Genomic DNA, 57172 nt, shown 5'->3' with positions numbered 1-57172 from the left:
TTTAACGATATTGATGTTGTTTTCTTTTATATTGCCAGGTGCTCAAGCTACGAACCAGAAAGGTTTCGATCATAAGAAAAGGTTTAAGACAGGACTAGAGCAATTGTTGAATCATGATATGAGGGTATTAAAGGGTAAGAAGGTCGGTTTAATCACGAACCCGACTGGAGTAGACCGTAACTTGAACAGTATCGTTGATGTTTTATACAATCATCCAGATGTAGAGTTAAAAGCATTGTACGGACCTGAACACGGAGTTCGAGGAAGTGCTCAAGCTGGAGAATATGTTGAATTCTACATTGATCCAAAAACAGGTCTTCCAGTCTACAGCTTATATGGAGCAACGAAAAAGCCAACTCCTGAGATGCTTGAAGGAATCGATGTTTTAGTGTTCGATATACAAGATGTAGGCACGCGTTTCTATACGTATATTTACACGATGGCTTATGCGATGGAAGCAGCCAAAGAGAACAATATTCCATTTGTGGTACTCGATCGTCCAAATCCATTAGGAGGTAAAGAAGTAGAAGGACCTGTATTAGATCCTGCCTACTCTTCATTTGTTGGCCTTTATCCCATTCCGCTTAGGCATGGTATGACTGTAGGAGAACTAGCTAAATTATTTAACAAAGAGTTTGATATTGATGCGGATTTAAAAGTAGTAGAGATGAAGGGGTGGAAGAGATCTTGGAGCTATGAAGATAGTGGACTCGAATGGGTGTTGCCTTCACCTAATATGCCTACAAAAGATACGGCACTTGTGTATCCTGGAAGTGCACTGATCGAAGGCACGAACGTTTCAGAAGGTCGTGGAACGACTAAGCCGTTTGAATTGATCGGTGCTCCATTTATTAATGGAGATCAACTAGCTGAGAAATTAAATAAAGAAGCTCTGCCTGGTGTTACATTTAGAGCAGCCTCGTTTACACCTGCTTCATCAAAACATGCAGGGAAGCTATCTCACGGAGTTGAGATTCATGTTAAGGATGAAAAGTTATTCCAGCCTGTTCTTACTGGAATCACTCTTGTGAAAAGCATTCATGATCTTTACCCAAATGATTTTGAATTTAGGGCAGAAGATAGTAGAGGGATCTCTTTCTTCGATCTATTAACCGGAAACGGATGGGTTCGAGAATATATTGAGACAGGGCGAACTGTAGATGAAATTGTTTCTCGGTATGATCAAGAACTGGAAGAGTTTAAAGATTTACGAAAAAAATATTTACTATATTAATCGTATTTGAGAGCTAAGGCGTTTTCTTTAGCCTTAGCTTTTTTGTTTGAATTTTCTGACTGGTATAGACAACTAGTCATAAGAATGATAGGCTAGGCATAAAGTGATAAAGGGGAGTGGACATGAAACTTGATATTTTACTAGTTGGGAACTTGATTAACGAAGAAGGAAAGCTCATTAAAAATGGATATGTGTGGATCAAGAACGATAAGATTCACTATGTTGGTACTCCAACCCCCTTTTCACCAGATGAAGATGTAATAAGGTATACCATGCCTCAGGACTGTATCATCATTCCTGGCATGATCGATATTCATATTCATGGTGCTGCTGGAGCAGATTGTATGGACGGTACGGAAGAAGCACTTGAGATTGTTGCAAAACATCTCCCAGCAGAAGGAACGACATCCTTTTTAGCAACAACGATGACTGAAGAGACATCTGTTATTTATAACGCACTGAATGTTGCTGCAAACTTCATAAAAAAATCTCGAAGTCCAGCCGCTGAAATGCTGGGTATCCATTTAGAAGGACCTTTTATTTCTCCAAAACGTGCAGGTGCACAGCCTACGTCTTTTATTCAGGAGCCTGACGTACATTTATTTACAAAATTTCAAGAAAGTGCTGAGGATCAAATAAAACTCGTCACTTTAGCACCTGAAATGGATGGTGGACTTGAACTTACAAAGTACTTATCTTCACAAGATGTGATCGCTTCGATCGGTCATAGTGACAGTTCTTTTGTAGAAGTAAAAGGTGGGATTGAAGCAGGTATTTCTCATGTTACCCATTTATTTAACGGCATGCGCGGAATACATCACAGAGATCCAGGTGTTGCTGGTGCTGCTCTCTTACAGCAAGAATTGATGGTTGAGATGATCGCGGATGGCGTTCATGCTAGTCCTGAGATGATTCTACTAGCCTACCATTCTACTGGTGCAGAACGCACGGTCTTAATTACGGATTCAATGAGAGCCAAAGGTTTAGGAGAAGGATCCTACACACTTGGTGGCCAGCAAGTAACTGTAACAGGTAATGAAGCTAGATTAATTGACGGAACACTAGCAGGAAGTATCTTACCGATGAATGTTGCTGTTAAAAATATGATGGATTATACACAGTGCTCTTGGTCGGATATTGTGAAGATGACGAGTGAGAATGCTGCAAAAGAGCTGCGGATCTTTGAGCGGAAAGGAAGTCTCTCGGTTGGTAAAGATGCCGATATTACGGTGTTGACGGAGGACAGCGATGTACTTATGACATTTTGTCGAGGCGAGCTTGTGTATCATCGAAAGGGGGAACGAGTTTGAGATTGATCAAGGTTTCCGATGAAGAAGAGCTTAGTAGAATGGCAGCTGAATATGTGTTTTCGAAAATAAAAAGTTCAGAAAAAATTGTACTTGGTCTTGCTACGGGGAAGACACCTTTAGGCATGTACCGACACCTTTCAAAATATAGTAAAGAGTATAAGCAGTCCTATTCACAAGTGTACACGGTTAACCTTGACGAATATGTCGGTTCCAGAGCTTACCATGAATACATGCAACAAAACTTTTTCGACCATATCGGAATCCATAAGAATCAAACTCATCTCCCAGATGGTAACGCCGTAGATCTTGAAAATGAATGCAAGCGCTATGAAGAAGTGATCAAACAACTGGGTGGTATCGATCTTCAGGTGCTCGGTATCGGAGAGAACGGACATATCGGTTTTAATGAACCGGGTACAGATTTTAGTTCGCGCACGCATGTAGTGAAGTTAACAGAGTCGACATTAAGGGCGAACGCTAAATATTTTACACATGAGAAACAGCCGCGAAAAGCGATTACGATGGGCATCGGCACGATACTAGAGAGTAAAGAAATCCTGCTTCTTGCTGCTGGCGAAAAAAAAGCGAGGGCAGTAAGAGCGCTATTTCAAGGTATCATGAATTCCGATATACCTGCGACAGTTCTTAATCATCATCCTAACGTTACTGTGTTAGCCGACAAAGGTGCAAGGAGTCTTTTAGAAGAGGAGAGTTAAGTATTTTTATGATTGATAAAACATCACCAATGCCACTTTACTTTCAGATCGAAGAAGCGATCAAACAAAAGATTGATAAGGGTGAATGGGAAGCTGAAACCATGATACCTTCTGAAAGAGAATTTTCTCTAAACTATGAAGTAAGCCGCATGACAGTCCGGCAGGCTATCAATAATCTTGTGAATGATGGCTATTTAACCCGCCGAAAAGGAAAAGGTACGTTTGTTTCTGCAAAGAAAATAGAGCAGAAGCTTCTAGGCCTTACAAGCTTTACAGAAGACATGAAATCACGGGGCTATAAACCCGCATCTAGACTCATATCTTTCCAAAAAACGACCGCTGAAAACAGATTAGCAAAAGCGCTTGAGATAGAAGAGGGTCAAGAAATTTATGAGATTAAACGTGTTCGCCTTGCAAATGACATTCCGATGGCGTTTGAGACTACTTATGTTCCCGTTGATCTTCTTGAATTAAACGAATCACATATAAAAGAAGGTTCTTTGTATTCTGAAGTTGAGAATGCAGGCTTTGTAATAGATTATGCGACACAAAGTTTAGAAGCGTCCATTTCGCGTGAAGCAGAAAGCGAGATACTCGAGATTACAAAAGGCGCAGCCGTTCTTCTTATTAAGAGACAGACTTATTTAACGACAGGAAGGCCACTTGAGCTCGTTCATTCGGTGTATCGAGGCGATCGCTACAAATTTATGATCGATATGAAACGCTGATAAAAAGCGTTTTATATAAAAATGAAAGCGTTTACTAAAAGGGGGAAGAAGCATGGGGAAAGAGCAGCAAATGGCTCATGGTATCATCGAAAAACTTGGAGGTTCTTCAAACATCCAATCGTTGATGCACTGTATGACGAGAATTCGGGTTAATCTACACGATCCTTCAAAGGCAGATCTAAAAGGTCTTAAAGAAGTAGATGGTGTGCTGGGTGTCGTTGAAGATGATACACTGCAGATCATTGTTGGACCTGGCATCGTTAATCGCGTCACGCTTGCGATGAGCGAAGAAACAGGTATGAATATTCAATCTGTTGATGAGACGGATCCTATGGACCTCGAACAGTTGGCCCGGATGAATAAGGATGCCATCAACAAGAAGAATGCAACACCTTTCAAACAGTTTTTACGCAAGATCGCTAGTATCTTTATTCCGCTGATTCCTGCTATTGTTGCTTCTGGTTTAATTATGGGAATCACGAATGCGGCAATTAACTATGGCGCAGATAAAGACACATCATTCATGCAGATGATGGGTGTTATCGGTGGAGGATTGTTTGCTTACTTGGCCGTATTCGTTGGTATCAACACAGCAAAAGAATTTGGAGGCACCCCTGCACTTGGAGGAGCTGCCGGAATCTTAATCATCAATCCGAATCTAGCTAATATTACACTTTTTGGTGATCCATTAGTTGTTGGTCGTGGTGGTTTAATAGGAGTTATGTTAGCTGCCATATTTATCGTCTTTTTAGAAAAGAGAATTCGTAAATTTGTTCCAGCAGCTATTGATATTATTGTTACGCCAACTTTAGCGTTACTGATTACAGGCTTTGCAACACTTTATGTCCTGCAGCCAGTTGGTGGTTTTCTTTCAGATGTTATCACAAAAGGACTATTAAATATTCTTGATGTAGGCGGTATTTTCTCTGGACTTATCTTAGCAGGAACATTCCTTCCATTGGTCGTAACAGGATTGCATCAAGGGTTAACACCAGTGCACATGGAGCTAATTAACACGATCGGTGATGATCCTTTATTACCGATTCTAGCAATGGGTGGAGCAGGGCAAGTTGGTGCTGCCTTTGCGATCTACTTTAAGACAAAGAACCAGCGTCTTCGTAAAGTCATTAAAGGTGGATTACCTGTAGGTATGCTTGGAATAGGTGAGCCATTAATCTTTGGTGTTACCCTTCCGCTCGGGCGACCGTTCTTGACAGCATGTCTAGGAGCAGCAGTTGGTGGAGCGTTTCAAGCGTTCTTTAAGATAGCCACTGTTGCCATCGGTGTGTCAGGCATTCCACTCGTGTTCCTTGTAAATGCAAACGAAATGGTTCTCTATCTAGTAGGTTTAGTAATTGCTTATTTCTTCGGGTTCTTATTCACATGGACGTTTGGATTTAAAGAGAGTATGGCAAAAGACATCTAACGAATCAGGAGTGAACATTTTGTGTTATGGGATTTCAATTTACCTGAGTGAATCAGACACGTTTAATAAAAACTGGATGGAGAAAGCAGCTAAAAGTGGCTTTCAATATATCTTTACTTCTCTTCATATTCCTGAAGAGAAGGACGTGGATTACGTTAAACAAGTTAAATGGTTAGGGAAAACGGCTCAAAAGTTTCATATGGAAGTAATGGCTGATGTTTCACCGGCTTCTCTAGAGCGGTTGGGTTTATCTTTTAATGAACTACCTTCTTTAACAGACTGGGGCATTTCGGGTATCAGGGTGGATTATGGGTTTACAGCCAAGCAGATCGCTTGGCTGTCTCACCACCTGAAAGTTAGCCTGAACGCAAGTACCATTAACGAAGAAGAGCTTAAGAAGTTGATGGATGAGGGACTTCAACCGAATCAAACAGAGGCTTGGCACAACTTTTATCCAAAACCGTTTACAGGTATCTCTAAGCAATCTCTTTATGAGAGAAATGCTCTGTTTCATCGGTATGGAATCAAGACGATGGGATTTATTCAAGGTGATGAACAATTACGCGGCCCTCTTCATTTAGGGCTTCCTACAATTGAGAATCACAGACATGTATCACCTGCAAATGCTGCGTTGGAACTTCAAGAAATGAATACGGATAAAATCTGTGTAGGAGATTTAAGCCTAACGAACAAAACGTTGCAAGAATTAAAGTTTTTAATGGAAGGTACAGTCCCTCTTTATGCCGACTTATACAAAGGATACGAGACATTCGACAACATGGTTCATACGAATAGAATGGATGCTGCAGAGTATGTGATCCGGTCCGTTGAGTCACGACATCAGCCTTCTCATTTTCGATCAGAAGCTCATGAGTTAGATGTATTTAATGAAGGAACGATAACAGTTGAAAACGAGTTATATGGCAGGTATGCGGGTGAACTTCAGATTTGTTTAAAAGATATTCCTGCTGATACAAAAACGAATGTAGCGGGACGTATAAAAGAAGAGAGCTTGTCACTGATGAAGAAAGTTGGAAGCGGCAAGAGATTTGTGCTGTTGAATTCAAAAGTGAAATAAAGTTTTGTTAACTATCAACCATTTAAAGGAGATCAAGATGGACTTAACCAAATTGGCTACAGAAAAAAGAAACCCTGACACGTTAACAATTGATGAACTTACAACTTTAGAAGTGATCCAAAAAATACACGAAGCCGATCTCGGAGTAGCCAGTCGTATTACTCCTGTTTTAAAAGAAATCAGTTCTGTCGTTGAAAAAGTAGTAACAGCTTTTGAAAATGAAGGTCGATTGATTTATATAGGTGCTGGAACTAGTGGACGGTTAGGTGTGTTAGATGCATCAGAGTGCCCTCCCACATACGGCACAGATCCAAAGTTAGTCGTAGGGGTAATTGCAGGCGGTGAGTATGCCTTACAACATGCGATCGAAGGTGCGGAAGATGATGCAGAGTTAGGTCAATCCGATCTTCAATCATTGAATGTAACGGAAAGAGATGTTGTTGTAGCTATTGCGGCTTCTGGCAGAACTCCATATTGCTTAGGTGCTATGAAATACGCCAAAACAAAAGGAGCATTAACAGCGGCTCTTGTTTGTTCTGTGGATTCGCCGATGGAAAAGCTTGCGGACATTAGCATTCCTGTTATAACGGGGCCAGAAGTGGTCACAGGCTCTACCCGAATGAAAGCTGGTACCGCTCAAAAACTTGTGTTGAACATGATAAGTACAGCCAGCATGGTGAGATGGGGTAAAGTGTACAGCAATCTAATGGTAGATGTTCAACCGACGAATGAGAAACTAAGAAAACGAGCTAAAAATATTATTATCGAAGCTTCTGGTGCAACAGAAAAAGAAGCGGAAATGGCTTTGCAAGAACAAGGCGGCAACACAAAGGCAGCAATTTTTCAGCTTGTGACAGGCGTCGCACCACATGAAGCTAAACTGCAACTAGATGAGCATAATGGAAAGTTAAAAGAAGCGATACGTAATTTCACTCAAAAGTGAGAGGGGTAGGTACTATGTTAGGTTTCTTACAGCGGATCGGTCGGGCGCTCATGCTTCCGATTGCAGTTCTTCCTGCAGCTGGACTTTTGCTACGTTTTGGTCAAGACGATTTACTAGACATACCATTCTTAGTTGCTTCAGGAAACGCGATTTTTGGTCATCTAGCACTTTTATTTGCGATAGGCGTTGCAGTTGGATTATCTAGAGATGGAAGTGGAGCTGCTGGACTTGCAGGAGCAATCGGTTACTTTGTATTAACAGAAGGAGCCAAAACATTTGCCGAAGTAAACCTGAATTATGACGGGAAATTTGATATGTCCGTCTTAGGAGGTATTCTCGCAGGGGTTATAGCTGGACTTTTATATAATAAATTTTATAATACGAAACTCCCTGAATGGCTTTCTTTCTTTGGAGGTAAACGATTTGTTCCAATCGTAACTGCTGGAACGATGGTACTTTTAGCGCTAGTCTTCGGATTTATCTGGCCATATCTTCAGATGGGGTTAGAGAATGTTGGTACTTGGATAACAAGTGCAGGAGCAATCGGTGCAGGTATTTTCGGTTTCTTTAACCGCTTATTAATTCCACTTGGACTTCATCATGTGCTCAATAGCTTCTTATGGTTTGTATTTGGTGAATTCACAGGTGAAAATGGGAAGGTAGTTACGGGTGACTTATGGAGATTCTTTGCCGAAGATCCTAAGGCAGGCTTCTATATGGCTGGATTTTTCCCTGTGATGATGTTCGGACTACCAGCAGCTTGTTTAGCCATGATTCATACCGCAAAAAAACATCGGAAGAAAGCAGTTGCGGGGATGTTAGGAAGTTTAGCACTCACTTCCTTTGTCACTGGTATCACAGAACCGATCGAATTTGCGTTCATGTTCCTATCTCCTTTATTGTATGTGATTCATGCTGTATTAACGGCTGTTTCAATGTCGGTCGCAGTATTACTAGATATACATCACGGGTTCACGTTTTCTGCTGGTGCGATTGATTATTTCTTAAATATTGGGATCTCGCAGAATGGTTGGTTGTTACTCCCGATGGGGGCGGTATATTTTGTCTTATACTATGGAATATTCCGTTATCTGATTGTAAAACTGAACTTGCAAACACCAGGCAGAGAAGATGAAGAATCTATAGTTTCAGAAGCTGCAGCAACTTCTACAACCAATGAAAGGTACGAAACGGCAGCATCGGCGTACTTGAGTGCACTCGGTGGAAAAGACAATATCGTGCTGCTTGAAAACTGCATTACTAGATTACGAGTTCAGATTAAAGATTTGTCAGCAGTTGATGAGGAAGGTCTAAAGAGAGCAGGATCTAAAGGGCTGATCAAGCTTAATAACCAAAATATACAGGTTGTCGTAGGTTCTGAGGTTGAACCGATCGCAGATTGTATGAGAGATAAGCTATAAAGCTATAAAAAAAGACCGCCATCTTCTTGAAGAAAATGGCGGTCTATGTTTTTCTTACACGTTCCAATAACCACTTACTGGTACGTTTGCTGCGTATCCATAGGAACATGGATAAGCATATACGCAGCTGTCTCCATTAAACGAGACGGCTCCGACAATAATGAGCAGCACGAATAGTACCACGTAAAGCGTAAAGCTATCAGAACAGTACTTTCTTGACGACATAATTTCACTCCTCTTCTTGCATGTGAGAAGCCGATTTCTCTCCTCAGCTTATTTTATGCAAGTAGGATGAGCATAGAAACGGAGATAAACGCCTCATTTTAAGAGAGTTGCTGTCAACAAGAAGTCTATTTGTATGCTTCATCTAAGATGATGTATAAGTAATCTACGAATTCACCTTTTGAAAACATCGTAACTTCATATATATTACCCAGGTCGTTGTATACATAAGCTGTGTCTGTGTCTGTTGTTTCTTCAACGTCTACAGGTAGACCCGCAAGTTCAAGTGCTCTTGTCATTTCTTCATCATTAAACATAATTTCTTCGTCTATTACAGAATAAACAAGACGAGCTGCTTTTCCTTCCACAAACGTAACCGCATACTTATCATTCTGATAGTAGTTTACGATAGCGGGAACGAATTCAGTCGTACCTGAGTAGCGGAACTGAATCTTTTCAGAGCGGGTTGGTTTACCCCATCTGTCGCTTATTTGTTTTTCTGAAGAATTTGTTAGTTCACTAGCAACAAATTGATGCTCGCTAGTTAGATAGTCCGTTTGTTCACTATCACTATTTTCTGATTCACCTTCGGCATTGCTGTTGTCATCTTCTGTAGTTGTTGTCTCAGTTGCTTCTGAATCTTCTTTTTCTGGTTCAGATGTGGAATTATCAGTAGATTCTTCCTTCTCTGCTTTTGTTTCAGAAGTTCCTTGTTCATTTTGTTTCGTATCCTTTGAACAAGCTGTTACAGTTAGTAACCCAATTATAAGCAATAGCGTAATAAGTTTTTTCATGATACTCCCTCATTATGTAATTCATATTGTTTAACAGACACTTCCAATGTTAACAAAAGAGTATAAAAATTGAAAATGAAAACTTTGGCAAATGAAGAAACTTATATCCTTTTAAGAATAGAATGACATTTAAATACCTCATTTTCATAAAATAAGGATATAGCTGTTATCGCTTTTTTGTTGTTTCCAAAGTAGTTGATTACATCTCGTGCCTATCTATTCACTGGGGGCACTTTGCAATGCTTTTATTAAAGAAGTCATTATCAGTCGAATGCATGGAGGATTATTTCATTTTGTTAACAAATCAACTACAATATATGGTAGACATCCATTTAAAGGCATGAATGCGGAAGGGCAGGTGGAATGGGATGCAGTATATTGTGTATGATTTAGAAATGACAAACCGGCTCTCAGAGATTATTGAGATAGGTGCCATTCGAATGGTCGAAGTTGATGGTGAGCTTAAAATTTTGGATACGTTTCAATCATTCGTTCAACCTAAAATGGATAAGTTGAATACACGAATTACGAATCTGACTGGTATCACCAAAAAAGATTTGATTTCAGCTCCTGTTTATACAGAGGCAATTGAAAATTTTAGATCCTGGATCGGCGTAGAAGAATATTATCTTTGTTCTTGGGGACCAGAAGATAAGTGGGCACTCATTACTGATTCAACTTTTCATAAAGCAGATACGGATTGGATCATCAACCATAACGATCTGCAATTTCATTTCAGTATGCTCCACGATAGTGAAAAGGGATTCCGTTATGGGTTGTCGCGTGCACTCCAGGCAATGGAACTTGTTTATGAAGGATCTAAACACAGAGCACTAGACGATGCCATGAATACAGCTAGAATTCTCACTAAGATATATAGAAAAATCAAATTTGTAAAAAACCCGACTTCTTTTTTAGAATCAAAGCTTTTTGAGCCTGAAAAATTAGTCTATAAAACAAAGTCTGAAGTGAATGAGTCTCCCTTTGCTTCCTTATCAAAGTTATTTAACTAAAGTAATTTTAGTTTTAAATGTAAACTTTTCAATGCAAACAGTTAACCATTAAGACGAGGATAGGACTTATTCCCTGTTTATTCGACTTCCTTCGACATAAATGTATAGGTATTATAGGGTAAAATCCATAAAAAGTAAGATATGTCGTCATTTGACGAATTGTTTTTGTAGGAAAATGACCTTAGTTTCGATAATAATAGTAAGCGTAGGGGGTGTTGTTGGTGGATACTACATATTACATAACCAATAAAAACAATCAGTTGTTGGAACTTTTGAACACGATAGACCATTGCTTGACAGGTGCAAGACTTGAGGAAGTGGATTCAATAATCAAATTAAAAGAAGAATTGTTAGCAAATGATGGTATACATATAACTCCAGAGCAAATTAATAATATTATTTCCTTACTGTTATCATTTGTCCCTAATACAGTCAGAGAAGTTGGTTAATTGAGAATCTCTTCATAAAGAGGTTCTTTTTTACTACCTAGAGTTTTATTCGCTCATATATTTTGCTTTCAGGGGGTAAAGTCGTAAAAAAATAAGAAGTGAAAAAGATCACTTCTTATTTAGATTCCTCTACTTCTTTTTTTGATTTCAATTCATCCATTTCATTTTTAAATCTTTCTTGTAGACAACTTTGGTGACCATATAGGACCAACATGTCTCCTTCTTGTATTTTTGTCGTATAACTATCCTTCCGTACTGTTACGTCCCCTCGCTTTATAAATAAGACAATTAGATCATCTTCTGTTTGAATGACGTCTTTTAATTGTTTCCCCATAATCTTTGAATCTTTATGTATAGGAATTTCTACTACAACATCATCCTCTTCAAAATACATAACATCTCTTAAAGGAAGATCTGCTAAGTTATAGCTTTTTTCCATGTGACTCTCAAAAGAACGTTTCATGTATTTTTTTAGTTTAGGTACGCTTAAGATTAAATATAAACTGATGAGTACTAAAATAATGATTCCAAGTTCGATCGAACGAAATTCATCTGATAAGATGCTGCTTATCGATGAGATGATAACCGCTAATGAAAAGACTCCGAACAAAATGAGAAACGTACTTAAACGTCTGCGTACCGGATGCTCCAGAATCAACTCTGATTCTCCTGTCGTAAATCCAGTGGCTGTAAACATTGAGATGACCTGGAAGCGAGCGATTTCTTTTTTAAGACCAGTTAACGTGAATAACAGAACGTTAATTTCAATCACAATTCCTATGATGGCAAAATAAAGCAAAGTGAATAAAAAACCCACAAAGGCACCTCCGTTAAAATTCTTCTTTACCTGTATACCCTTATTTTCTATTTATATAGAGGAAATAAAATATTTTATTCGTTTCATAAACATATATAGCCCCTCATATAGTTTGGTACAGGAGGGATGTAGATGATAGGTTTTCTTATTACCTTAGTGCCCGCAAGTCTATTGTGTGGAGGAGTTGCTATGTTGATTCATACATTCGTGAAAAAAGATTCATATCAATACGATCAAGAAAATCTTTGGGAGGATACATCACTTACATCTGAAGATTATCGTTTGAAATAACAAATTAACACATTCATTACTTGATATTTTCCCTCGTTATGGTAAAAAGTAATATAACAATAACTTGTAACAGAATCGAGGATTTGATGTGCGGAAAGTATCAAAAAGATGGTTAATTGGTGGTACAGGACTAGCCCTCATACTATTCCTTATCTTTCAATTTTATGGAGAAACAGAAGGGGCGAGCGATACACAAACTCTGAAGGTCGTTGCCCTTGGAGACTCATTAACGTATGGAGTTGGTGACCCATCCAAAACAGGCTATATCGGAATCGTTAAACGAAATATTCAGCAGCAAACAGGCAGAAATGTAATCATTAATAATTTTGGGATCAGTGGACAGCGTTCCGACCAATTGTTAAGACAATTGGATAATGGAGTCGTGATCAAGTCATTAAGACAAGCAGATCATATCTTTGTTTTTATAGGCACAAATGACTTTCGTCACGCTGCCGGTTGGAACTTTCGCCAGTTGCCTCAGCAGAAATTAATGCTAGGAAAAGAAAAGCTAAGAAACAATTTAACTAAAACACTGACAGTGGTGAGGGAAAACAATTCGTTTGCACCGGTTTACGTATTAGGTCTTTATAATCCTTATTTTGGGAAAGAATACGATCCCACAGCTGCAGAGAGTATTAAGACATGGAATGAAGCAATCGTTGAGGCGAGCAAAGAAAGCACGCTTACAAAGTATATCTCCACTTTTGAACTCTATGAAAACGTTGAGAAAGAACTGTATTTTTCTGATTCTATACACCCTAATAGAAGGGGATATAACAGATTAGGAAATTGGGTTTATAACCAGTGGAAACCTTTAAACCAGGAATGATCTCTTAGAAGTAGATACTTCTAAGAGATTTTTTTTGATTTTTTTTTTAATTGCTTCTTTTGGATAGAACCATCCTTTGTGAAAGTAGTTGTTTTCAGGCTCCAGGGCGAAACTTGAGCGTCGTTTGTGAGTTTCGTTTTTTATAAGTATTACCTCCGAGCTTGTCCGAACCTGATACTTGGCATCTTTCACTCCAATCAGCTCTTAAAGGAGATTAGGATTTGAGAGCAATAATCCATCAGAGAAAAACATTTAAAAAAACGGTTGACTTGAGAATGATTATCATTATAATTAAAAGTGAAGTTGATAATCGTTTTCAATTACTTATACATAAAAGGAGTAACTGACATATGTTTAAAAAGAATCTTTTTACGGTTGTTACAATGGTCCTACTAGCTGCTTTAGTCTTAGCAGGCTGTGGTAAATCAAACGAGGGTGCGAGTTCGAATAATAATGAGACAAAAAAAGAAGAAGTAAACCTATATACAAGTCGTCACTATGAAGTTGATGATAAAATCTTTGCTGATTTTACAAAAGAGACAGGAATTAAAGTTAACCTTATTAAGGGTAAAGAAGATGAGTTGATCGAGCGTCTTACAAGAGAAGGGAAAGCAACAAAAGGAGACCTTTTCTTCACATCTGATGCTGGACGTTTACACTGGGCAAAAGATAAAGACCTCTTACAAAGTGTAGAAAGCGAAACTTTGAATAAGAATATTCCTGATAATTTAAGAGATAAAGACAATCAATGGTTCGGTCTAACAAAACGTGCACGTGTTATCGTATATGATCAGAAAAAAGTAGACAAATCAGAACTATCTACTTATGAAGCGTTAACTGAAGAAAAATGGAAAGGTAAAGTTCTGATCCGTTCATCAGAAAATATTTACAATCAATCATTAGTATCATCCTTTATTTCATTAAACGGAAAAGATGAAGCGAAGAAGTGGGCAGAAGGGATCGTTAACAACATGGCTCGTGATCCACAAGGTGGAGACAAAGACCAAGCGAAAGGTATCGCTGCTGGTGAAGGTGATGTTGCCATAATGAACTCATACTATTTTGGTCAGATGTTGAACTCAGAAGATCCTGAAGAAGTGAAAGTTGCTAAACAGCTGAGTGTGTTTTTCCCTAACCAAGAAACAACAGGTACTCACATCAATATTAGTGGTATAGGTGTTACGAAACACGCTAAGAACAAAGAGAATGCTATAGAATTAATGGAATATCTGTCTAGTCCAAAAGTTCAAGAAGTATTTGCTGAAGCCAACTACGAGTATCCGGTTAATAAAGAAGTAGAACCTTCAGAGCTTTTAGAGTCTTGGGGTCCGTTTAAAGAACAAGATCTTAACCTTTCTGAGTTAGGTGAAAACAATGCAGATGCTGTTAAGATTATGAATGAAGTCAGCTGGAAATAAACGTTAATATTTTGCCGTATCACGATTTGTGATACGGCTAATTCCATGTAAAAACAAACAACAAGAACAATGCTGATGAGTAAAGAAGGTGAAAATATTGTATTTCATTCGAAAAATGAGATCACAGTTTAATAGTTGGGCTTTGCTTAGTGTGATTTTTTCTACTTTAATCCTTTTACCGGCTTTGCTCATCATGGTTCAGTTATTCGCTGAGAGTAATGAGAATTGGGAACACATTAAAGAATTCATGTTGAAAAATTATATCGTAAATTCCGTGACACTCGTTGGTTTTACTGGTCTTTTCACAGTGCTGATCGGTGTAAGTGCGGCATGGCTAGTTTCCGCCTATAAAGTTCCTATGCATCGGTTCTTTAAGTGGGGTCTTATCCTCCCACTTGCGATTCCACCATACATTGGAGCCTATACGTACCATGGTATTTTAAATTATACAGGTGTCATTCAGACGTCACTAAGGAACCAGTTTGGTATAAAAGTGGACCAAAAGTTCTTTGACATCATGAACATACCCGGTGCTGTTTTTATCTTTACGATGTTCCTATATCCATATGTATATATCATCACAAAAAGTTTCTTAGAAAATCAGTCATCATCACTGATTGAGAATGCACGGTTGCTAGGAAAAGGATCGTTCATGACATTTATACAAGTCGTCCTTCCTGTGTCACGTGCAGCGATCGTTGGTGGAGTTAGTTTGGTCATTCTTGAAGTTTTCAATGATTACGGGGTAGTAAAGTATTTTGGTATTCAAACATTTAGTACAGCAATATTTCAAGCGTGGTTTGGGATGGGAGATATCTATTCGGCTATCAAGTTAGCGGGTACTTTGATGTTTATCGTAGTTTTGATCTTGATCTTAGAAAAAGTAATAAGGGGCAGGAAACAGTATAGCTATTCCACTTCAAAAGTCCGCCCGTTACAACCTAAAGAACTTAAAGGTTGGAAAAAGTTCGCTGTGCTTAGTTTTTTCATCTCTTTATTTGCTCTAGCTTTCGGAATTCCTTTCATTCAGCTTATACATTGGGTGTATATGACTTATGACGTTATTTTAAATACTGCTTTTGTTGACTTGATTTGGAACTCGGTCTTTGTTGCTTCTATAGGTTCAGTTCTTATCATTATCGTCGCTCTAATTATCGCCAACTTTAGTCGTCTATCAAAAGGTTGGATGGGGAAGCTTTTTTCAAAAATAACGGTTTTAGGGTATTCGATTCCTGGAGCTGTAATTGCAATAGGTGTATTGACCTTATTTCTCTCACTAGACGAAAAGGTATTCACGTTATATGAATGGTTAGGGTTAGAGCCAACTCTTGTGCTGAGCTTAAGTATTAGTATGCTGATCTTTGCCTATGTGGTCCGTTTTCTAGCAGTTGGTTTTAACTCCATCGAATCAGGCTTTGATAAGGTAGGAACGGTTTTCACAGAAGCTTCTAGGACATTAGGTATGTCGGTAACGAAGACGTTTTTTAAAGTGGATATTAAGATGATTAAAGGTGCTATTGCTGGTGGTTTTATCCTTGTTTTTGTAGATATATTAAAAGAGCTGCCTCTTACTCTTATCCTTCAGCCTTTTAATTTTTATACGCTAGCTACCAAAACATTTCAATACGCAAGTGACGAACGTATTCACGAAGCCTCTGTTTCATCAATGGTGATTATTTGTATAAGTGCACTTTCCATCTTCTTTTTACACAGAGTTTTAGAAAAGGAGCCAAAATAATGTTTGTTCAAATCAAAGACTTAGCGTTTCATTATAAAAATTCGCGTAACCCTTTGTTCGAAAATCTTTCTTTAAACTTTAATCAAGGAGAAGTTTCGGTGATCTTAGGAGAAAGCGGAAGCGGGAAAAGTACGTTACTTCGTCTTATAGCAGGACTAGAGGTGCCCTCAAGAGGATCGATCCTCATAGATCAGGCTGTCATGAATGATACATTTCGTTTTGTTCAGCCAGAAAAACGTGGTGTAGGTTTGGTTTTTCAAGATTATGCTTTGTTCCCTCATATGACGGTTGAAAAGAACATAAAATTTGGCTTAACGAAAATGAATCGTAAGCAGAAGCAAGCACGCATGGAAGAATTATTGGCTATTGTGGGAATGGAGGACTATGCTTCTCGTTATCCTTATGAATTGAGCGGTGGACAGCAGCAGCGTGTTGCACTAGCTAGGGCTATGGCACCAAATCCATCTTTGATCATGTTTGATGAACCATTTAGCAATCTCGATTCTAAGCTTCAACTACAGATTCGGGATGAGTTACAGGAAATTTTAAAACGTACGGGGATCACGTCTATTTTTGTAACTCACGATGAAGAGGATGCTCGTGCTATAGGGGACAGGATCATACTAATGAACAATGGAAAGATACAGGATGAAGGGCGTCCAGAAATGGTATTGAAGAGGAATAAAGAACAATTATCACTCGCATACGTATAAAAACAAAAAACCGGGATATCCCGGTTTTTATTTTTGGCTGTTTTCTAAAGAATTGTTACTAATAGATCTTTTTGAATTTGCCTATATAACTGTTGATTGGAGTGGTAAAGTGACACGTACGAATGTGGTTCACGCCTGCCCCATGGAAAGCGAGCAGCCTGGAACGGAAATCCACACTTCCAAAAGAAACTATGTTTTAAACAGCCTTATTTTTTAAATTGAGTATCTAATTTACCGTTCATATCGATTAAAAATCCGATTTCTCTTCCTAATAATTCACCTAATTCTTTTGCTTTCTTTTCGCTTTCGTTCTTTATTTGTTCAATCGTAAGTTCACCTTTTAATTTGGATGCTCCAACGATTATACTTAATTCACCTTTTTCATAAAATACGATTTTCATTTACAATACCTCCCTGAAAAATAGAACCTTATATATAATTCGTTTTTTTCTATATGCTTTTGGGGTAGAAGTGAGAATATGGAAAAACATTCATCATGAAACAATTAATTGGAATAAATAAGCATAGTGAGTATTCTTGACAAAAATTTATGTATGTTGATAAAATTAGAGCATATTATATATGATTCGCTGAATTCGGATGTTCTATTCTATAGAATATCTTGAAGCGGGGGAACCACGATATGGCTTATAAAGCCTAGGGATGAATTTGTGCATACACAAAAGGGACAACTCTCAATTTCCTAATCCGACAGCTAACCTCGTAAGCGTTTTTGGAGAGAGAACTCTATACATGGGCTCAGTCTATGTGTTGCGGTGTATTCCCACGGAAAATCCTCTCTATTTTCGGTGGGTTTTTATATGCAACAAATAGGGCATGTATTAGTATAAAATTTCTTCATCGTACTGCACACTAAATAGTGAGAAGATTTTAACAAAGGGGGTACTTTATTATGAAATTGTCTACAAAAATTTTAATTGCACTTGCACTTGGGGTTGTCGCGGGATTAATTCTTAATCTAGCTGTACCAGATGCTTTTTCAACACTGGATAAATACGTTTTAAAGCCAGTCGGGACATTATTCTTAAACCTTATTAAAATGTTAGTTGTTCCAATTGTTTTTTTCTCAATCGTACTTGGAACTGCGGGATTAGGTGATCCGAAGAAACTTGGAAGAGTGGGTGCCAAAACGGTTGGGTTCTTCTTAGGAACTACAACAATTGCGATTACGATCGCGATGGCTTTAGCGCTTATCTTTCAACCAGGTGTAGGGGACTTTAAAACAGAAGGTGCTAAGTTTGAGCAACAAGAAGCGCCAGCAGTTACGGACACGTTGCTGAACATTATTCCTACTAATCCAATTCAATCGATGGCTGAAGGAAACATGCTTCAAATTATCGCGTTTTCCGTATTTGTAGGATTTGCTTTAACGATGTTGGGAAGCAAAACAAAAGGTATTATGGATTTAATTGAACAAGGTAACGACATTATGATGTATCTTGTAAACCTAATTATGAAATTTGCTCCATATGGTGCTTTTGCATTGATTGCTTCAGCGGTAGGAAGTCAAGGAATGGATGCTATCAAAGCGATGGGCTTATACATGAGCGTAGTTATTTTAGCTTTATTCATCCACTCTGTTGTCGCGTATGGTGGTTCAATTGCTCTATTTGCAAAGAAGAGCCCGCTCTGGTTCTTTAAAGGCTTTGCGCCGGCAATGTCAGTTGGATTTAGTACGTCTAGTTCAAATGCAACACTTCCAATCTCAATGAAAACAGCTCAAGAGAATTTAGGTGTTCGAAAATCGATAAGTGGTTTTGTACAGCCGCTTGGTGCAACGATTAACATGGATGGAACAGCTATCATGCAAGGTGTTGCGACGATTTTTATCGCTCAAGTATACGATGTTAACTTAGGTTTAACACAGATGCTTACTGTTATTTTAACGGCAGTGCTTGCTAGTATCGGTACAGCTGGTGTTCCTGGAGTTGGATTGATCATGTTAGCGATGGTATTGAACTCTGTAGGATTACCTGTCGAGGGTATTGCCTTAATCCTAGGTGTTGATAGACTTCTTGATATGCTTAGAACAGCTGTTAACATCACTGGTGATGCTGCTTGTGCTGTAATCGTTGATAAAGGCGAAGACAAACATCTTGGGACTCGTGAACAAGAAGTTAGTGCATAAATAATCACTTCAAAAGGCCGCGGTGTATACATATACCTGCGGCCTTTTTGTATGCCCATTTCCCTAGTTTACAAATGTTGAGTAAATAAATGTAAGCACTAATGAAAAATCATGGTAAAATAAGAAGATACTTAATGAGATTTCGGAGTGATCTTCTTGGAAAAATGGCTAGAGATACTAACGCTTGCAGCAAAGATCATATGGGTACAGATTCAAACCGCTATTAATCCTATCATCGAGTTAACAGAGAGCGCGATGAACTCTTTTTGGTTTGTCTTTTCACTCACGATCATCACAGGCTACGTATTACTAAGGCTTGTACAGAATGCAATTACTTATTATCAAGCTCATAATTTTATTCACAGAAAAATGAATAACGAACCCGCTAGTGATATAGAATTCACCCTATTTATGAAATCCCTTTGGAAGAAAGATCGATCTAAAGGTTTAGTGGCCAATGCCAAATCAGCTAAAAGCAGATACCTCCAGTTCAATGCTCAAGAACGTTTATCCATCCAGAACTACTTGCAGCATCGACTGAAATTTTTACGTACGAACCAGCCATTGTTCATCTTGGGAGCTGTTGTGATTGGAGTGCTTTCAAGTATAACAGTGAATGTTCTACCGATCGAGGCGGCTGCGCTTACTGCGGAAAATGTATTGAAAACAACGTTGTTCATCCTTTTCTGGTTGTTCATTATGCAAGCAAAATACGTTGCTATGAAAAAACAAACGTATCATCATCTAGCATGGATGCAAGATACCAATCGGACAACAGCGGTTGATTACATGCGGGAAGAGGATGTTACGGTTTCAACGAACAAAGAAAACAACCCTGCGTATTAACGTGATACGTAAGGGTTGTTTTTTATCCAGAACCGATAAGGATAATGAACAGCTTCTTCGGCATAGTGTATACCTATGCGTGGGCCAGAGATTATTTCATTTGGTACTAATTCAATTCCTTGTTCTATCCGTATATTTTCCTGATTCATTTTTTTACCATTATCATTCAATGTGAACCCCATTGCTTTGCTCAGTTTACCTGGACCATTCGTAAGCTGAACCTCATTCTTTACGCTCGCTCTTCTTTCCTTCATTATTTCTATTCCTTCAATTGGTTGCAGTGCTCTAATTAGTATGGCTTCAGGTTTATTAACGGGTCCGGAAACGATATTAAAGCAAACATGCATCCCATAAATAAAATAGGTGTAAATTGTACCTGCTTCACCGTACATCACTTCTGTTCTAGCTGTTCTTCGATTGTTATAGGAATGCGCAGCTCGATCTTCAGGGCCTAGATAGGCTTCAGTTTCCACGATGTATCCCGATGTTATTACGTCTTCATGGATATGTATCAGTTTCATTCCTAAGAGATCTTTTGCTAGATCTAGAGTTGGTAATCCCCATAGTTTCATTTATATCTCCTTGTTATGTATGACATGTATTATTTATTAGTACAATAACAACAGGTTCATGTAAATTTATGTTTCCTTTTGTCGAAGTTTTACAAACCGTAAAAAAGAGGAAATTACGAAAGAAAAAAGAATTTTTTATAAAGCAGATGAATAGGAGGCGTTTAATATGGACGGTTGGGTGAATGAAACAGGAATTTATGAAAATCTCTCCAAACGACGCTGGGAGTACTGGGAAGTAAGTCAACATGGAATTAAAACCATGGTTTCCTGGCTATGCTGGAATGCCCCTAATTCGGTTTATGAACAATGGAGTAAATCTGTCTTACACTAGCAATAATCTCGTGTGAAGTTCCTTTTTGTATAAGGAACTTTTTTGTTTGCTTAGCAGGCTTGAATCTTCTTTTATGTGGTTAGAATGGATAACAATGATGATTCACAAAAAGGAGAAGATTTTATATGGATTCGCAGAAAGGACAACTGCGTCGAGCGGTTGAAGGACGTAAACAACGACTCATCCAGCATCTAATTCATAGAGGTTTGTATGGGTATGAAGACCATAGGTATCTAACTGATTTTACATTAAGTGAACTAGAGTTAGAATGGAAGAATGCTCAATTTATTGATCAAGAAAATCATATAAGCTAAATCGTTTAAATAGTAAAAAAATAATGAGTCTTCTTAACTATTTTCTGATATAATATACCTATAAAATAGGAAGAATGTCTTGTGGGATTTATCCAAAATGGCTAAAACATATCGCCATATATCGTTTGATAAAGGCAAACTCATTGAAAAGTGAGGACGCAAAGCTAAAGGGGCTTCATTTTCCAAATATGCCAGCCAGCTACCTTACGACATTATCCTTCGATTTATGAAATCATTTAGGGGGGATATCATTGAATCAGCACTTATTATTCTTTTCATGGTCAGCGATTGGTTTTTATTTTGCAACAATTTTTTTTCTAACACTTTTACTGTTTTTCACTAGAAGCCAGCTTAAAAAAGATAACAGAATCATAGATGTTTTTACAAATATCCTAATCATTTTAGGTGCTATCGCTTGGGTGGTTATCACGAGTTAAATACTGAATTGCAAAATTTCCAAATTTTTAGTAAGGATAAGCATAGAACCCTCACGTTATAATGGATTTATGAATGAGAGGGGGATTAACAATTGGATAAATTGAGGATAAACCTTACCGATGATGAAAAAGAATTGTTAATTGAAGCACTGTTGAGTCAAGGGTATGCATATGAAGTTGTTGATTCTGAGCTAAAAGATCTAGAATACGAGCTCAAGCCAGATTATGAATCAAAAGTAAGAAGACTGAACGGACTTTTAAAAAAATTACATAATTAAAAAATAAAGCAAAAGGCCTTTTCTCAAGGGTCTTTTGCTTTTTACGTTAAGTATCTAATAATCCTTTTCTTCTGGCTTCCATACGCCATTCAGCTTCTTTTACTAATCTTCTAGGTAATTTACCTCTGTTTTTTAAGAATGACCAATACGTTAAATATTGTTTTGGTCTGGAAACTGGTGAGACATTTCTAGCATACTCCCACCAAGAAATTTCATTTGCTTCTAAGCGTATTAAAAAAAGATCATCGCCTTTTACCATAAAACTCACTCCTGTCTTGCCTTTCGTTACCAATAGTATTGACTCAATTCAATAAAATAACCGAAAAAAATCATGGCACTTTATTTTATGCGATCTGTTATATAACGCTTAGGACAAAAAGTAATTTTTTATTTTGGCAGGAAATAAGTTATGAAGCTTGAATCTTTAAGTTACTAAAGGAAGGTCGTGCTAATGAAAAGGGGGGTGGTCCTGTTGGAGCAAGTACTCATGTTTTCATCACTATTAGCTCCTTTAGTGACAGCTATGATGGAGCTCTTAAAACGTACTTTCCCGATTCCGAAAAAATATATACCCATTACTAGTTTTTTTATGGGATTGATGATTGGATTGTTAGCTGCCCCTGTTACAGAGATGAATGTAGAGCTACGGTTATGGTCTGGAGGAATCGCGGGCTTAGCCGCCACAGGATTGTATGAGATCGGTAAGAAAAGTAAAAAATATAAAAGAGCAAGTTAGAGAGGTTCATGTGATTATTTATGGTAGCACTTTCATCTTTTGCTTAAAAAGGGTTTAGAATTCCGAAATCAGTGAATAGATTATAGTAAGAAAACAATGTCAGGCGGTGAACTATCATGAAAGCTTTTCTAGCACTATGTTTGGCTGTTATGCTATCATTCATCATTGTCCCTAACATTCCTGAAAACGTTCAAGAGAAGTCCGGTGCCTCGGACAAGATTATCACTCAGCCAGTAACGGCTGAAGAAACGAAAGAAAAACAAACTGCACCTGCATTTACGGAGGATATCGCGAAGAAACAGGCGAATCTCTTTATTGAAGCATTAAAGCAAGAAACGGATGAAAACTATAGGGTTTTAAATTATTCTAATAAAGAAGAATATATGACATACTTAACGAATTTTGTGTCTAAAGATCTAGCTGCTTATTATACGGATGGATTATTTGAGGAACGAGAAAGCTCCTTGTATATTATTCCAACTGAACTTCCACCATGGTTAGAAGAAAGTGAACCTGTAATAATTAAACAGCTTTCAGATCATTCTTATAGAGTTCACCAAAAAAATGAGTCTGATCTTTATGGTTCTTATGAAATTACATTAGGATTTGAGTATATGAACGGGAAATGGATTATTACATTTACATCAGTAGATTAAACATGGGTTTTACCACCCATGTTTTTTTACGATTAGATTGAATAGACTAGGATTGTTACATAATAGAAAGAGGAAGTTATTAGCTCTTTAGAAGCGTACGTATAAAGAGTAGCAATTAAAACAAATGGACTTTAAATGTTGTGAACTTTACAATAAAGGAAACAGTCGAGATGGAGTAGTGTGATGGATATAATTACATTTAAAGATTTTTATAACAACACTGTACAATTGTCGTTTTCAGACCACCCCTTTTCGGATACGCCTAAACATGTGTGGTGTTTGTGTAAATTTAAAGATCAATGGTTGCTGACAGAACATCCGAGACGTGGAATTGAATTTCCAGGTGGAAAAGTAGAACCAGGAGAAACCGCAGACGAAGCAGCAGTTCGGGAAGTTTTTGAAGAAACGGGTGGAAGAGTATCCGATCTTAAGTATATTGGTCAGTACTTTGTCGATGGTAAAGGCGGAAAGATCATTAAGAATATTTATGTTGCGACTGTGGATAAGATTCTTTTAAAACATCGTTATTTTGAAACGAACGGGCCAGTCTTAATGAGTGAGTTACCTGAAGATGTATCCACTGATAAGGCGTTCAGTTTTATGATGAAAGACCAGGTGCTAAAGGAGAGTATGAAATACGCCCTTCTGCATTCCCTGGCCTAGATTGTTAGATCATATTCGGTGTTTAATAAGTTTTCGCTCAAGCCATTCGACTCCTTGATACATGATGGTAGCCATAACGGCAATGATCAAGAGACTCATCAGCACGAGTGTGAAGTTAAAGACTTGGAATCCGTAGATAATCATGTACCCTAAGCCTTGTTTTGAGACAAGGAACTCACCTACGATAACACCTACCCATGACAACCCCACATTTACTTTTAAAGATGATATGATATTCGGAAAACAGGCTGGAAGGATTACCTCCTTAAAGCACTGTTTTTTATTTCCTCCAAAAGATCGGACCACTTTAATATAGTTAGGGTCCACATTTTGAAACGCCGTATAGACGACGAGGGTCGTTATGATGATCGAGATTAAAATTCCCATAGCGATGATTGAACCGAAGTTCGGGCCGATTGCAACGATCAATATAGGCCCTAACGCTACTTTAGGCATGGCGTTTAAAACAACAAGATAGGGATCAAGGACTTTAGATAGAAATGGAGACCACCAAAGCAGGGCTGCAAGTAAAGTCCCAAGCAGTGTACCTAATATAAATCCTAATACGGTCTCGCCTAGAGTGAATATTACGTGAATATAAAGTGATCCATCACTAACCTTTTCTATAAAAAGAGACCCTATCTTCGTTGGTGAACTAAACAGTAAAGGATTGATCCAACCTCGTAGAGAGGCAACTTCCCATAACAAGAAAAAGCTGATAAAAATAAATAGTTGAACAAGACGTATATTTCGATTTTCTTTTTTTATCGATTCAAGATACTCGTGGTGAATCTTACTCTTTATCGTTTTGTTCAATGTGCTCCAACTCCTCCCATATTTGCTGAAAGGTTGCTGAAAAGTCTGGATGCTGACGAGCTTCAAAGGGAGGGAGATCTCTTAATGTTTCTGGCATTTTAAACGTCCTGAAAATACGTCCAGGATTTGTTGATAACAGGATAACAGTATCACTCATCGCGATGGCCTCACCGATATCATGTGTAACTAAGATAGCTGTTTTTCCATGTTCTTTTAGAGTTGAGGATACGAGATCTTCAAGCTTTAACTTTGTTTGGTAATCGAGTGCTGAGAAGGGCTCATCGAGCAAGAGAATCTTAGGCTGTGTAGCGAGTGTGCGAACGAGCGCCACCCTCTGTCTCATACCTCCAGAAAGCTCTGAAGGAAATTTTGTTAATGTATGATCAAGCCCGATCTCTTTAAGAAGTCGTATAGCGGATTGAACGTTTTCTAAGGAATGCTGATTCCTCAGTTTTAAACCAAGCGTTATGTTATCCTGGATCGTTTTCCATGGAAATAGATAGTCTTGCTGTAGCATGTAACCGATTTTTGGGTGCGGAGAAGTAATTTGTTGATTATTCACCATTACCGATCCGACCGTTGGTGTTAATAGACCAGCGATCATAGATAGAAGTGTAGATTTACCGCACCCGCTTGGTCCCAGTAAGGATATAAACTCGCCTTCTTGTACAGAAAGCGAAATATCTTCTAAGGCCGTTGTGGCAGACGTTTTTGAAAAGTAAGTTTGCCCGACAGATTTTAGTTGTAATAAAGCCACGACGATCCCTCCTGAATTTTTATTTGTAATCTCAGCAAATCATCAGTAAAGCTTCTCGTGTAAAAATGCAACAAGAAGCTCATTTTTGTAGCTGTCTCATTATGCAGAGACGTAAGTTCTCTTATTTAATGGCTTTCTTAGCTATTTGAGTATCAACAAGAATGTTATAATCCACTTTCTTCGGAAGTTCTCCCGCTTCATCCATAATAGTCTGTAAGTTGTTCCACTCTTCTTCATCTAATATCGGGTTAAGAGCGAAACTGTGTTGATTCTTGTATCGGTCCACAACGGTTTCAATAAGTTCCACAGGGGTATCTTCAAAATATGGTGCGATTACTTTTGCGATCTCTTTTGCCGAATGGTTCTCGACCCATAACTGTGCTTTATATAAGCCTTTTGTAAATTTCTCCAATGTTTCTTTGTTTTCTTTTATATAGCTTTGTTTTGACATGAATGTTGTATAAGGAATCTTCCCGGACTCGGCACCGAACGAAGCGACAATGTGCCCAATTCCTTCTTGCTCAAAAAGACTTGCTTGCGGCTCGAATAATTGAACGTAATCTCCAGTTCCAGATGCAAAGGCGTTTGCAATATTGGCAAAATCAATATTTTGAATCATTGTTAGATCATTCTTAGGATCGATCCCGTGTTTCTTTATACCAAACTCACCTGCCATCTGTGGCATTCCACCTTTACGCTGACCTAAGAAAGTACTGCCTTTTAATTGATCCCACGAAAAGAATTCCGGCTTTTTCCTTGCAACCAAGAAAGTACCGTCTGTCTGAGTGAGTTGTGCAAAGTTAATAACAGGGTCAGTCGATTCTTGTGCATGTACATAGATTGTTGTTTCAGAACCAACGAGTGCTACGTCTGCTCCATCAGATAGAAGAGCCGTCATCGTTTTGTCGCCGCCCCAGGTCGTAGTCAGCTCAACGTCCAAACCTTCTTCTTTAAAAAAGCCTTTTTCTATGGCAACATATTGTGGAGCGTAAAAAATGGATCGTGTTACTTCGGCGATTCTGATCTTATCTTTTTTAGGGCTTGAGGTATTGCACCCTGCCAGCAGCATGGAGAAAGCTAGTAAACAAGTAAAAAGTAGCATTAGTTTTCTTTTGAAATATTTCATATTGGATCCTCCTGCACATAGGAATGAAGTCATGACTTTTATGTAATAATGTATGTGATTGGTGCAAATGTGTGTTTGCCCACAAAAATAAAGGAGTGTAGGAATGAAAAAGGCAAAAATGATAGAGTGGCAGCGATTTCCTTCTCCGCATCCTACCATTCGTTTGTATGTAGTTACTTATTTAAATGATGGGTTAAAAATAAAAGGACTAGCAGCATTACCAGAAGGGAAAGGACCTTTTCCGGGTTTCCTTTATCTCAGGGGCGGAATCAAGTCCGTTGGCATGGTCAGAATTGCTAGGATCATTCAGTTTGCCTCACAAGGATTTGTTGTGATGGCTCCCTATTATCGTGGAAATCTAGGGGGGGAAGGCAACGAAGATTTTGCTGGGGAAGATCGAACAGATGCATTTGCAGCTTATGAAGTTTTGAAGCAGTTTCCAAAAGTAGATGAAGAGGACATTCATGTGTTCGGATTTTCTCGTGGCGGTCCTATGGCCTTGTTTACGGCAATGAAATATCCTGAGATACGTTCTGTCGTAACATGGGGCGGTGTGACTGATATGGCTATCACCTATGCAGAGAGAGAGGATCTGCGCAGGATGATGAAGAGAGTTATTGGAGGAACACCAGAGAAATATCCAGAAGAATTTGAATGGCGATCGCCGCTTAATTATTGTGAAGAATTAGATACACCCTTACTTTGCATTCACGGTATGAAGGATGAGAATGTAACGGTCGAACACACACTTAAGATAGAAAAAAGATTAAAAGAACTCAAAAAGCCATGTGAAACATGGATCTATCCGGAGTACACCCATTATTTTCCTCCAAAAGAGAACCGGAAGATTACATATGCTTTATGCGCATGGATGAAAGGACATGGAAAAGGAGCTGAATGAGATTTTAGCTCCTTTTCATAAATGAAAAAACCTTCCATCGCTAGAATGGAAGGTCATTATTCCGTGTATTAAACGAGCGGTCCAGCTTGAGAAATCTCAGCTGAAACAGACTTGAATTTTTCAAAGTTCGCATTAAATTGACCAGCAAGTTCTTTCGCTTTCACATCATAAGCGTCTTGATCACTCCATGTTTTCTTCGGTTGAAGAACTTGGTCCGGTACCCCAGGGCAATGTGTTGGGATATGAAGCCCAAAAATAGGATCTACTACTGTTTCAACTGAGGCAAGCTCGCCTTCTAGAGCAGCCTGCACCATTGCACGTGTATGACCTAGGTTCATACGACTTCCAATACCGTACTCTCCACCAGACCAGCCTGTGTTAACAAGGTAAACTTGAACATTGTGCTGATCAATTTTCTTGCCAAGCATCTCAGCATAAACGGTAGCAGGAAGTGGCAGGAATGGAGCGCCAAAGCAAGTTGAGAAAGTAGCTTGTGGTGATGTTACGCCTCTTTCTGTTCCTGCAAGTTTGCTCGTGTATCCTGATAGGAAATGATACATCGCTTGTTCTTTAGTAAGTTTGCTGATCGGAGGCAGTACACCGAATGCATCAGCAGTTAAGAAGATGATTGTATTCGGGTGACCTGCGACACTTGGTTGAATAATATTAGGAATAGCATCAACAGGATAAGCAGCACGTGTGTTTTCTGTTAGTGAAGAATCTTTATAATCCGCTTCTCTTGTAACGGGATCGATCATAACATTCTCTAAAACGCTTCCAAAACGAATCGCATTCCAGATCTGTGGTTCTTTTTCTTTAGAAAGATCGATTGTTTTAGCATAGCATCCACCTTCGATATTGAAGACACCGGTGTTAGCCCAACCATGCTCATCATCTCCGATTAAGCGACGGTTCGGATCAGCTGATAATGTAGTTTTACCAGTTCCAGAAAGTCCGAAGAATAAAGCTACATCTCCTTCATTCCCAACGTTGGCAGAGCAGTGCATAGATAGGATGCCTTTTTCAGGAAGAATGTAGTTCATGACAGAGAATACAGATTTTTTGATTTCACCTGCGTACTCAGTACCACCGATAAGGACAATTTTCTTTTCAAAAGAGACGATAATAAATGTTTCTGAGTTAGTTCCATCTTCAGCCGGATTAGCTTGAAATCCTGGTGCTGAAATCACTGTGAATTGAGATTCATGAGAACCTAGCTCATCGTGGTTCGGGCGCACAAACATTTGGTGAGCAAAAAGGTTATGCCATGCATACTCGTTAATTACTTGGATAGGAAGGCGATACTCGCGGTCCGCACCAGCAAACCCTTTAAATACGAATAGTTCTTCTTTATTGCTTAAGTATTGGAGTACTTTTTTGTATAATTTATCAAAGTTTTCTGGTGAAAATGGTTTATTTACCTTTCCCCAATCGATTGAATCTTTAATGGAAGCATCTTCAACGATAAATTTATCCTCAGGGGAACGGCCTGTGTATTTCCCCGTTGTAGCTTGAAGTGCTCCTGTGGATGTAAGGATGCCCTCGTTGCGCTGAAGAGATTTTTCTACTAAAACCGGAACAGGTAAGTTCTGGTGAGTTGTTTCACGGGTCACAAGATCGTTTAAGGTTGTCGTAAATTCCAATGTATTCATATGAGACAGTACCATCCTTTATCCTAGAGTGATATATTCGAAAATTAGTATAACACATTGATTTAAATAATGTATACTATTTTATGAAAGTGCATCAAAAAAGTTCTTACTTCTGAAAAAAAGAACAAAAAGTTGTGAATTATCCATCTTATTTAAAACGCTTTCATTCTATAGAATATAATACTCCAAACTTATTGCTATTCATAGGGTTTTCTATTGACAGAGGTGAAGCATTACGCTATCATATTTCGAGAACGGCTACTCTTATTCTGAGTAGGTGGAGGGACAGGCCCTATGAAACCCAGCAACCGACATGAAAGTGGCAATAATAACGCTACTGGAAATGAAAAGGTGCTAACCTGCAAGGTGAAAATAACCTTGGACAATAAGAGGTTGAAGGCATTTTGGTTTTATAAACCTTTTCCCTCGTGAATGTATGTGAGACAGGGAAGGGCTTTTTTTATGCCTTTTTCAGGTTAAGAACATAAACTGTGTAAAATAGATAAGAATAAAGTACCGTATCATACTCAAAAGCAGTTAAAGGGAGGATATTAACTTGTCCAAAAAAGTTAGTCGTCGTTTATTTACATCAGAATCCGTTACAGAAGGCCATCCAGATAAAATCTGTGACCAAATCTCAGATGCGATTCTAGATGAAATTTTAGCTAATGATGCAAATGCTCGTGTAGCATGTGAAACATCTGTAACTACAGGTCTTGTACTTGTTGCAGGTGAGATCACAACTTCTACTTATGTAGATATCCCAAAAGTTGTACGTGAGACAATTAAAGAAATCGGTTATGACCGTGCCAAATATGGTTTCGATTCTGAAACATGTGCAGTACTAACTTCTATCGATGAGCAATCTGCTGATATCGCGATGGGTGTTGACCAAGCTCTTGAAGCAAGAGAAGGTTCTATGACAGATGCTGAGATCGAAGCGATCGGTGCAGGTGACCAAGGTCTAATGTTCGGATATGCTTGTAACGAGACAGAAGAGCTTATGCCTCTACCAATCTCACTAGCTCATAAATTATCTCGTCGTCTTACAGAGGTTCGTAAGTCTGAAGAGATTCCTTACTTGCGTCCAGATGGAAAAACTCAAGTAACTGTTGAATATGATGAGAACGACAAACCTGTTCGTATTGACACAATCGTAATTTCTACTCAGCATCACCCTGAGAACACACTTGAAGAAATTCAAAGAGACATCAAAGAAAAAGTAATCACGCCGGTTGTTCCTGCTGAACTGATCGACGAGAACACAAAATACTTCATCAACCCAACGGGCCGTTTCGTAATCGGCGGACCACAAGGTGATGCTGGACTTACTGGCCGTAAAATCATCGTAGATACATACGGTGGATATGCTCGTCACGGTGGTGGTGCATTCTCTGGTAAGGACGCAACTAAAGTTGACCGTTCTGCTGCTTATGCTGCTCGTTATGTTGCTAAAAACATCGTAGCATCAGGTCTTGCTGACAAAGTTGAAGTTCAGCTTGCTTATGCAATTGGTGTTGCTCAACCAGTATCAATCGCTGTAAACACGTTTGAAACAGGTAAAGTTTCTGAAGAAGTTCTTGTAGAACTAGTTCGCAACAACTTCGACCTTCGTCCGGCTGGAATCATTAAGATGCTTGATCTTCGCCGTCCGATCTACAAGCAAACTGCTGCATACGGCCACTTTGGACGTACTGACATCAACCTTCCTTGGGAGAACACAGATAAGGCTGCAGAGCTTAAGAAACAAGCAAATATTTAATAACATGTTAAACCAGACTTCCTTTTGGGAGTCTGGTTTTTTTAGTTATTTTAGAAGGCTATGTCGAAAATCGGATAAAAAATTTTATGTACGGAATTATTCGCTAGTTTTACGGATAAATGTTCTTTATCTGTGGATATAATTGTAATTACCTCGTAAAAAAAATTTGTGTATCTTCCAAACGAACATCTTAATCGCTAATGTTCATTTGGAAGATACGTTTATTTTATCCTCATATTTTCAAATCCTATTACCCTATTCACCTGCTACGCAATGATCGTTTTATTTTTATTCTTCGTATAAATAACTTCTTCATACTGCATTAAAAGGTTCCCGAAAATAGCTGACCAAGATTGAGTCATCGCATAATTTCTTGCTTTTCGTTTCATAGAGCCTAAGAGCATAGGATCTTCCATAATAGAAACGATATTTTGTATGAATGAGTCCGCTTCTCTAGCTTTGCAGATTCTACCCGTTACACCGTCTTGAACAATTTCAGCTACTCCGCCAGAATCAGACACGATAGCAGGTAACCCAGAGGCAGCTGCTTCTAAAACAACATTGCCGAACGTCTCTGTAGAAGAAGGGAAGACGAAAAGGTCGGCTGAAGCATAAACCCGCGCAAGATCTTCTCCAGATAGATAGCCTGCACATGTTACATTGCCATATTCAGTTTCCCACTGTTCGACATCACGGCGACTTGGTCCGTCACCCACAATCAGCCAATGAACATTCTCGCTCAAAGGGGATGGCAGCTTATCTATCATTTCTTTGAGGATGTTTAGATCCTTTTCAGGTGCTAGTCTTCCCACGAACAAGAAGATATACTTCTGTGTAATCTTATATTCTTCACGAACATGGAAATCTCGATTTTGAGGTGTGAACATCATACAGTCAACTCCTCTGGACCATATTTCAATAGAAGTAAAGCTTTTTGTGTATAAAATCTTCCGTGTTTCTTCACTTGGAACAAAGATCTTTTCAAAAGGTTTATGAAACCATTGCAGATAACGCCAGAGCAAGGGGGATAAGAAATCTAGATGGTAGTAAGCAAGGTAGCGGTCAAAATGAGTATGATAGGAGGCAACCATGGGAATGCTTTCTTTTTTACCGTATCTCATTCCGAACAGGCCAATATTAAAAGGAGTCGCAATATGGAGGAGATCAGGTTTAAATGTATTCAGTTCATCGTTCAAGGCTTTAAACTGAGGTATGGCAAGCCTGCACTCCGGATATAGAAAGAGTGGCAGGCTTTTCATTGCATAATATTGTTTGCCCTCTGTTTCTTGAACCTCTTCAAATGAAGGCATGATAACTTTATAGTCAACTCCATTGGTTTCTAGGTAACTCGTAAATCTTTTTAACGTACGAGCAACTCCGTTAATTTGTGGGTGGAACGTATCAGAAAAAAGAGCAAGCTTCATTTCTTCATCTCCTTTTTATAAGAAATAAGGCAAGACAAAGCTATTAACTAAGAACAAAGAAAAGAAGCTGGAGCTGATGCCTAGAATCATTCCTGCAAGTACATCAGATGGATAGTGAAGACCTAGATACATACGGGAGATGGCCACTAAAAGAGCAGCAACTAATAAAAATATACCGATAAACGGATTCAATAGTATTAAAGGCGTTACGATTGAAAATACGGCTGTTGTATGACCGGATGGAAAAGAATGATCTTTTAATGGGTTATCGCCGATGTTTGTATCTGGAAGGCTTAAATACGGTCTCTTTCTCGGGTACATTTTCTTAGAAATCGCAACAGGAATGTGGCTGATCAATAATGACAGCATACAAACAATTCCCCAAGACTTTAAATGCATAGGGAGAAATAACAGAAGCAGAATACTTGTTGAGATAGTAGCTGTTGCACCACCAAGATGTGTCCACAAGTGAAAAAAATGATCCATTGAATTTCTGTGTAATCTTCCATTAATCAGCCGGAAAAATGTACACTCTTTTTCATAAAGCCAGTCGATTACTTTTGTCATGAATATCCCCCTTACCATTCATATTTTGTTTGATACTATAATAATAAAATACAATTGTAAGGGGAACATGAAGACAGTATGAAATTATTATAAAAAAACCATCCTGCATGTGCAGAATGGTTAGAAATATATTTTCCTGTCACGTTCTTCTTTTAAGATTTCAACTGCCTCACGGAATCGTTGAGAGTGGATAATCTCTCTTTCTCTTAGGAACCGAAGAGAGTCATTAAGGTCAGGGTCATCTGACATATTAATGATCCATTGATAGGTAGCTCGTGCTTTTTCTTCCGCTGCAATATCTTCATATAAATCAGCTATCGGATCGCCTTTTGCAGCTATGTAGCTTGCAGTAAACGGTACACCCGCTGCATTATGGTAAAATAATGCGCTGTCGTGATTTACATAGTGGTCTGCGATGCCAGCGGCTTTTAGTTGCTCTGGTGTGGCGTCCTTTGTCAGCTTGTAGATCATGGTTGCGATCATCTCGAGATGCGCGAACTCCTCTGTACCTATATCTGTAAGAAGTCCTATCACTTTGTCTGGAATTGTATAACGCTGATTTAAATACCGAAGAGCCGCTGCGAGTTCTCCATCTGCACCTCCATATTGTTCGATCAAGTATTTGGCAAGTGTCGGATTACATGAAGTGACTTTAACGGGATATTGCAGTTTTTTTTCATACACCCACATTTAAATGAACCTCCTTTCGCTTTATAACTGCCACGGCCATGGTCCGTCACTCCAATTCCATGGCATACCTGAATAACTGTTTCCGTATTGCTGGAGAGGACCATATTTTGATTCAATGGCTCTTTTGATCTGTTTTCTTTGTTTTGCGAACTGATTAAACTGTTGGACTGCAGATTCATCTTGTGGGTGTGTATCAAGATATAAAGTAAGTTCCACAAGAACAAAATCAACTGCTTGCAGTTCTTCCATCCACTGATAGAACTCTTCAGGTAAGGTTGATGGCACGAAGATTACCTCCTTCTTTCATAGGGATTTTCATAATAATCATAAAATGCTGGCCATAATGTGCCTTTTTGGAGTGCTTCTTTTGGTGAGTATTGTGGCAGGTTATATGGTTGGAATCCCATATATAGATTAGGAGGAGTAGAGTAATATTTTTTTCCGATCGGAGGGCACGGATCGTAAGGGCTATGATAAGGAACATAAGACTTTTGGTTAGATGGACGCATCAGACAACTTCCTTTCATATTGTTAACTTTTATTATAAGTATTCAAAAGGAAGGCAGTTTCAGTACGAATTCATCTCAAATTGTTTGTTTCTATGTTAAAATTATGGGCAAAACATACAGAGAGGTGAGGTGGAAGTACATGTATGCAGGAATACATCATGTATCCTTACTTGTAACAAATCTAAAAGAATCCCTTTATTTTTATGAGGGAATTCTCGGTTTCAAGCAAAATAAAAAACGCCCGCAGTTTGATTTTCCAGGCGTTTGGTATGATATCGGTGACACACAGCTTCATTTGATCGTTCATCCTAAAGGTAAGGCTAGAAGAAATACGACTGAGATTGATAGCAGAGACGGTCATTTTGCGATAAGAGTTACCGACATGGACAAGCTAATAAAAACATTAGATGTTCATAACGTTCCTTATGTTAACAAACCAACAAACAAAACAGAGTGGCATCAAGTTTTTGTGAGTGATCCAGATGGTAACCTAATCGAGTTTAACGTTTAGGCTGCAAGGACTTATAATACTGACCTTTCTCGTAATATTCACGGCGAATGCGGTTCATGTCCGTGATATCTTCTTCTGTTAATTCTCTGATCACCTTAGCAGGCCGACCGAAAGCTAACGTATTAGGTGGTATCTTTTTTCCAGGAGGAACAAGACTTCCTGCGCCTATAAAAGCTCCTTGTCCAATGTGAGCTCCATCGAGCACGAGTGAACCCATTCCGATCAATGCGTTCTCTTCAACGACACAACTATGTAAAATCACGCTATGTCCAACTGTAACGCCATCTTTTAAATGAAGAGGGCGGTTCGGGCTTTGATGAAGAACGGAATTATCTTGAACATTTACATAGTTTCCAATGATAGTCGGGGAAACATCTCCTCGTATGGATGTGTTAAACCATACAGAAGAATATTCGCCAATCTGAACATCACCCGTTATGGTGACATAGTCTGCAATAAAGGCAGTTTCTGAAATCTTAGGTTGTTTATCTCCAAATGGATAGATCATCATTATACACTCCTATTATCAATATTTATCTATCTACAGTTTAGCAAATCATCAAGTCTTATGAATAGAGAAGAAGGTGGAGAAATGTGGACGTGGAAAACAAAAAAGGATGCGATCGGAACAATCGTTGTCGTACATGGTGCAAATGAACATCATGGCAGGTATGATTGGGTCATCAAGCAACTGAACGAAGCGGGCTTGCATTGTGTTTCAGGCGATCTTCCTGGTCAAGGTACGACAACGAGAAGAAGAGGACATATTGATGCATTCGACGATTATATCCAAACCATAGAAAAATGGTATCTAGAAGCCGAGAAATTAGGCCTTCCCGTATATATCTTAGGACATAGCATGGGTGGATTAGCTGTGATCAGAACCTTGATGGAAAAAAGGCTAAGCGTAAAAGCGGTAATCTTATCCTCTCCGTGTTTAGGATTGGTTCATTACCCATCAAAAGGAAAAGAAGCCGTTTCCGTTCTATTGAACAAACTCGCTCCGAGTGTAAGGTTAGCGACCAACTTACCTGAAGGCAGTGCTACAAGGAACGAAGAGATACGTATTCGTGATAGAGAGGATAAGTTGATCGTTAAGAAAGTTTCTGTCAGGTGGTATCGAGAGTTGATTGGTTCGATAAAACATGTTTTCGATCATTATAAAGATTTCCCAAATGTACCATTAATGCTTTTACAAGCGGGGGATGATCGAATCGTTGACAAAATGAAAGTGAAGCAATGGTTTAACGCAGTGCAGCTCCAAGAGAAATGGTATAAAGAATTTCCGTCCCTATATCATGAAGTATTAAACGAGCCTGAAAGAGATCATGTGTTTAATTATGTGAAAAAATTTCTATTTTTGCATAGCGAGGTCGATTAAAGAAAAAGGTAAGGAAAGAAATAAACAAAAGGAGCCATCTTATGAACAAAGTTCCGGTTCACCCTTGGGGATTGATGTATTCCGTTTATACGCAGATTTTTCCGGCTGTCAGTCATCTGCTGAAGACCTGGCATGATAGAGCTGAAAAGATTCCTAACCCTGAATTGAGAAAACAGGCAGTTAGCAGCATATCGGATAAGATGTTTCACTGTGAAGGGGGAGCTATCCTTACACTGCTAGCAGGTAACCAGCGCAAAAAAGCCATAGAGTTTGTGGTGGCGTACCAAACGATCAGCGACTATTTAGATAATCTTTGTGACAGAAGCACGTCACTGAATGAAAAAGATTTCCGAGCACTTCATGAAAGCATGTTTCATGCCCTATCTCCTGGCGCTGTTCCTACTAATTATTATCGTTACAGAGAAGAACAGGACGACGGAGGTTATTTAAACGAACTTGTCTACACGTGTCAAAGTGTTTTGTCAGAGATGAAAGCTTATCCGAATATCGCAAGTGAACTAATCGGACTTGCTTCGATTTATTGTGACCTGCAAGTACATAAACATGTAATCGTTCAAGAAAGAGAGCCACGTCTAATCAGTTGGTTTGGAGAGTATCAATCCGTTCTACCAGATATAACTTGGTACGAATTTTCAGCCTGTGCAGGTTCAACGCTTGGCATATTCTGTTTAGTCAGCTATGCGTTTCAAGGAAACTTCACGAAAGAATCTGCTGCAACGATAAAAAAAGGATATTTTCCATGGCTGCAAGGTCTTCATATTCTTTTGGATTATTTTATTGATCAAAATGAGGACAAGTTAGAAGGTGATCTTAATTTTTGTACGTATTATAAGAATGATCAGCACATGTTAGAACGTATGGTTTATTTTGCGGAAAAAGCAGAGAAAAGCTGTGCAAACCTGCCTAACTCAAGGTTTCACCGTTTGATCCAAAGAGGTCTCTTAGGGATCTATCTTGCAGATCGGAAGGTGTCTGAGAGCCCTGGAATCAAAAAGATGGCTGCAAAGCTCGTTAAAGTTGGTGGCGTAACGAGTTACTTCTTCTATGTAAATCGAAAATTATATCAAAGATTAAAACCTTCTATCTCATAAATAAATTTCTGATAGAGCAAGTTTTGTAGCTCTTGGAATTGGTTAGTCTCATCTCAATGTGCTTCGCTTTTAGCAGGGGTATGTGAGGATAGTAACTACTGCGTAATTTGTCGAGGATTGTAAACTCGTGGATTAAAGACAAAAACTTTTGGATGGAGAGGCAAATCTCGTGGATAAACAGCCGAAACTTCTGGATTGCGTGCTCAAATTTCTGGATTGATGCATAATACCCCAACGTGTATAGATGGCGACTAGTTTCTGAATCCTGAGACTGCACCATTTAACAAGAGTATACTTTAAAAAAGGCTGAATCAACTTTGATTAGTTGAGTTCAGCCTCTTTTTTCGATTGCGACTACAAATGGCGGGTCGTTTTTTTGATTAATAAATTCGTACTGTAAAACATGAGCCTGTTTTTGATCCAGCTGTTTTACATAATTCATGACTAGTTCTTTTTCTCTTTTTCCCTCTTCATGCCCATGGTAGATCACGAGTATGATGACGCCTTCAGGTTTTAATAGTTGCAGTAGCTGTTCAATAGCACCGATTGTAGATGATCCTGTTGTTGTAATCGACTTATCGCTTCCAGGCAAGTAACCAAGGTTGAAAATAGCAGCTGCTACTTTTGTATGAAGATCACTAGGTAACTGAGTTGTTAATTCATCATGAGAGGCATGAAAAAAAGTAACGTTATGATCTGCATGATGATCAACAAGTCGTTGCTTTGAGTTCTCGATTGCTTGCTTTTGAATATCAAAAGCAAACACATGGCCGCTCTCACCGACGAGTTTTGATAAAAATAAAGTGTCGTTTCCGTTTCCGCATGTTGCATCAATTACGATATCTCCCTCATCACAAAATGTACGAAGAAGTGTTCTCGCAAACGGCAAAACTCCTTCTAATTTCATAGGGTGTTCACCTCAGACGTATTATAAAATTTCCCTTGATAACTATTCCTATTTTTAAGCTCACTTTCGATCGCGTTTAACACTTTCCATTTATTTAGACTCCACATCGGTCCTACTAATAAGTCAGATGGTCCGTCACCAGTTAGTCGATGAATCATCATATGTGGGGGAATAATCTCTAGTTGGTCACAAACAAGTTTTACATATGTGTCAAAATCAAGAAATTCTAACATACCTTGTTCGTATTGTTTGACCATCGGTGTCTTTTTCAAAAGATGAAGCAAATGAATTTTAATTCCTTGAACATCTAGTTTCGCAACTTCCCTTGCTGTTTCCATCATCATTTCAGGAGTTTCTAAAGGCAATCCGTTAATGATGTGTGTACACACTCTAATGTTATGTTTTCGAAGTTTTTCTACTCCTTCTACATATGTTGCGTAGTCATGAGCTCTGTTGATGAGCAATGCTGTTCGCTCATGTACAGTCTGAAGTCCTAACTCGATCCAAAGATAAGTTCGTTTATTTAAGTCAGCTAAATATTCAATTACATCATCCGGTAAACAATCAGGTCTCGTAGCAATGGAAAGTCCAACAACACCTTCTTGTTCGAGCACCGTTTCATATAGCTCTTTTAGTTGCTCAACAGGAGCGTACGTGTTCGTAAAAGCTTGAAAATAGCCTATATATTTACCTTTTTTCCATTTCGAATGCATTCTTTCTTTAACGGTGTGAAACTGTGTGATGATATCATCACGGCGGTTTCCTGCAAAATCTCCTGAGCCGCTTTGAGAGCAGAAGGTACATCCTCCAAATGCTGCGTTGCCATCACGATTCGGACAATCGAATCCTCCATCAAGTGGCACTTTAATAATTTTATCTCCAAAGTGTGTTTTTAAATGCTGATTCCATGTGTAATATCTTTTTTCTCCAAAATACTCTGGTTTTTCCATAAGGTGTGTCATCTTTCTCACTCCTTCATACGGTGATGAGCACCATATGACATTGTAGCATGTTCGCACGTTGAGCGGCAAAATGAGTTGTCAGTACTTTCAAATTGTAAAGTGCAGGAAAAAGGAATAAAATACAGAGTGGTTTATGACATCTTAGTTAGCAAGCGGGGGATATTTATGCCAGCGAAAGTATGGCTGCTCATTATTGGAATGGCACTTAATGTGACGGGCTCAAGTTTCTTGTGGCCGATCAATACGATTTTTATACATGAACACCTTGGTAAGTCACTTACCGTAGCAGGAATGGTTCTATTACTTAACTCAGGTGCTGGAATCATCGGCAACTTAACGGGAGGATTGCTGTTTGATAAATTAGGAGGCTACAAGACGATTATGCTAGGAGTCTCCATTTCATTTACGACTTCTTTCTTATTAATCTGGTTTCATGATTTTTGGATGTACAGTATCCTTCTTGTTTTTATGGGATTTGGAATGGGAATCGTCTTTCCATCTATGTATGCATTAGCAGGTACGATGTGGAAAGAGGGTGGAAGGAAGGCGTTTAACAGAATCTATATTGCACAGAATGTAGGAGTGGCGCTTGGGGCTGCTCTTGGTGGATTTGCAGCTTCGTATTCTTTCACACTATCTTTCATCAGTTGTTCCACTCTATCTTTTGTATTTTTTATTATTGTGTTATTCGGCTTTAAAGGCATAGATGAAAAAGAAGAAGCATCTGTGCAAACCGTTTTTTCTCAACGTAAAAGAATTCACAACAAAGAAGCGTTTATTGCTTTGTTAATTTTATGCGGAGGGTATCTGCTAGCTTGGATAGGTTATGTTCAGTGGCAGTCCACGATCGCCGCTTATACGCAATCACTAGGGGTAAGTCTGAAAATGTATAGTTTACTCTGGACCGTTAATGGTGTGTTTATCGTTCTTGGTCAGCCGCTGGTCAACCTTTTCTTGAAAAAGTGGCTTCATTCTACAACATCTCAAATTTTGGTCGGTTATTGTATATTTGTCATTTCATTTGTGATGGTGGGAAATGCAAAAGACTTTAGTGGGTTTATGGTAGCGATGATTGTGCTGACAATAGGAGAGATGCTCGTATGGCCAGGTGTTCCATCCATCGCAGCAGAGCTCGCTCCTGAAGGCAGAGCAGGATTTTATCAAGGAATCGTAAATTCTACTGCCACAGGCGGAAGGATGCTCGGTCCGTTGTTTGGGGGAATGATTGCAGATCTGTTCAACATATCTGTGTTGTTTCAAACGATTATCGGCCTGATGGTGCTTGCTTTCATTTTAACGATCCTATATAGCAAGAGTCGACATGCCATTCAGCAAACTGAAATTCCTCAACAAGCTTCTTGAGATTGATAGATAATGAACAACCAAGAGACCGTGATGTGATAATCACGGTCTCTTGGTTCATATTTTAATGAATTAAGCAGCTCTTGTTTCTTCTTTTGGAAGCAGTTTAGCTGACAATAATCTTCTTCTGATCGTAACACCAAGAACGGAAGCCAAAATGGCTTTAATTACTCCGACAAGTAAAAAAGGAATAACACCACCACTCATCGCTTGTTCCCAGCTAAGGCTTGCGATGAACTTTAGTTGAACGGCACCAAAAACAAGTGTGATCACCATACCTACTATATTTGCACCAACAGCAGGCAGCAGAGTAAAACTTGTCTTTTCTAAAATGAGTCCAGTGATAAAAGCAGCGATAATAAAGCCGACGATATAGCCTCCTGTTGGACCGATCAGTACCATGAACCCACCTTTAGCTTCAGAAAATACTGGGAGACCGATCGCACCCATAGCGACGTAGATCATTACAGCTAATGTGCCGTATTTACGACCTAAAATAGTTGCGCAAAGACCAATCGCTAATGTCTGCCCTGTAATCGGAACTACCGGTAGTGGAATGGTCAGCTGAGCAAGAATCGCTGTAATTCCTGCCATCAGAGCTGCGTAAAGTGACATCTTCAGTTTTTCGTTGGTTTCATGCATGTTTGTTGCACCCCTTTTAAATGTTAACATGAAAATAATAACGGTTAACATAACATTATACAGCTCCTAAATGTTTGTCAAGATACCACTTACAGCGATATAGCATTTGTTTAAAAGTGGGAAAAATAGGCTATTATACGTCTAAACAACCTTGACAATTTAGGGAGTTATTCATAAAATACAAATTAGCATCTAAATTTTTAATAACGATGATAGGGAATAGTAAAAAAAGAATGGAATGATAGAGAGTTGACGGCTGGTGCAAGTCAACCCGGACTTTTTTGAACTCGCCCTTTAGTTGCAAGTGTGAATGAAGTAATGCTTGCCGTTTGCCGCGTTAAGGTATGTTTCCGAGTGAATGCGATTTTTGCATTAATCAGGGTGGTACCGCGGCAGGTTTAAATTGTTAACTAACCTTTCGTCCCTAATGTTTATTAGGGGCGGGAGGTTTTTTGTTTTTAAAAGTATAGTTTTCTAAGGAGGATCGGTTATGTATTATAACCACAAAACAATCGAGAAAAAGTGGCAACAGTTTTGGGATCAGAACAAAACGTTCCAAACAAAAGAAGAATATGATAAAAAGAAATTTTACGCGCTAGATATGTTTCCATACCCATCTGGAGCTGGCCTTCATGTTGGTCATCCAGAAGGTTATACGGCGACAGATATTCTATCTAGAATGAAGCGTATGCAAGGATACAACGTACTTCATCCGATGGGGTGGGATGCTTTCGGACTTCCTGCCGAACAGTATGCGCTTGATACAGGAAACGATCCAGCAGAATTTACAGAAACAAACATCAATACGTTCCGCAGACAGATTAAAGAGCTTGGTTTCTCTTATGACTGGGACCGTGAAGTTAACACAACAGATCCTTCTTATTACAAATGGACTCAATGGATCTTTATCCAGCTTTATAATAAAGGACTTGCATATGTAGATGAAGTACCTGTTAACTGGTGTGAAGCACTTGGAACGGTACTTGCAAACGAAGAAGTCATCGATGGAAAAAGTGAACGTGGCGGCCATCCTGTTGTTCGTAAACCTATGAGACAATGGATGCTTAAGATCACAGCATACGCTGACAGATTGTTAGAAGATCTAGATGAACTAGATTGGCCTGAGAGCTTGAAAGACATGCAGCGAAACTGGATCGGCCGCTCAGAGGGAGCTGAAGTACACTTTGATGTAGATGGACATTCTTCTAAAATCACAGTGTTCACGACACGACCTGATACACTTTTCGGTGCGACATACTTAGTTTTAGCTCCTGAAAATAAACTAGTGAACGATATTGTAACAGAAGACCAAAAAGAGGCAGTTACCGCTTATCAAAGACAAGTAGAAACAAAGTCTGATCTTGAACGTACAGAGCTTGCAAAAGAAAAGTCTGGTGTGTTTACAGGTGCATATGCGATTCATCCTGTAACAGGTGCAAAACTTCCGATCTGGATTGCAGACTATGTATTAGCAAGCTATGGAACAGGTGCGATCATGGCAGTTCCTGCTCACGATGAACGTGATCACGAGTTCGCAGTTAAGTTTGAACTTCCAATCGCTGAAGTGGTTGCCGGCGGAAATGTGGCAGAAGAAGCATACACAGGTGATGGTGAACACGTTAATTCAGATTTCTTGAATGGCATGCAGAAAGAAAAAGCGATTGCAACAATGAACGAATGGCTTTCTGAGAACAAAAAAGGTGAGAAGAAGATTACTTATCGTCTTCGTGACTGGTTATTCTCACGTCAGCGTTATTGGGGCGAGCCGATTCCGGTTATTCATTGGGAAGATGGTACGATGTCGACGGTTTCAGAAGATCAACTTCCTCTTCTTCTTCCGATTGTTAAAGAGATCAAACCTTCAGGCACAGGAGAATCTCCTCTCGCTAACGTTGAAGAGTGGGTAAACGTTGTTGATCCTGAAACAGGAAAGAAAGGACGTCGTGAAACGAATACGATGCCGCAATGGGCAGGAAGCTGCTGGTACTACCTTCGATATATCGATCCGAAAAACGAGGAGCAATTAGCATCTCCTGAAAAGCTAAAGCATTGGCTTCCAGTTGACATTTATATCGGTGGAGCGGAGCACGCGGTGCTGCATCTTCTTTATGCTCGTTTCTGGCATAAGGTTATGTATGATCTTGGTATCGTTCCGACAAAAGAGCCTTTCCAAAAACTTTTCAACCAAGGAATGATTCTTGGAGAAAATAATGAGAAGATGAGTAAATCTAAAGGAAACGTAGTTAACCCTGACGAGATCGTAACGAGCCATGGTGCAGATACACTGCGTTTGTATGAGATGTTCATGGGACCACTTGACGCTTCCATCGCATGGAGCACAACTGGTTTAGACGGAGCTCGCAGATTCCTAGATCGTGTATGGAGATTGCTTCTTGCTGAAGATGGAGAGAAGATAAATCCTTCTATCCAAGATACACAAGGAACAGAGGCCTTCAACCGTCTTTACCATATGACGGTAAAGAAAGTAACGGAAGATTATGAAGGGCTTCGCTTTAATACAGCCATTTCACAATTGATGGTCTTTGTAAATGAAGCAAATAAACAAGAAGTACTTCCAAAAGATTTCATGCAAGGATTTGTTAAGATGCTATCCCCAATCGCTCCGCATATTTGTGAAGAGCTTTGGGAAATGCTAGGTGGAGAAGGCAGCATCGCATATGCGTCTTGGCCGGTTTGGGATGAAGCACAGCTTGTAGAAAATGAAGTTGAAATCGTTGTTCAAGTTAACGGCAAACTTAAAGCAAAGATGACGATTGCGGCTAACATCAGTGGTTCTGATATGGAAGAAGCTGCTCTAAAAGATGAATCCGTTCAACAAAGCATTGAAGGAAAGACGATTCGCAAAGTGATTACAGTGCCAGGTAAGCTTGTGAATATCGTTGCGAATTAAAGGAGGCAAACGTTCATGGAAGAGTTAAAAGAAATTTCACCATCAGAAGTAAAACAATTGCTCCAAGAGGGCAAAAAGATATCTCTGATTGATGTTCGAGAAGATGAAGAAGTAGCTGAAGGGAAGATCCCAGAAGCAGCGCATATCAAAATGGGTGAAATACCAGTTCGTCTAGATGAAATAAACAAGGACGAAGAACACATCATCGTCTGCCGTTCCGGACGCCGCAGTGAGAATGTTGCTTATTTCCTGCTAGATCATGGATTTAAGGTCAAGAATATGACAGGCGGCATGCTGGAATATAATAAGGACTAAAACGATAATATTACTCTCTGCTCATGACTTGAGCAGAGAGTTTTTTTTATAAGTATGTTTACTTTATTGAAGAAAGTTTAAATTTCCATGAAATAGCCGATAGAAAAGGTATACTTAATAGCCTTGGAGGCTTACAAATGCCATTTAAACACGCAAAAACAAAAAAATGGACCTATATCATAGCGGTTTTGTTTACCTTACATACTGTAAGCACAATAGGATTAATGTATAATCAGAGCTATTTGATGTATGGGATCGACTTAGGAATTGTTGTTCTTTTTGCAATTTTGATTTATAAGATGCTGATCGTAAAAGATAGTTATGCAATAAATTTAGAGCAAGAGATCTTAAATCACAAAGAAACTTTTGCGGAATTAGAAGCGAGTCGAGTGAAGCTTCAAAATATATTTGACAGTATCGATGTTGCGATATGGTCACACAATTTGAAGACCAATAAACTTTTGATCACATCGGGTATTGAAAAGTTATATGGTTATCCTTTGCAAGCTTTTTATGATGACTCAGAATTGTGGAAAAAGGTCATTCACCCTGATGATGATGAAATCATCATAAACCGAGGTATAGCTATTCAAAACGGATTGATCACTACAAGTGAGTATCGAATCATGAAGCCGAACGGTGAAATACGCTGGATTCAAGATCGGGGAATTCCCTTTTTAGATGCCAACAAAAAATTAGTTGATTTTAACTCTATTCTTATTGATATTACAGAAAGAAAAAGAGCTGAAATTACGATTGAGCATATGGCTTATTATGATGAACTAACGGGGCTGCCTAATCGTAATGGATTTATGCAGACGATAGAAAAACAAATAAAGGAAGCAGACGTACAGAGTCGCAATCTAGCTCTGTTGTACGTGGATCTAGATCGGTTTAATGTTCTGAACGATACTCTTGGGCATAGCTTTGGTGATCTGTTGCTGCAGAAGGTAGCAGAACTTTTAAAGGTTACGGTTGGATATAACGGAACCGTGTTTAGGAGAAGTGGAGATGAATTTCTGATTTTGTTAAACTTTAAAGAAATCAGTGAGATTAAACAAAAAGCAGAACAGATCATTCAAGCTTTTACAAAACCGTTCAAGTTGAGTGGGCAAGAAGTATTTACAACACCAAGCATAGGTATCAGTACATATCCAGGGAATGGTTCAGACAGTGAAACACTCTTAAAACGCGCTGATTCCGCTTTGTACCAAGCAAAGGAAAAAGGACGAAACAATTATCAATTTTTCACGGAGCAACGTGATGGCAAGATGGAAAGAAGGTTAACTCTCGAGCATGGTTTAAGAAGAGCTTTAACGAACAAAGAATTCTTTCTTGTTTATCAACCTTTAGTTCATATCGGAAATAATAAGATTCTGGGTGTCGAAGCGTTATTGCGCTGGAATAAAGAAGATGAAGGGATGATCTCTCCTGCTGAATTCATACCAATAGCTGAAGAGACGGGGATGATTCTACCAATCGGAGAATGGGTGTTAAGAGAAGCTTGTTTGCAAGGGGTACATTGGCATGAAAATGGCTTTAGTGATCTCTTAATCTCCGTAAATATATCGGTTAGACAACTATTAGAAGAAGCATTTATCGAAAGAGTTGAAAGTATTTTAGCTGAAACTGAATTTCCTCCTACTTCATTAGAGCTGGAGATTACAGAAAGTACCACGATGCAAAACATGGAGGAAGCTCTTCCGATATTAAATTCTTTAAGGGCGAAAGGAATTCGCATATCTGTCGATGACTTTGGTACAGGTTATTCCTCGTTAACGTATTTGAGACAATTACCCGTTGATACATTAAAGATTGATAAGATGTTTATCGATGATATTTTGACAGATTCAAAAGCAGGAGCGATTGTAAAAACGATAATTGATATGGGACATAATCTCGATTTTAGTGTAATTGCAGAAGGAATCGAAAGCCGTGAGCAGATCGATTTCTTAGTAGAGCAAGGGTGTGTATTCGGCCAAGGTTATCATCTGTACAAGCCGCTTCATGCTGATGAACTCCAAAGACAGTTACATAAGAATGTTGTTATGAATTAGAAAGAAGCTTAAAACGTCGTGGATGAACGGTGTTTTGAGCTTTTTTTATTGGATTTCAGAACAAATCATAATTCTCAAATTGTACGTTCAGAACCTCCTGACCTACTTAAAATACTTCTATTACACAACCAAATGTTTTATATTCATCATTTCGTGAAACACTACATAAGTAGACAAATAGAAGGAGTGGATATGTAGTGAATGTATTAGTGATTGGAGCAAACGGTAATATTGGTAAAATGACATCTAACATACTAGCTGATCAAGAACACTCTGTAAAAGCGATGGTTAGAAAGAAAGAACAGCAAGATCATTTTCTGCATGAGAATATTACTGCCGTTCTAGGTGATTTGGAACAAGATTTTGAACATGTTTATGAAGGGATTGAAGCTGTCATATTCACAGCTGGTTCAGGTGGTCATACAGGACCAGAGAAAACAGATGCTGTAGATTATGAAGGAGCGGTAAAGTCCATACAATTAGCGCAAAAACATAAGGTGAAACAATTCATTCTAGTAAGTTCAGTTGGCGCAGACACTCCTGAAAAAGGACCAGAAGGACTTCAGCATTATTTAGAGGCAAAAGGAAAAGCTGATCAAGAACTGATAAACAGCTCCTTAAATTATACGATCTTACGTCCAGGTGCGCTGACAGATGATGATGGAATGGGATTGATTCAAGCCAAAGAAAAACTGAACGAGCGCGGTTCTATACCTCGAGCAGATGTAGCAAGAACACTTGCAGCCTGCCTCGGAAATGAAAAAGTTAGCCACAAAGTCTTTGAATTGATTGAAGGAGAAGTACCTATTCAGACTGCTCTTGAAAATCTGTAAAAGACAAAACTAGTCAAAACCTAACAAAGGATAAGCATCTCCAGGGGCCGAAGAAATACCAAAACGCTTGGCCGAAAGGGGATGCTTTTTATGATTCAAGTGAAAATCTTTGATGAAGATCATGAAGAAGATTTAGAGATCGCTATAAATGAGTTTTTGAGTACTGTTCCTCCTGAAAATATTGTGGATATTAACTATCAAATAGCCGTATGTGATAATGTGCACTCAGAGGACGATACGATGTTTTCTTTTTCAGCCATGATTATCTATAAAAAATAGAATCACCTAACCTAAATAAGGAAGAGTGGCAACCGCTAAATGGGTTGCCACTCTTCCTATTTTATAGGGCTCAACCTTAGCCCATAGCATGGTAAGCTGCGTTAGTTCCTGCAATGTTTCCTGTAACAAAGGCAACAGTAATATTATAACCGCCAGTGTATCCGTGCAGATCTAAGATTTCACCACAGAAGAATAAACCTTCTTGCTTCTTAGATGCCATCGTTTGAGGTGCGATCTCTTTAACTGATACGCCGCCTCCTGTAACGAAAGCTTTTTCAATAGATAAGGTGCCGTTAACAGAAAAAGTGAAACTCTTCATTTGTGCAACAAGCTGACGCAGGGCTTGTTTGGATACTTGATCCGCGATGGAGTCACCATCTATCTCAGCGCGTTCGATTAAAAAGTGAAGAAATTTTTCTGGAAGTAGTCCTTTAATTACATTTTTAAAGGCTTTTTTAGGATCAGCATCTATCTTTTTCTGTAGAGAAGTAAGCAGAGTCTCTTCATTTTCTTCAGGAAACGAATCGATTCTCATCTCGATAGATGGTACATCGAACTTTTTCAAGGCTTTGACTACATATTGACTGCACCGTAATGCTGCAGGTCCTGATACTCCAAAATGAGTAAAGATCATATCCATTTGATGGGCTTTAATCAACTTTCCTTTTGGATTCCATACTGAGAGTGCAACATTTCTTAACGAGATACCTTGTAAGGTCTTTTGTTTGATGAATGATTCATTTGAAGTGATGGGAACCTCTGTTGGATAGAGCTCTGTAATCGTGTGCCCCGCCTTTTTTGCCCATGCATAACCATCTCCTGTGGAACCCGTATGAGGAACTGATTTACCGCCTACAGCGATTACGATTGATTTAGTATGGATCACTTCTCCACTATGCAGAATGATTTCGTGGATATCATCACCATAATGAATTGTTTTTACAGGAGTGTTGGTTCGAATCGTAACTCCAAGCTGCTTTATTTTTTGCAGAAGAGCAGCAACCACATCAGTCGCCTTATTTGTAACAGGGAACATACGCCCATGGTCTTCTTCTTTCAATTGAATGCCTAGTCCTTCGAAGAATCGAATGATGTCTTCGTTGTTAAAAACGGAAAAGGCGCTGTATAAAAAACGGCCATTACCTGGAATGTGTTTGATAATTTCTTCAACAGGCAGTCGGTTTGTGACGTTACAACGCCCGCCTCCAGAAATAGCAAGTTTACGACCTAGTTTTTCTCCTTTATCGATCAATAGTACGCGTGCACCATTCGTGGCAGCCCCTACACTAGCCATGAGGCCAGAAGGTCCACCGCCGATCACTATACAATCATAAATCATACGATCCCAACTTTCTAAATACGTTCAATAAAAATCATTTCATACAATAGCATAGCTTAATCAAAAAGACTATATGTTTTCATAATCCTTACTTTTTTGCAAAAAGTTAAAGTAGGTTACTTCCGCTTTTAATGTGATACAATATCAATAATGTTTTTTAGGATGATTAGTAGGAGCTGAAAATAGTTGTCTCGATTACTTCGTGGAACATTGATCTTATCCGCTGCGACCTTTTTCTCGAAATTTATCGGATTGATCTTTGTAATTCCATTTACAAATCTAGTAGAAGAACAAGGTATGGCTCTATACGGCTATGCTTATATTCCATATACCATATTACTTAGTATTTCCACAATGGGAGTTCCGCTTGCTGTTTCTAAATTTGTTTCTAAATATAATGCATTAGGAGATTATGCAGCAGGAAGAAAACTGTTGAAATCCGGTCTTCTAGTCATGACGCTGACAGGAACTCTAGCTTTTGTCATACTGTATATGTTAGCGCCTATACTTGCTCATCAGATCATTGATGAAAAAGGTGGACAAGGCAACACGATTGAAGATATTACATTAGTTATTCGAATGGTAAGTACCGCTCTAATCGTAGTACCTTCTATGAGTTTGATTCGTGGATACTTCCAAGGCTTTCAATCTATGGGGCCAACAGCTGTGTCGCAAGTCGTTGAACAAATCGTTCGAATCGTGTTTATTCTTGTTGGAAGTTTCGTCGTAATCAACCTAATGAACGGGGAGATTACTACAGCTGTAGCGCTTTCTACATTTGCAGCTACACTAGGTGCAATCGCAGGCTTAGCCGTTCTTATCTGGTATTGGATAAAAAGAAAACCCCATCTGGACAAGATGTATAGAGAAAGTAAACCTGTTGCTGATATATCGTTAAGAGATATTTATAAAGAAACGATCAAATACGCAATACCGTTTGTAGCTGTTGGTCTAGCTATTCCGCTCTATCAGATGGTCGATCAGTTTACGATCGTTAACACGCTGAAAAAGATGGATTATACGTTAAAAGAAGCAGAATCTGTATTCGCCATCATCACACAGATCGCGCATAAGCTTGTTATGATCCCGGTATCATTAGCAACTGCTCTTGCGCTAACCTTGATACCTGTGATAACGAAGTCTTTCACTCAAAACGATGATGAAATTCTTCATAAACAGATCACCCAAACGTTTCAGATGGTGCTGTTCTTAACGGCACCAGCAGCGATCGGGCTAACGGTTCTTGCATACCCGGCATATGGCGCACTCTTTGGGTTATCATCTATGGAAACTGGTGGCTATTATCTTCAATGGTACGCGCCGACCGGGTTATGGTTTGCGATGTTTACCGTTACGGCAGCAATACTACAAGGGCTTAATCAGCAACGTTATGCGTTTATCAGTTTATCAGCTGGTTTCCTAGCGAAACTGATTTTGAACAAGCCATTGCTATTGCTGTTCGGTGGGACTGGCTCTGTCATTGCCACAAACATCGGATATACACTTTCTATCTTGTTTAATCTGTATATCATTAAAAAATACAGCGGCTTCTCTTTTAAATGGGTATATCGAAGAACGGTTCTGATCACGTTATTTTGCGCAGCGATGGCAGTTACCGTCATGATTGTATCGGCACTTTTAGGTGAGACAGAGACAAGACTTGATACGATCATTAAATTAACGATCGGTATTCTTACTGGTGGAGCGGTGTATGTGTTCTTAAGTCACCGATCAGGACTATTAAATATCATATTAGGAGATCGCATTCCTTTCTTGAAACGCAGAAAATAAGCATAAGAAAAAAGAAGGCTGATTACTGGCCTTCTTTTTCTGCGATAGTCTTTATTTACTCTGATGATTCTGTTCATCGTACCATTTAAGTTGATTACCGATACTGTAGCCTTCGAGCGGGACTTCAAATTGAAAACCTGCTCTTTCAAGCGCGGGCTGTAAAAATTCTCGGTATACCCAACCGCCATGAATATAAATCTTACATTGAGAAGGCTTGATGATTTGTTCAAGGTCTTGAATAACGTGATGGGCCCATTCCCGTTTTTCAGATGTCTTAAAATTTTTGATAGAAACATTATACGGTTCAATGTATTGGTCTTTCGTTAATAGTCCTTCTTTTGCACTAAAAAAGTAAAAATCATCATAATGATTTTGTGCGTATTGAACAGACTTAACGAATAAGGGACTTATGTATAAATCTATAGCTGCAGAAGGGGTAGACGCTTTTTTTCGTGCAGTTGCTAGAAGACCTATTTTCCTTTTCATTCCAATTCCTCCTATAGTACTAAATTACCCTGTTTCTTCAAAAATCAATCAATTTTTTACAATAATATAGGAAAAAAAGATCATTCAATCAGGAGGTTTCTTATGAGAATAGATAAATGGCTATCAAATACAGGCTATGGAAGCAGAAAAGAAGTAAAACAGTTACTAAAATCAGGTGCAGTTACGTTAAACGGTGAGGTGGTAAAGGATGCAAAAACTCAAGCGAACCCTGATCATGACAACGTGATGGTTCATGGAGAAGAAGCTGTTTATAAAGAGTTTATCTATCTGATGATGAACAAGCCCCAAGGAGTAATTTCAGCGACAGAAGACTCTAGGCATGAGACGGTGATTGATCTTCTTTATATGGAAGATCAGAATTTCGAGCCTTTCCCTGTTGGAAGATTAGACATTGATACAGAAGGATTATTAATTTTGACCAATGATGGTCAGTTGTCACATTCTTTGTTATCACCAAAAAAACATGTCCCTAAGACGTATTACGCCAAAATAAATGGATCAATTCCAGAAGGCGCGTTTGAAGATTTTAAAGAGGGAGTTATCTTAGATGATGGGTATAAAACAAAGCCTGCCTTTTTAAGAACCCTGACTAATGATGACAAAGAATCAGAGATAGAGTTAACCATCACTGAAGGGAAGTTTCATCAAGTGAAAAGAATGTTCGAGGCAATCGGCAGAAAGGTCATTTTCTTGAAGCGAATTCAGATGGGGCAACTCAAGCTTGATGAAACGCTTGAGTTAGGAATGTATAGAGAGCTTGCAGACGAAGAACTTTCCTTACTTTCTTTAAAAGAGGATGTTTTTGAATAATTTATAAGGGGTATCTTCCAATAAAAAGGAGATGTATACCAATGAAATTATCTGTAGAAAAGTTAATGGATGCTAAAGCCCAAAATCATACGATTTCAACGGAAGAAACAGAGCATAAGATCAACGACATTCTATTTAATATGTACGACCATCGCTTATGCTATTTTACGTACACCGTTGACAACGGAATCAATCAGCGTGAAGAGGTTCCCTCAGATAAACATATGGAAACAGTAGTTGCTGCCACTTCAGGCATCGGTACACAGCATACTCCGTTTACAGGAAGCTCTAACCTTGCTGCTAATCAGAACTATGGAAAAGAAACCTTTTTTATCCCTTGGCATCAAGTGAAAGAATTTGATGAAGATAAACTCGTGTTCTCCGGAAATGAATTACAAAGAGATGAACCAAAAGAGTGTTATTCTTATATGGCTATAAAAGATTGGACTGTCATTGATCAAGATGGTGAAAAGATTGGGAAGATAAAAGATTTGATCATTGATACAGATCGTCAGCAAGTTATTGGTTTTTCACTTGCAGAAGGATTTTGGAAAAACTTATTCGGTCAGGATGATAAGTATATGCCTGTTTCAGGAACGCCGAATTGGGAAAGCCGTGAATGGAACATTGAAAGAACTCCTGATCTGCTCTTAAAAGACAACAAGGATGAACTTTAATATTAACAAAAAAAGTCCCTGCTAAGAAATTAGCGGGGATTATTTAATGCAATATGCTTATCCGAAAATTTATTATATCTTTTTAAGATACTTTTACTTTTTTTCCTGTTGTTTCCCACATACCTCGGGCAGGACTTGTTACTAAATTGTTATAAGAGAGGACGTTAAGATCTCTCTGGATGGTACGTTGCGTAGTTCCAAATTCTTCAACTAGTTCTCGTGTTGTTACAGTACCTTTCTTGCGAATAAACAAATACAGGGCTTTCACACGATTCAACATTCTGTCAGTTGAAGGACTCAAAAAACCACTCCTTGTTATTTAGATAGTTGTTAACACACTATATGATACCAGTCTAAAGTTAATGAAATATGAACGTTGTATTACATTCTTTTTAATTCTTAAGACCCATCCTTTTTATAAAAAAAAGCGAAGAATCCGTATTGGTTCTTCGCTGCTTCAGCCATTAGATGTAGTAATAACGTTCAAAAAGATGTCTGTGCGGCTAGGCAGCAAAACCTCATAACGAACATATGATCCTAAATATAAAGATATAGAGGAAAATTGTTAGTTAACCAACACTACACCTCCCATTTGGCACCATTATACACTAAAATATTTATTTGTCAATATCCCATAATTCCTGAGAAAGCAAAACACTCTAACCATTTTAATGGGAATAAGGTACAATAATAGGGTTATTAAAAATTATTATGTTAGGAGCGATGAGGTGTATATTTTACAAAAACTGATGAATAGGCTTTTCGTTTTGAATAAGCTTGGAATTTTTTCATTTACCTTTTTTATCGTTATTTTTTCGTCAGTCGTTATGCATCTTCTAGAGCCGAAAACATTCCCTCACTGGTTTGACGCCTTGTGGTATGTAATGACAACTGTTACAACGGTCGGTTATGGTGATTACTATCCGGTATCCACAGCAGGAAGAATTTACGCGATCTTCATCTTTTTAATCGGCATCGGTATTGCTGGTCTGGCTATAGGGAAACTGGTAGAAGCATTAGGAGCTCATCGTAAACGAAAGGAGGAAGGAAGATTGACTTTTCAAGGTAAAAATCATTTCGTTATTATCGGATGGTCTGAGAAAGCAAAATATGCTGTTAGTGAAATCATCGAAACTCATCCAAACCTAGAAGTAGTTCTTATTGATAACCTGCCTGTTACACCGATTACACATCAAAGTGTGCATTACATTCAAGGTGACCCATCAATAGAAGGGACTCTCGTACAAGCAAATTTAAAGGAAGCCAAATCTGTACTTGTGTTTTCAGATGATTCGATTCATGATTCAGCACTCGCTGATGGTAAAACACTATTGATCGTAACTTCTGTAGAACGTTTAACTCCTCACATACATAGTACGGTAGAGATCAAAAAAGAGGAACATATTAAAAACTTTAGGCATGCTAAAGTAGATGAGTTTGTTTTAAGTCATGAAACAGTTTCTCGTATGGCTGTACGGTCCGCCTTTTCTAAAGGTATTACGGAGATCTACACACAGCTTCTTTCTCATAAAGAAGGAGAGAACTTATTTGAGGTGCGAAAACGATCGGAATGGGTAACATACAAAGACGCTTTTGACAGTTTGTTGAAACAAGGTGCTACACTTATTGCGGACGGCAACGATCTATCGATAAACAAGAAGTTGGACCAACCAATTCGTGATGATGCACGTCTCTATATCATCTGCAGCAAAGATGTATACGAATCGATCATCTGATAGTGATCGAAAAGACAATCGTCAGAACAATTTATTTAGAAAGGATGTAAGTGTGATGGATCAGGTCAATTGGAAAGAACAAGTTGAATTGAGAAAAAAACAGCTTATGGAGGATACAAAAGGGCTATTGCGCATTCCTAGTCTGCTCGATGAAGAGAATGTCAAAGAAGGAGCACCTTTTGGGCCAGAAATAGAAAAAGCTTTATCCTATATGTTAGACCTCGGAAAAGAAAGTGGAATGATTGTTAAGAATGTGGACGGATATGCCGGTCACATCGAGATTGGAAACGGAGAAGACATCGTAGGTGTTCTATGTCATGTTGACGTAGTACCTCCTGGTGATGGCTGGTCTGTAGAACCTTTTGGAGCAGAAGTGAAAGACGGAAAAATCTTCGCACGAGGTGCGATTGATGATAAAGGACCAACGATGGCAGCTTTTTATGGGATGAAAATCATTCAGGAACTCAAGCTTCCACTATCGAAAAAAGTCCGCATGATCATTGGTTGTGATGAAGAAAGCAACTGGCGATGTGTGAGACATTACTTTACGAAAGAAGAGATGCCAGCGATCGGTTTTGCACCTGATGCTGATTTTCCGATCATCTTTGCAGAAAAAGGAATCTTTGATGTGGAGTTTCGTCTAGATAACAATCAAAAGGAAGAAACAAGTGACCTTCATTTACTTTCTTTTACATCGGGTCAGCGTTTAAATATGGTTCCAGACTATGCAGAGGCTAAGATTCAAGCAAGCAACTTGGAGGAAATTCAACAATCGTTCGAAGCGTTTGGTGAGAAATCTGTAATAGAATACCAAGCTCAAATAGAAGGTGATGCTTTAATCCTGAAAGTTAAAGGGAAATCTGCACATGGAAGTACACCAGACATGGGTAAGAATGCTGGACTTATGCTTGGTGAATTCTTAAACACTCTTTCTTTCACTGGAAACGCTAAGTCATTTCTTCGCTTGTTGGACGAACTTACGGGCGAATTTACAGGTAATAAGCTAGATATTGCTGCAGAAGATGAGGCGAGCGGTAATCTAACGGTCAATGCTGGAATCCTTTCATATGATCAAGTAGAAGGCGGAAAAGTAGGGTTAAATATACGCTATCCGGTTACACATGATAGCAAGAAGATCGAAAATACTTTATCAACAAGAGCGAAGACAGATGATTGGTCGATGAGAATTATTGAAAACAATCCACCTAACTATGTAGAAGAAAGTCACCCACTGATTCAAACCCTTCAAAAGGTTTATGAAGATCAAACGGGGAAAAAGGGTGAATTGATGGCTATTGGCGGTGGTACTTATGCACGGTCATTGGAGACAGGAGTTGCTTTTGGCGCGTTGTTCCCTGGACGAGAAGATGTGGCTCATCAAAAGGATGAACACTTGTTTGTAGAGGATTTACTTCTCGCTTCTGCCATCTACGCTCAAGCCATTTACGAACTAGCTAAATAGCATGTAAGAGAGGGTACATCATGAATAATTCTTTCGATAAAACCTCTATCAGTCTAAAAGGCTTTTATCTTTTAAGTTTTTTTGGTCTAGGGAGTTTATTTCCGTTATTGGGTGTTTATTTTAAAGATTCAGTAGGTCTCAGTGGGACAGAAATAGGCACATTGATGTCTATCAGTCCAGTCGTGATGATATTTGCTCAGCCTCTATGGGGTGTGGTTACAGATTATTCAAGGCGTCCAAGATCCGTGTTAGTTCTATCATTGCTTTTAACAGCTGGGTTAGGATATAGCATCTATCTTTTCGAGTCCTATTTTTGGTTGATCGGCATACTTATCGCGTTTTCTTTTATGCAGAGTGCGTTAGTTCCTGTTTCAGACAGCATTCTTTTAAATTACGTACAAAAAGAGAACAAGCAGTATGGAAACTACAGACTTTTTGGGGCGATCGGATTTGCAGTAGCTGTATATATAGCAGGAAAGCTTTCAGATTCCATTGGAATTCAAGTGATTTTCTATATGTTTACCACTGTTCTTCTTCTTTGTATTTTATTTGTTTTCAAGATGCCGAAAGATAACCAATCGCTCCGTACAGATCTAAGGAAGGGGATTGGGCAGCTAGTCAGGATGCCTTCCTACCTCGTTTTTCTCGCTGCTACGTTCTTGGTGTTTGGTCCTATTTTTGCTAATAACTTTTACTTTGGATTTTATATTCAAGAAACAGGCGGAACTTTAGCAGGTGTGGGACTTGCTTTCTTGATCGCAGCTGGAAGTGAAGCTCCATTTATGAAGTTTGCTGGACTCACCATAAAAAGATGGGGAATGATGCATATTATGGTCTTTGCAGCGACGGTTTCTGCTGTTCGTTGGACCTTTTATTTTTTTGAACCCTCTTACCAAATCGTATTATTGACAACCATCGTACAAGGATTTTCAGTTGGGTTGTTCATCCCAGCAGCCATGGAATATGTGCGAGCTTATACACCAGTAGAAGTGAGAGCAACCGCAGTTTCTCTATACACAGCTGTAGGGAATGGCTTAGGCTCTTGGTTTTGTACGTTTGTAGGCGGTGTGATCTTTGATAAATACAGCATCTTTTATACGTACTTATTTTTTGGTGCTTTATCGTTCATAGGACTGGTAATGGTGTTAATCCTAACAAAGATGGAAGTGCAAGGTCGCATACTGATTCAAAGATCTCTATAAAAGATTAGCAACCCTCATGGCAACAATGTACAAAAGAAGCATCCCAATTC

General features: G+C 38.8%; 63 protein-coding genes, 3 riboswitches and 1 other annotated feature (1 of these 67 cut by a window edge). Of the genes, 41 read left to right on the top strand and 22 right to left on the bottom strand.

The window, feature by feature from the left end; genetic code table 11:
* The 8 genes from IHV09_RS20380 to nagE all read left to right on the top strand — a co-directional run.
* Positions 1-1234 carry the 3' portion of an exo-beta-N-acetylmuramidase NamZ family protein gene (locus IHV09_RS20380; RefSeq protein ID WP_197265362.1) on the top strand. The gene continues 20 nt to the left of window position 1, outside the view, so 1234 of the gene's 1254 nt are visible here — the last part of the coding sequence; its start codon lies beyond the left edge, outside the window; the stop codon is at positions 1232-1234.
* A gap of 122 nt (positions 1235-1356) precedes the next feature.
* Entirely contained in the window at positions 1357-2544 is a 1188-nt protein-coding gene (gene nagA, locus IHV09_RS20375; RefSeq protein ID WP_197265361.1) for an N-acetylglucosamine-6-phosphate deacetylase, read from the top strand.
* Complete coding sequence (nagB, locus tag IHV09_RS20370; protein WP_197189642.1) at positions 2541-3260, top strand: glucosamine-6-phosphate deaminase; 720 nt, start codon at positions 2541-2543, stop codon at positions 3258-3260. Before nagA ends, nagB begins: the two co-directional genes overlap by 4 nt.
* Before the next feature lie 8 nt (positions 3261-3268).
* Entirely contained in the window at positions 3269-3988 is a 720-nt protein-coding gene (locus IHV09_RS20365; protein ID WP_197189641.1) for a GntR family transcriptional regulator, read from the top strand.
* A gap of 52 nt (positions 3989-4040) precedes the next feature.
* On the top strand, positions 4041-5414 hold the full coding sequence (locus IHV09_RS20360) for a PTS transporter subunit EIIC (protein ID WP_197189640.1): 1374 nt from the start codon (positions 4041-4043) through the stop codon (positions 5412-5414).
* 19 nt (positions 5415-5433) lie between these two features.
* Complete coding sequence (locus tag IHV09_RS20355) at positions 5434-6492, top strand: DUF871 domain-containing protein (RefSeq protein WP_197265360.1); 1059 nt, start codon at positions 5434-5436, stop codon at positions 6490-6492.
* Positions 6493-6529: 37 nt separating this feature from the next.
* Positions 6530-7435, top strand: coding sequence for an N-acetylmuramic acid 6-phosphate etherase (gene murQ / locus IHV09_RS20350; RefSeq protein ID WP_197265359.1), 906 nt, complete (start codon positions 6530-6532; stop codon positions 7433-7435).
* A gap of 14 nt (positions 7436-7449) precedes the next feature.
* Positions 7450-8856, top strand: coding sequence for an N-acetylglucosamine-specific PTS transporter subunit IIBC (nagE, locus tag IHV09_RS20345; protein ID WP_197131871.1), 1407 nt, complete (start codon positions 7450-7452; stop codon positions 8854-8856).
* Positions 8857-8910: 54 nt separating this feature from the next.
* On the opposite strand, the gene IHV09_RS20340 is transcribed toward nagE, so the two are convergent.
* Together IHV09_RS20340 and IHV09_RS20335 are read right to left on the bottom strand one after the other, a co-directional pair.
* A complete protein-coding gene (locus IHV09_RS20340) occupies positions 8911-9081 on the bottom strand; it encodes a YjcZ family sporulation protein (RefSeq protein WP_197265358.1) in 171 nt (56 codons plus the stop codon).
* A gap of 125 nt (positions 9082-9206) precedes the next feature.
* Complete coding sequence (locus IHV09_RS20335) at positions 9207-9872, bottom strand: hypothetical protein (protein ID WP_197131869.1); 666 nt, start codon at positions 9870-9872, stop codon at positions 9207-9209.
* A 368-nt stretch (positions 9873-10240) separates the two neighbouring features.
* Between IHV09_RS20335 and IHV09_RS20330 the strand changes: the two genes are divergently transcribed.
* Together IHV09_RS20330 and IHV09_RS20325 are read left to right on the top strand one after the other, a co-directional pair.
* A complete protein-coding gene (locus tag IHV09_RS20330) occupies positions 10241-10885 on the top strand; it encodes a 3'-5' exonuclease (protein ID WP_197131868.1) in 645 nt (214 codons plus the stop codon).
* Between the two features lie 221 nt (positions 10886-11106).
* Complete coding sequence (locus tag IHV09_RS20325; protein WP_197131866.1) at positions 11107-11334, top strand: hypothetical protein; 228 nt, start codon at positions 11107-11109, stop codon at positions 11332-11334.
* A 115-nt stretch (positions 11335-11449) separates the two neighbouring features.
* Here the strand turns inward: IHV09_RS20325 and IHV09_RS20320 are convergent, their stop codons facing one another.
* Entirely contained in the window at positions 11450-12151 is a 702-nt protein-coding gene (locus IHV09_RS20320) for a TrkA C-terminal domain-containing protein (RefSeq protein ID WP_197189634.1), read from the bottom strand.
* Positions 12152-12283: 132 nt separating this feature from the next.
* Here IHV09_RS20320 and IHV09_RS20315 point away from each other — a divergent pair, with 132 nt between their 5' ends.
* The 5 genes from IHV09_RS20315 to IHV09_RS20295 all read left to right on the top strand — a co-directional run bounded on the left by IHV09_RS20315 (position 12284) and on the right by IHV09_RS20295 (position 17140).
* The gene (locus tag IHV09_RS20315; RefSeq protein ID WP_197131862.1) at positions 12284-12442 is read left to right on the top strand and encodes a hypothetical protein; all 159 of its coding nucleotides are present in this window, start codon (positions 12284-12286) and stop codon (positions 12440-12442) included.
* 88 nt (positions 12443-12530) lie between these two features.
* Positions 12531-13271 carry a GDSL-type esterase/lipase family protein gene (locus IHV09_RS20310; protein ID WP_197131860.1) on the top strand — a complete coding sequence of 247 codons (741 nt, stop codon included), beginning with the start codon at positions 12531-12533 and terminating at the stop codon, positions 13269-13271.
* Between the two features lie 350 nt (positions 13272-13621).
* A complete protein-coding gene (locus IHV09_RS20305; RefSeq protein WP_197265357.1) occupies positions 13622-14689 on the top strand; it encodes a Fe(3+) ABC transporter substrate-binding protein in 1068 nt (355 codons plus the stop codon).
* 115 nt (positions 14690-14804) lie between these two features.
* Positions 14805-16427, top strand: coding sequence for an ABC transporter permease (locus tag IHV09_RS20300; protein ID WP_197132174.1), 1623 nt, complete (start codon positions 14805-14807; stop codon positions 16425-16427).
* Positions 16427-17140 carry an ABC transporter ATP-binding protein gene (locus IHV09_RS20295; protein WP_197131854.1) on the top strand — a complete coding sequence of 238 codons (714 nt, stop codon included), beginning with the start codon at positions 16427-16429 and terminating at the stop codon, positions 17138-17140. Before IHV09_RS20300 ends, IHV09_RS20295 begins: the two co-directional genes overlap by 1 nt.
* 206 nt (positions 17141-17346) lie before the next feature.
* Here the strand turns inward: IHV09_RS20295 and IHV09_RS20290 are convergent, their stop codons facing one another.
* Positions 17347-17541, bottom strand: coding sequence for a hypothetical protein (locus IHV09_RS20290; protein WP_144698448.1), 195 nt, complete (start codon positions 17539-17541; stop codon positions 17347-17349).
* 177 nt (positions 17542-17718) lie between these two features.
* A riboswitch (cyclic di-AMP (ydaO/yuaA leader) is annotated at positions 17719-17885 on the top strand.
* Between the two features lie 168 nt (positions 17886-18053).
* On the opposite strand from IHV09_RS20290, the gene IHV09_RS20285 reads away from it, so the two are divergent.
* Positions 18054-19289, top strand: coding sequence for a dicarboxylate/amino acid:cation symporter (locus IHV09_RS20285; RefSeq protein ID WP_197131851.1), 1236 nt, complete (start codon positions 18054-18056; stop codon positions 19287-19289).
* A 156-nt stretch (positions 19290-19445) separates the two neighbouring features.
* Entirely contained in the window at positions 19446-20135 is a 690-nt protein-coding gene (locus tag IHV09_RS20280) for a hypothetical protein (RefSeq protein ID WP_197265356.1), read from the top strand.
* Here the strand turns inward: IHV09_RS20280 and IHV09_RS20275 are convergent.
* Positions 20132-20707 carry a DNA-3-methyladenine glycosylase gene (locus IHV09_RS20275; protein ID WP_197265355.1) on the bottom strand — a complete coding sequence of 192 codons (576 nt, stop codon included), beginning with the start codon at positions 20705-20707 and terminating at the stop codon, positions 20132-20134. The two genes, IHV09_RS20280 and IHV09_RS20275, sit on opposite strands and share 4 nt — an antisense overlap.
* Before the next feature lie 166 nt (positions 20708-20873).
* On the opposite strand from IHV09_RS20275, the gene IHV09_RS20270 reads away from it, so the two are divergent.
* From IHV09_RS20270 to abbA, 4 genes are all read left to right on the top strand, one after another.
* Positions 20874-21038 (top strand): hypothetical protein, encoded by a 165-nt coding sequence (locus IHV09_RS20270; RefSeq protein WP_153237601.1) that lies wholly within the window; start codon positions 20874-20876, stop codon positions 21036-21038.
* 125 nt (positions 21039-21163) lie between these two features.
* Complete coding sequence (fbpA, locus tag IHV09_RS20265; protein WP_197131841.1) at positions 21164-21352, top strand: Fur-regulated basic protein FbpA; 189 nt, start codon at positions 21164-21166, stop codon at positions 21350-21352.
* Positions 21353-21475: 123 nt separating this feature from the next.
* A riboswitch (cyclic di-GMP riboswitch) is annotated at positions 21476-21559 on the top strand.
* 44 nt (positions 21560-21603) lie between these two features.
* Positions 21604-21789: a hypothetical protein gene (locus IHV09_RS20260; RefSeq protein WP_197265354.1), complete on the top strand. Its 186-nt coding sequence runs from the start codon at positions 21604-21606 to the stop codon at positions 21787-21789.
* A gap of 92 nt (positions 21790-21881) precedes the next feature.
* Positions 21882-22067: an antirepressor AbbA gene (gene abbA / locus IHV09_RS20255; RefSeq protein WP_197131837.1), complete on the top strand. Its 186-nt coding sequence runs from the start codon at positions 21882-21884 to the stop codon at positions 22065-22067.
* Positions 22068-22113: 46 nt separating this feature from the next.
* Here abbA and IHV09_RS20250 read toward each other — a convergent pair whose 3' ends face one another.
* Positions 22114-22326, bottom strand: a complete 213-nt coding sequence (locus IHV09_RS20250; protein ID WP_137788569.1) for a hypothetical protein — start codon at positions 22324-22326, stop codon at positions 22114-22116.
* A gap of 213 nt (positions 22327-22539) precedes the next feature.
* Between IHV09_RS20250 and IHV09_RS20245 the strand changes: the two genes are divergently transcribed.
* From IHV09_RS20245 to ytkD, 3 genes are all read left to right on the top strand, one after another.
* Positions 22540-22803, top strand: a complete 264-nt coding sequence (locus IHV09_RS20245) for a holin (RefSeq protein WP_197131834.1) — start codon at positions 22540-22542, stop codon at positions 22801-22803.
* Between the two features lie 116 nt (positions 22804-22919).
* Positions 22920-23459 carry a hypothetical protein gene (locus tag IHV09_RS20240; RefSeq protein WP_197265353.1) on the top strand — a complete coding sequence of 180 codons (540 nt, stop codon included), beginning with the start codon at positions 22920-22922 and terminating at the stop codon, positions 23457-23459.
* A 183-nt stretch (positions 23460-23642) separates the two neighbouring features.
* Positions 23643-24122 carry an RNA deprotection pyrophosphohydrolase gene (gene ytkD, locus IHV09_RS20235; RefSeq protein ID WP_231618436.1) on the top strand — a complete coding sequence of 160 codons (480 nt, stop codon included), beginning with the start codon at positions 23643-23645 and terminating at the stop codon, positions 24120-24122.
* Between the two features lie 9 nt (positions 24123-24131).
* Here ytkD and IHV09_RS20230 read toward each other — a convergent pair whose 3' ends face one another.
* From IHV09_RS20230 to IHV09_RS20220, 3 genes are all read right to left on the bottom strand, one after another.
* Positions 24132-24938 (bottom strand): ABC transporter permease, encoded by an 807-nt coding sequence (locus IHV09_RS20230; protein WP_197189627.1) that lies wholly within the window; start codon positions 24936-24938, stop codon positions 24132-24134.
* Positions 24916-25695, bottom strand: coding sequence for an ABC transporter ATP-binding protein (locus tag IHV09_RS20225; protein ID WP_197131825.1), 780 nt, complete (start codon positions 25693-25695; stop codon positions 24916-24918). Before IHV09_RS20225 ends, IHV09_RS20230 begins: the two co-directional genes overlap by 23 nt.
* Before the next feature lie 121 nt (positions 25696-25816).
* Positions 25817-26764, bottom strand: coding sequence for an ABC transporter substrate-binding protein (locus IHV09_RS20220; protein WP_370569009.1), 948 nt, complete (start codon positions 26762-26764; stop codon positions 25817-25819).
* A 160-nt stretch (positions 26765-26924) separates the two neighbouring features.
* Between IHV09_RS20220 and IHV09_RS20215 the strand changes: the two genes are divergently transcribed.
* The gene (locus IHV09_RS20215) at positions 26925-27722 is read left to right on the top strand and encodes an alpha/beta hydrolase family protein (RefSeq protein ID WP_197193610.1); all 798 of its coding nucleotides are present in this window, start codon (positions 26925-26927) and stop codon (positions 27720-27722) included.
* A 68-nt stretch (positions 27723-27790) separates the two neighbouring features.
* Here the strand turns inward: IHV09_RS20215 and pckA are convergent, their stop codons facing one another.
* A complete protein-coding gene (pckA, locus tag IHV09_RS20210) occupies positions 27791-29374 on the bottom strand; it encodes a phosphoenolpyruvate carboxykinase (ATP) (protein WP_197265352.1) in 1584 nt (527 codons plus the stop codon).
* A 261-nt stretch (positions 29375-29635) separates the two neighbouring features.
* Positions 29636-29766, top strand: a riboswitch (SAM riboswitch).
* A 164-nt stretch (positions 29767-29930) separates the two neighbouring features.
* Here pckA and metK point away from each other — a divergent pair.
* Positions 29931-31136, top strand: a complete 1206-nt coding sequence (gene metK / locus IHV09_RS20205; protein ID WP_197131813.1) for a methionine adenosyltransferase — start codon at positions 29931-29933, stop codon at positions 31134-31136.
* Between the two features lie 266 nt (positions 31137-31402).
* On the opposite strand, the gene IHV09_RS20200 is transcribed toward metK, so the two are convergent.
* The 5 genes from IHV09_RS20200 to IHV09_RS20180 all read right to left on the bottom strand — a co-directional run bounded on the left by IHV09_RS20200 (position 31403) and on the right by IHV09_RS20180 (position 34326).
* The gene (locus tag IHV09_RS20200) at positions 31403-32560 is read right to left on the bottom strand and encodes a glycosyltransferase family 4 protein (protein WP_197265351.1); all 1158 of its coding nucleotides are present in this window, start codon (positions 32558-32560) and stop codon (positions 31403-31405) included.
* A gap of 15 nt (positions 32561-32575) precedes the next feature.
* Positions 32576-33127 (bottom strand): phosphatase PAP2 family protein, encoded by a 552-nt coding sequence (locus IHV09_RS20195; protein WP_197189622.1) that lies wholly within the window; start codon positions 33125-33127, stop codon positions 32576-32578.
* A gap of 120 nt (positions 33128-33247) precedes the next feature.
* Entirely contained in the window at positions 33248-33817 is a 570-nt protein-coding gene (cotJC, locus tag IHV09_RS20190) for a spore coat protein CotJC (RefSeq protein WP_191752016.1), read from the bottom strand.
* A 21-nt stretch (positions 33818-33838) separates the two neighbouring features.
* Positions 33839-34066 (bottom strand): spore coat protein CotJB, encoded by a 228-nt coding sequence (locus tag IHV09_RS20185; protein ID WP_197132171.1) that lies wholly within the window; start codon positions 34064-34066, stop codon positions 33839-33841.
* A 41-nt stretch (positions 34067-34107) separates the two neighbouring features.
* Positions 34108-34326, bottom strand: coding sequence for a spore coat associated protein CotJA (locus IHV09_RS20180; RefSeq protein ID WP_197131804.1), 219 nt, complete (start codon positions 34324-34326; stop codon positions 34108-34110).
* A 139-nt stretch (positions 34327-34465) separates the two neighbouring features.
* On the opposite strand from IHV09_RS20180, the gene IHV09_RS20175 reads away from it, so the two are divergent.
* Positions 34466-34837 (top strand): VOC family protein, encoded by a 372-nt coding sequence (locus IHV09_RS20175; RefSeq protein ID WP_197131801.1) that lies wholly within the window; start codon positions 34466-34468, stop codon positions 34835-34837.
* Here the strand turns inward: IHV09_RS20175 and IHV09_RS20170 are convergent.
* Positions 34827-35345, bottom strand: a complete 519-nt coding sequence (locus IHV09_RS20170; RefSeq protein WP_197131798.1) for a gamma carbonic anhydrase family protein — start codon at positions 35343-35345, stop codon at positions 34827-34829. The genes IHV09_RS20175 and IHV09_RS20170 overlap by 11 nt on opposite strands.
* An 84-nt stretch (positions 35346-35429) precedes the next feature.
* On the opposite strand from IHV09_RS20170, the gene IHV09_RS20165 reads away from it, so the two are divergent.
* Positions 35430-36218 carry an alpha/beta hydrolase gene (locus IHV09_RS20165; RefSeq protein ID WP_197265350.1) on the top strand — a complete coding sequence of 263 codons (789 nt, stop codon included), beginning with the start codon at positions 35430-35432 and terminating at the stop codon, positions 36216-36218.
* 41 nt (positions 36219-36259) lie between these two features.
* The gene (locus IHV09_RS20160) at positions 36260-37330 is read left to right on the top strand and encodes a tetraprenyl-beta-curcumene synthase family protein (RefSeq protein WP_197131793.1); all 1071 of its coding nucleotides are present in this window, start codon (positions 36260-36262) and stop codon (positions 37328-37330) included.
* Positions 37331-37661: 331 nt separating this feature from the next.
* On the opposite strand, the gene IHV09_RS20155 is transcribed toward IHV09_RS20160, so the two are convergent.
* Positions 37662-38237 (bottom strand): class I SAM-dependent methyltransferase, encoded by a 576-nt coding sequence (locus tag IHV09_RS20155; protein WP_197265349.1) that lies wholly within the window; start codon positions 38235-38237, stop codon positions 37662-37664.
* Positions 38234-39199, bottom strand: coding sequence for a TIGR01212 family radical SAM protein (locus tag IHV09_RS20150; RefSeq protein ID WP_197265348.1), 966 nt, complete (start codon positions 39197-39199; stop codon positions 38234-38236). Before IHV09_RS20150 ends, IHV09_RS20155 begins: the two co-directional genes overlap by 4 nt.
* A gap of 165 nt (positions 39200-39364) precedes the next feature.
* On the opposite strand from IHV09_RS20150, the gene IHV09_RS20145 reads away from it, so the two are divergent.
* The gene (locus tag IHV09_RS20145; RefSeq protein WP_197131787.1) at positions 39365-40561 is read left to right on the top strand and encodes an MDR family MFS transporter; all 1197 of its coding nucleotides are present in this window, start codon (positions 39365-39367) and stop codon (positions 40559-40561) included.
* A 72-nt stretch (positions 40562-40633) separates the two neighbouring features.
* On the opposite strand, the gene IHV09_RS20140 is transcribed toward IHV09_RS20145, so the two are convergent.
* The gene (locus IHV09_RS20140; protein ID WP_197265347.1) at positions 40634-41203 is read right to left on the bottom strand and encodes a biotin transporter BioY; all 570 of its coding nucleotides are present in this window, start codon (positions 41201-41203) and stop codon (positions 40634-40636) included.
* 200 nt (positions 41204-41403) lie between these two features.
* Positions 41404-41632, top strand: a binding site (T-box leader).
* A 61-nt stretch (positions 41633-41693) separates the two neighbouring features.
* Between IHV09_RS20140 and leuS the strand changes: the two genes are divergently transcribed.
* The 5 genes from leuS to IHV09_RS20115 all read left to right on the top strand — a co-directional run bounded on the left by leuS (position 41694) and on the right by IHV09_RS20115 (position 47598).
* A complete protein-coding gene (leuS, locus tag IHV09_RS20135) occupies positions 41694-44114 on the top strand; it encodes a leucine--tRNA ligase (RefSeq protein WP_197265346.1) in 2421 nt (806 codons plus the stop codon).
* Between the two features lie 15 nt (positions 44115-44129).
* Positions 44130-44429, top strand: a complete 300-nt coding sequence (locus IHV09_RS20130) for a rhodanese-like domain-containing protein (RefSeq protein ID WP_197189617.1) — start codon at positions 44130-44132, stop codon at positions 44427-44429.
* A gap of 137 nt (positions 44430-44566) precedes the next feature.
* Entirely contained in the window at positions 44567-46486 is a 1920-nt protein-coding gene (locus IHV09_RS20125; RefSeq protein WP_197265345.1) for a putative bifunctional diguanylate cyclase/phosphodiesterase, read from the top strand.
* Between the two features lie 197 nt (positions 46487-46683).
* Positions 46684-47319, top strand: a complete 636-nt coding sequence (locus tag IHV09_RS20120; protein WP_197265344.1) for an SDR family oxidoreductase — start codon at positions 46684-46686, stop codon at positions 47317-47319.
* 90 nt (positions 47320-47409) lie between these two features.
* Positions 47410-47598: a sporulation protein Cse60 gene (locus IHV09_RS20115; protein ID WP_197265343.1), complete on the top strand. Its 189-nt coding sequence runs from the start codon at positions 47410-47412 to the stop codon at positions 47596-47598.
* Positions 47599-47674: 76 nt separating this feature from the next.
* Here IHV09_RS20115 and IHV09_RS20110 read toward each other — a convergent pair whose 3' ends face one another.
* Positions 47675-48937: an NAD(P)/FAD-dependent oxidoreductase gene (locus tag IHV09_RS20110; RefSeq protein ID WP_197265342.1), complete on the bottom strand. Its 1263-nt coding sequence runs from the start codon at positions 48935-48937 to the stop codon at positions 47675-47677.
* Positions 48938-49123: 186 nt separating this feature from the next.
* On the opposite strand from IHV09_RS20110, the gene IHV09_RS20105 reads away from it, so the two are divergent.
* Positions 49124-50728 (top strand): putative polysaccharide biosynthesis protein, encoded by a 1605-nt coding sequence (locus tag IHV09_RS20105; RefSeq protein ID WP_197131753.1) that lies wholly within the window; start codon positions 49124-49126, stop codon positions 50726-50728.
* Between the two features lie 51 nt (positions 50729-50779).
* Here IHV09_RS20105 and IHV09_RS20100 read toward each other — a convergent pair whose 3' ends face one another.
* Entirely contained in the window at positions 50780-51214 is a 435-nt protein-coding gene (locus IHV09_RS20100; RefSeq protein ID WP_197131752.1) for a DUF6884 domain-containing protein, read from the bottom strand.
* 102 nt (positions 51215-51316) lie between these two features.
* On the opposite strand from IHV09_RS20100, the gene IHV09_RS20095 reads away from it, so the two are divergent.
* Positions 51317-52045 (top strand): pseudouridine synthase, encoded by a 729-nt coding sequence (locus IHV09_RS20095; protein ID WP_197189612.1) that lies wholly within the window; start codon positions 51317-51319, stop codon positions 52043-52045.
* 41 nt (positions 52046-52086) lie between these two features.
* Positions 52087-52722, top strand: a complete 636-nt coding sequence (locus tag IHV09_RS20090) for a PRC-barrel domain-containing protein (RefSeq protein WP_197131749.1) — start codon at positions 52087-52089, stop codon at positions 52720-52722.
* 82 nt (positions 52723-52804) lie between these two features.
* Here the strand turns inward: IHV09_RS20090 and IHV09_RS20085 are convergent, their stop codons facing one another.
* The gene (locus IHV09_RS20085) at positions 52805-53023 is read right to left on the bottom strand and encodes a DeoR family transcriptional regulator (protein ID WP_066243921.1); all 219 of its coding nucleotides are present in this window, start codon (positions 53021-53023) and stop codon (positions 52805-52807) included.
* Between the two features lie 427 nt (positions 53024-53450).
* On the opposite strand from IHV09_RS20085, the gene IHV09_RS20080 reads away from it, so the two are divergent.
* From IHV09_RS20080 to IHV09_RS20070, 3 genes are read left to right on the top strand one after another with little or no spacing between them, the layout of a single operon-like run.
* Positions 53451-54458 (top strand): ion channel, encoded by a 1008-nt coding sequence (locus tag IHV09_RS20080; protein WP_197189609.1) that lies wholly within the window; start codon positions 53451-53453, stop codon positions 54456-54458.
* A gap of 55 nt (positions 54459-54513) precedes the next feature.
* Positions 54514-55920, top strand: coding sequence for a dipeptidase PepV (gene pepV / locus IHV09_RS20075; protein WP_197265367.1), 1407 nt, complete (start codon positions 54514-54516; stop codon positions 55918-55920).
* A gap of 20 nt (positions 55921-55940) precedes the next feature.
* On the top strand, positions 55941-57122 hold the full coding sequence (locus IHV09_RS20070) for an MFS transporter (protein WP_197265341.1): 1182 nt from the start codon (positions 55941-55943) through the stop codon (positions 57120-57122).
* Positions 57123-57172: the final 50 nt, after the last annotated feature.

This window comes from Fictibacillus sp. 23RED33 (genome assembly GCF_015903925.1).
GTDB lineage: Bacteria > Bacillota > Bacilli > Bacillales > Fictibacillaceae > Fictibacillus > Fictibacillus phosphorivorans.
This window is presented reverse-complemented; position numbering and strand designations above follow the sequence as displayed.

Coding starts and splice junctions, on each gene's coding strand:
- IHV09_RS20250 (WP_137788569.1), bottom strand. CDS start 22,326: ATGGTAAAAGGCGATGATCTTTTTTTAATACGCTTAGAAGCAAATGAA.
- IHV09_RS20330 (WP_197131868.1), top strand. CDS start 10,241: ATGCAGTATATTGTGTATGATTTAGAAATGACAAACCGGCTCTCAGAG.
- IHV09_RS20125 (WP_197265345.1), top strand. CDS start 44,567: ATGCCATTTAAACACGCAAAAACAAAAAAATGGACCTATATCATAGCG.
- IHV09_RS20150 (WP_197265348.1), bottom strand. CDS start 39,199: ATGACACACCTTATGGAAAAACCAGAGTATTTTGGAGAAAAAAGATAT.
- IHV09_RS20305 (WP_197265357.1), top strand. CDS start 13,622: ATGTTTAAAAAGAATCTTTTTACGGTTGTTACAATGGTCCTACTAGCT.
- IHV09_RS20170 (WP_197131798.1), bottom strand. CDS start 35,345: ATGATCTATCCATTTGGAGATAAACAACCTAAGATTTCAGAAACTGCC.
- IHV09_RS20165 (WP_197265350.1), top strand. CDS start 35,430: ATGTGGACGTGGAAAACAAAAAAGGATGCGATCGGAACAATCGTTGTC.
- pepV (WP_197265367.1), top strand. CDS start 54,514: ATGGATCAGGTCAATTGGAAAGAACAAGTTGAATTGAGAAAAAAACAG.
- IHV09_RS20180 (WP_197131804.1), bottom strand. CDS start 34,326: ATGCGTCCATCTAACCAAAAGTCTTATGTTCCTTATCATAGCCCTTAC.
- IHV09_RS20300 (WP_197132174.1), top strand. CDS start 14,805: ATGAGATCACAGTTTAATAGTTGGGCTTTGCTTAGTGTGATTTTTTCT.
- IHV09_RS20160 (WP_197131793.1), top strand. CDS start 36,260: ATGAACAAAGTTCCGGTTCACCCTTGGGGATTGATGTATTCCGTTTAT.
- pckA (WP_197265352.1), bottom strand. CDS start 29,374: ATGAATACATTGGAATTTACGACAACCTTAAACGATCTTGTGACCCGT.
- IHV09_RS20270 (WP_153237601.1), top strand. CDS start 20,874: ATGGACGGTTGGGTGAATGAAACAGGAATTTATGAAAATCTCTCCAAA.
- IHV09_RS20315 (WP_197131862.1), top strand. CDS start 12,284: ATGATAGGTTTTCTTATTACCTTAGTGCCCGCAAGTCTATTGTGTGGA.
- IHV09_RS20275 (WP_197265355.1), bottom strand. CDS start 20,707: ATGAAACTATGGGGATTACCAACTCTAGATCTAGCAAAAGATCTCTTA.
- IHV09_RS20130 (WP_197189617.1), top strand. CDS start 44,130: ATGGAAGAGTTAAAAGAAATTTCACCATCAGAAGTAAAACAATTGCTC.
- IHV09_RS20145 (WP_197131787.1), top strand. CDS start 39,365: ATGCCAGCGAAAGTATGGCTGCTCATTATTGGAATGGCACTTAATGTG.
- IHV09_RS20155 (WP_197265349.1), bottom strand. CDS start 38,237: ATGAAATTAGAAGGAGTTTTGCCGTTTGCGAGAACACTTCTTCGTACA.
- IHV09_RS20110 (WP_197265342.1), bottom strand. CDS start 48,937: ATGATTTATGATTGTATAGTGATCGGCGGTGGACCTTCTGGCCTCATG.
- IHV09_RS20295 (WP_197131854.1), top strand. CDS start 16,427: ATGTTTGTTCAAATCAAAGACTTAGCGTTTCATTATAAAAATTCGCGT.
- nagE (WP_197131871.1), top strand. CDS start 7,450: ATGTTAGGTTTCTTACAGCGGATCGGTCGGGCGCTCATGCTTCCGATT.
- IHV09_RS20095 (WP_197189612.1), top strand. CDS start 51,317: ATGAGAATAGATAAATGGCTATCAAATACAGGCTATGGAAGCAGAAAA.
- IHV09_RS20290 (WP_144698448.1), bottom strand. CDS start 17,541: ATGAAAATCGTATTTTATGAAAAAGGTGAATTAAGTATAATCGTTGGA.
- IHV09_RS20360 (WP_197189640.1), top strand. CDS start 4,041: ATGGGGAAAGAGCAGCAAATGGCTCATGGTATCATCGAAAAACTTGGA.
- IHV09_RS20140 (WP_197265347.1), bottom strand. CDS start 41,203: ATGCATGAAACCAACGAAAAACTGAAGATGTCACTTTACGCAGCTCTG.
- leuS (WP_197265346.1), top strand. CDS start 41,694: ATGTATTATAACCACAAAACAATCGAGAAAAAGTGGCAACAGTTTTGG.
- IHV09_RS20240 (WP_197265353.1), top strand. CDS start 22,920: ATGAAAGCTTTTCTAGCACTATGTTTGGCTGTTATGCTATCATTCATC.
- IHV09_RS20100 (WP_197131752.1), bottom strand. CDS start 51,214: ATGAAAAGGAAAATAGGTCTTCTAGCAACTGCACGAAAAAAAGCGTCT.
- IHV09_RS20365 (WP_197189641.1), top strand. CDS start 3,269: ATGATTGATAAAACATCACCAATGCCACTTTACTTTCAGATCGAAGAA.
- murQ (WP_197265359.1), top strand. CDS start 6,530: ATGGACTTAACCAAATTGGCTACAGAAAAAAGAAACCCTGACACGTTA.
- IHV09_RS20285 (WP_197131851.1), top strand. CDS start 18,054: ATGAAATTGTCTACAAAAATTTTAATTGCACTTGCACTTGGGGTTGTC.
- IHV09_RS20115 (WP_197265343.1), top strand. CDS start 47,410: ATGATTCAAGTGAAAATCTTTGATGAAGATCATGAAGAAGATTTAGAG.
- IHV09_RS20335 (WP_197131869.1), bottom strand. CDS start 9,872: ATGAAAAAACTTATTACGCTATTGCTTATAATTGGGTTACTAACTGTA.
- IHV09_RS20185 (WP_197132171.1), bottom strand. CDS start 34,066: ATGGAAGAACTGCAAGCAGTTGATTTTGTTCTTGTGGAACTTACTTTA.
- IHV09_RS20195 (WP_197189622.1), bottom strand. CDS start 33,127: ATGACAAAAGTAATCGACTGGCTTTATGAAAAAGAGTGTACATTTTTC.
- ytkD (WP_231618436.1), top strand. CDS start 23,643: ATGGATATAATTACATTTAAAGATTTTTATAACAACACTGTACAATTG.
- nagA (WP_197265361.1), top strand. CDS start 1,357: ATGAAACTTGATATTTTACTAGTTGGGAACTTGATTAACGAAGAAGGA.
- IHV09_RS20070 (WP_197265341.1), top strand. CDS start 55,941: ATGAATAATTCTTTCGATAAAACCTCTATCAGTCTAAAAGGCTTTTAT.
- cotJC (WP_191752016.1), bottom strand. CDS start 33,817: ATGTGGGTGTATGAAAAAAAACTGCAATATCCCGTTAAAGTCACTTCA.
- IHV09_RS20175 (WP_197131801.1), top strand. CDS start 34,466: ATGTATGCAGGAATACATCATGTATCCTTACTTGTAACAAATCTAAAA.
- IHV09_RS20220 (WP_370569009.1), bottom strand. CDS start 26,764: ATGCTGCTGGCAGGGTGCAATACCTCAAGCCCTAAAAAAGATAAGATC.
- fbpA (WP_197131841.1), top strand. CDS start 21,164: ATGGATTCGCAGAAAGGACAACTGCGTCGAGCGGTTGAAGGACGTAAA.
- IHV09_RS20340 (WP_197265358.1), bottom strand. CDS start 9,081: ATGTCGTCAAGAAAGTACTGTTCTGATAGCTTTACGCTTTACGTGGTA.
- IHV09_RS20215 (WP_197193610.1), top strand. CDS start 26,925: ATGAAAAAGGCAAAAATGATAGAGTGGCAGCGATTTCCTTCTCCGCAT.
- IHV09_RS20200 (WP_197265351.1), bottom strand. CDS start 32,560: ATGAAGCTTGCTCTTTTTTCTGATACGTTCCACCCACAAATTAACGGA.
- IHV09_RS20090 (WP_197131749.1), top strand. CDS start 52,087: ATGAAATTATCTGTAGAAAAGTTAATGGATGCTAAAGCCCAAAATCAT.